Annotated in this window: 58 protein-coding genes (2 of these 58 only partly in view); 38 read left to right on the forward strand and 20 right to left on the reverse strand. The window is 72.6% G+C overall.

Annotation, left to right across the window (positions count from 1 at the left end; all coding sequences use genetic code 11):
- From SLP03_RS04295 to SLP03_RS04305, 3 genes are all read left to right on the forward strand, one after another.
- A protein-coding gene (locus SLP03_RS04295) for a sulfotransferase (protein WP_319459184.1) crosses the window boundary here: on the forward strand, nt 1–856 show its 3' portion. 77 nt of this gene lie to the left of the window's left edge; only the last 856 of its 933 coding nucleotides appear in the window; its start codon lies off the left edge, out of view; it ends in the stop codon at nt 854–856.
- Nucleotides 857–990: 134 nt separating this feature from the next.
- The gene (locus SLP03_RS04300) at nt 991–2,031 is read left to right on the forward strand and encodes a glycoside hydrolase family 26 protein (RefSeq protein WP_319459185.1); all 1,041 of its coding nucleotides are present in this window, start codon (nt 991–993) and stop codon (nt 2,029–2,031) included.
- A 243-nt stretch (nt 2,032–2,274) separates the two neighbouring features.
- The gene (locus SLP03_RS04305) at nt 2,275–5,328 is read left to right on the forward strand and encodes a malectin domain-containing carbohydrate-binding protein (protein WP_319459186.1); all 3,054 of its coding nucleotides are present in this window, start codon (nt 2,275–2,277) and stop codon (nt 5,326–5,328) included.
- Between the two features lie 130 nt (nt 5,329–5,458).
- On the opposite strand, the gene SLP03_RS04310 is transcribed toward SLP03_RS04305, so the two are convergent.
- Nucleotides 5,459–5,851, reverse strand: a complete 393-nt coding sequence (locus SLP03_RS04310) for a cyclic nucleotide-binding/CBS domain-containing protein (protein ID WP_319459187.1) — start codon at nt 5,849–5,851, stop codon at nt 5,459–5,461.
- A gap of 114 nt (nt 5,852–5,965) precedes the next feature.
- Here SLP03_RS04310 and SLP03_RS04315 point away from each other — a divergent pair, with 114 nt between their 5' ends.
- The 5 genes from SLP03_RS04315 to SLP03_RS04335 all read left to right on the forward strand — a co-directional run bounded on the left by SLP03_RS04315 (nt 5,966) and on the right by SLP03_RS04335 (nt 9,750).
- Entirely contained in the window at nt 5,966–6,415 is a 450-nt protein-coding gene (locus tag SLP03_RS04315; protein WP_319459188.1) for an NUDIX hydrolase, read from the forward strand.
- Nucleotides 6,412–7,182: a hypothetical protein gene (locus SLP03_RS04320; protein ID WP_319459189.1), complete on the forward strand. Its 771-nt coding sequence runs from the start codon at nt 6,412–6,414 to the stop codon at nt 7,180–7,182. The genes SLP03_RS04315 and SLP03_RS04320 overlap by 4 nt, the downstream gene beginning before the upstream one ends.
- Nucleotides 7,183–7,263: 81 nt before the next feature.
- Nucleotides 7,264–7,995, forward strand: a complete 732-nt coding sequence (locus SLP03_RS04325) for a phosphocholine cytidylyltransferase family protein (protein ID WP_319459277.1) — start codon at nt 7,264–7,266, stop codon at nt 7,993–7,995.
- Nucleotides 7,983–9,050 (forward strand): iron-containing alcohol dehydrogenase family protein, encoded by a 1,068-nt coding sequence (locus tag SLP03_RS04330; RefSeq protein ID WP_319459190.1) that lies wholly within the window; start codon nt 7,983–7,985, stop codon nt 9,048–9,050. The genes SLP03_RS04325 and SLP03_RS04330 overlap by 13 nt, the downstream gene beginning before the upstream one ends.
- A complete protein-coding gene (locus SLP03_RS04335) occupies nt 9,025–9,750 on the forward strand; it encodes a CDP-alcohol phosphatidyltransferase family protein (RefSeq protein WP_319459191.1) in 726 nt (241 codons plus the stop codon). The genes SLP03_RS04330 and SLP03_RS04335 overlap by 26 nt, the downstream gene beginning before the upstream one ends.
- A 108-nt stretch (nt 9,751–9,858) precedes the next feature.
- On the opposite strand, the gene SLP03_RS04340 is transcribed toward SLP03_RS04335, so the two are convergent.
- Complete coding sequence (locus tag SLP03_RS04340) at nt 9,859–11,139, reverse strand: glycosyltransferase (protein ID WP_319459192.1); 1,281 nt, start codon at nt 11,137–11,139, stop codon at nt 9,859–9,861.
- Between the two features lie 167 nt (nt 11,140–11,306).
- Here SLP03_RS04340 and SLP03_RS04345 point away from each other — a divergent pair, with 167 nt between their 5' ends.
- The 4 genes from SLP03_RS04345 to SLP03_RS04360 all read left to right on the forward strand — a co-directional run bounded on the left by SLP03_RS04345 (nt 11,307) and on the right by SLP03_RS04360 (nt 16,087).
- Complete coding sequence (locus SLP03_RS04345; RefSeq protein ID WP_319459193.1) at nt 11,307–12,167, forward strand: Fpg/Nei family DNA glycosylase; 861 nt, start codon at nt 11,307–11,309, stop codon at nt 12,165–12,167.
- A 327-nt stretch (nt 12,168–12,494) separates the two neighbouring features.
- Nucleotides 12,495–14,000: a sugar transferase gene (locus tag SLP03_RS04350; RefSeq protein ID WP_319459194.1), complete on the forward strand. Its 1,506-nt coding sequence runs from the start codon at nt 12,495–12,497 to the stop codon at nt 13,998–14,000.
- A gap of 40 nt (nt 14,001–14,040) precedes the next feature.
- Nucleotides 14,041–15,261 (forward strand): sensor histidine kinase, encoded by a 1,221-nt coding sequence (locus SLP03_RS04355; protein ID WP_319459195.1) that lies wholly within the window; start codon nt 14,041–14,043, stop codon nt 15,259–15,261.
- 64 nt (nt 15,262–15,325) lie between these two features.
- Nucleotides 15,326–16,087 carry a LytTR family DNA-binding domain-containing protein gene (locus SLP03_RS04360; RefSeq protein WP_319459196.1) on the forward strand — a complete coding sequence of 254 codons (762 nt, stop codon included), beginning with the start codon at nt 15,326–15,328 and terminating at the stop codon, nt 16,085–16,087.
- A 22-nt stretch (nt 16,088–16,109) separates the two neighbouring features.
- On the opposite strand, the gene SLP03_RS04365 is transcribed toward SLP03_RS04360, so the two are convergent.
- The 9 genes from SLP03_RS04365 to SLP03_RS04405 form a co-directional block, all read right to left on the reverse strand.
- Nucleotides 16,110–18,260 carry a protein kinase domain-containing protein gene (locus SLP03_RS04365; RefSeq protein ID WP_319459197.1) on the reverse strand — a complete coding sequence of 717 codons (2,151 nt, stop codon included), beginning with the start codon at nt 18,258–18,260 and terminating at the stop codon, nt 16,110–16,112.
- 108 nt (nt 18,261–18,368) lie between these two features.
- Entirely contained in the window at nt 18,369–19,280 is a 912-nt protein-coding gene (locus SLP03_RS04370) for a type II secretion system F family protein (protein WP_319459198.1), read from the reverse strand.
- Nucleotides 19,281–19,283: 3 nt separating this feature from the next.
- A complete protein-coding gene (locus SLP03_RS04375; protein WP_319459199.1) occupies nt 19,284–21,185 on the reverse strand; it encodes a type II secretion system F family protein in 1,902 nt (633 codons plus the stop codon).
- The gene (locus SLP03_RS04380) at nt 21,182–22,552 is read right to left on the reverse strand and encodes a CpaF family protein (RefSeq protein ID WP_319459200.1); all 1,371 of its coding nucleotides are present in this window, start codon (nt 22,550–22,552) and stop codon (nt 21,182–21,184) included. Before SLP03_RS04380 ends, SLP03_RS04375 begins: the two co-directional genes overlap by 4 nt.
- Nucleotides 22,549–23,715, reverse strand: a complete 1,167-nt coding sequence (locus SLP03_RS04385; protein ID WP_319459201.1) for an AAA family ATPase — start codon at nt 23,713–23,715, stop codon at nt 22,549–22,551. The genes SLP03_RS04380 and SLP03_RS04385 overlap by 4 nt, the downstream gene beginning before the upstream one ends.
- Nucleotides 23,712–24,503 (reverse strand): Flp pilus assembly protein CpaB, encoded by a 792-nt coding sequence (locus tag SLP03_RS04390; protein ID WP_319459202.1) that lies wholly within the window; start codon nt 24,501–24,503, stop codon nt 23,712–23,714. Before SLP03_RS04390 ends, SLP03_RS04385 begins: the two co-directional genes overlap by 4 nt.
- A gap of 33 nt (nt 24,504–24,536) precedes the next feature.
- Entirely contained in the window at nt 24,537–25,631 is a 1,095-nt protein-coding gene (locus SLP03_RS04395; protein WP_319459203.1) for a Tad domain-containing protein, read from the reverse strand.
- Nucleotides 25,622–25,978, reverse strand: coding sequence for a TadE/TadG family type IV pilus assembly protein (locus SLP03_RS04400; protein ID WP_319459204.1), 357 nt, complete (start codon nt 25,976–25,978; stop codon nt 25,622–25,624). The genes SLP03_RS04395 and SLP03_RS04400 overlap by 10 nt, the downstream gene beginning before the upstream one ends.
- A gap of 456 nt (nt 25,979–26,434) precedes the next feature.
- The gene (locus SLP03_RS04405) at nt 26,435–27,175 is read right to left on the reverse strand and encodes a prepilin peptidase (RefSeq protein ID WP_319459205.1); all 741 of its coding nucleotides are present in this window, start codon (nt 27,173–27,175) and stop codon (nt 26,435–26,437) included.
- Nucleotides 27,176–27,281: 106 nt separating this feature from the next.
- On the opposite strand from SLP03_RS04405, the gene SLP03_RS04410 reads away from it, so the two are divergent.
- Nucleotides 27,282–27,944, forward strand: a complete 663-nt coding sequence (locus SLP03_RS04410; protein ID WP_319459206.1) for a DUF5701 family protein — start codon at nt 27,282–27,284, stop codon at nt 27,942–27,944.
- Between the two features lie 95 nt (nt 27,945–28,039).
- Here the strand turns inward: SLP03_RS04410 and SLP03_RS04415 are convergent, their stop codons facing one another.
- Complete coding sequence (locus SLP03_RS04415; protein WP_319459207.1) at nt 28,040–28,255, reverse strand: hypothetical protein; 216 nt, start codon at nt 28,253–28,255, stop codon at nt 28,040–28,042.
- Between SLP03_RS04415 and SLP03_RS04420 the strand changes: the two genes are divergently transcribed.
- Genes SLP03_RS04420 through SLP03_RS04430 form a run of 3 tightly spaced genes read left to right on the forward strand, consistent with a single transcriptional unit; the run spans nt 28,245 to nt 31,021 of the window.
- Nucleotides 28,245–28,901, forward strand: a complete 657-nt coding sequence (locus SLP03_RS04420; protein WP_319459208.1) for a DUF4173 domain-containing protein — start codon at nt 28,245–28,247, stop codon at nt 28,899–28,901. The two genes, SLP03_RS04415 and SLP03_RS04420, sit on opposite strands and share 11 nt — an antisense overlap.
- Nucleotides 28,902–28,932: 31 nt before the next feature.
- Nucleotides 28,933–29,379, forward strand: coding sequence for a hypothetical protein (locus SLP03_RS04425; RefSeq protein ID WP_319459209.1), 447 nt, complete (start codon nt 28,933–28,935; stop codon nt 29,377–29,379).
- A 1-nt stretch (nt 29,380) separates the two neighbouring features.
- Nucleotides 29,381–31,021 (forward strand): cation acetate symporter, encoded by a 1,641-nt coding sequence (locus SLP03_RS04430; RefSeq protein WP_319459210.1) that lies wholly within the window; start codon nt 29,381–29,383, stop codon nt 31,019–31,021.
- An 85-nt stretch (nt 31,022–31,106) separates the two neighbouring features.
- Here the strand turns inward: SLP03_RS04430 and SLP03_RS04435 are convergent, their stop codons facing one another.
- Entirely contained in the window at nt 31,107–31,451 is a 345-nt protein-coding gene (locus tag SLP03_RS04435; protein WP_319459211.1) for a VOC family protein, read from the reverse strand.
- Between the two features lie 196 nt (nt 31,452–31,647).
- Between SLP03_RS04435 and SLP03_RS04440 the strand changes: the two genes are divergently transcribed.
- Complete coding sequence (locus SLP03_RS04440) at nt 31,648–32,412, forward strand: ABC transporter ATP-binding protein (protein WP_319459212.1); 765 nt, start codon at nt 31,648–31,650, stop codon at nt 32,410–32,412.
- Nucleotides 32,397–34,148 (forward strand): ABC transporter permease, encoded by a 1,752-nt coding sequence (locus SLP03_RS04445; RefSeq protein WP_319459213.1) that lies wholly within the window; start codon nt 32,397–32,399, stop codon nt 34,146–34,148. Before SLP03_RS04440 ends, SLP03_RS04445 begins: the two co-directional genes overlap by 16 nt.
- Nucleotides 34,149–34,158: 10 nt before the next feature.
- Here SLP03_RS04445 and SLP03_RS04450 read toward each other — a convergent pair whose 3' ends face one another.
- The 3 genes from SLP03_RS04450 to SLP03_RS04460 are packed head-to-tail and all read right to left on the reverse strand — an operon-like array spanning nt 34,159 to nt 35,922.
- Nucleotides 34,159–34,893, reverse strand: a complete 735-nt coding sequence (locus SLP03_RS04450) for an aminoglycoside phosphotransferase family protein (protein WP_319459214.1) — start codon at nt 34,891–34,893, stop codon at nt 34,159–34,161.
- Nucleotides 34,894–34,942: 49 nt separating this feature from the next.
- Nucleotides 34,943–35,140 (reverse strand): DUF397 domain-containing protein, encoded by a 198-nt coding sequence (locus SLP03_RS04455; protein WP_319459215.1) that lies wholly within the window; start codon nt 35,138–35,140, stop codon nt 34,943–34,945.
- Nucleotides 35,137–35,922: a helix-turn-helix transcriptional regulator gene (locus tag SLP03_RS04460; protein ID WP_319459216.1), complete on the reverse strand. Its 786-nt coding sequence runs from the start codon at nt 35,920–35,922 to the stop codon at nt 35,137–35,139. Before SLP03_RS04460 ends, SLP03_RS04455 begins: the two co-directional genes overlap by 4 nt.
- A 196-nt stretch (nt 35,923–36,118) precedes the next feature.
- On the opposite strand from SLP03_RS04460, the gene SLP03_RS04465 reads away from it, so the two are divergent.
- The 13 genes from SLP03_RS04465 (at nt 36,119) to SLP03_RS04525 (ending at nt 48,462) form a co-directional block, all read left to right on the forward strand.
- Complete coding sequence (locus SLP03_RS04465) at nt 36,119–36,241, forward strand: hypothetical protein (RefSeq protein ID WP_319459217.1); 123 nt, start codon at nt 36,119–36,121, stop codon at nt 36,239–36,241.
- A gap of 256 nt (nt 36,242–36,497) precedes the next feature.
- Nucleotides 36,498–37,184, forward strand: coding sequence for a flavin reductase family protein (locus SLP03_RS04470; RefSeq protein ID WP_319459278.1), 687 nt, complete (start codon nt 36,498–36,500; stop codon nt 37,182–37,184).
- 158 nt (nt 37,185–37,342) lie between these two features.
- A complete protein-coding gene (locus SLP03_RS04475; RefSeq protein ID WP_319459218.1) occupies nt 37,343–37,714 on the forward strand; it encodes a DUF485 domain-containing protein in 372 nt (123 codons plus the stop codon).
- Complete coding sequence (locus tag SLP03_RS04480) at nt 37,692–39,365, forward strand: cation acetate symporter (protein ID WP_319459219.1); 1,674 nt, start codon at nt 37,692–37,694, stop codon at nt 39,363–39,365. The genes SLP03_RS04475 and SLP03_RS04480 overlap by 23 nt, the downstream gene beginning before the upstream one ends.
- A 94-nt stretch (nt 39,366–39,459) precedes the next feature.
- The gene (locus SLP03_RS04485) at nt 39,460–40,440 is read left to right on the forward strand and encodes an NAD-dependent epimerase/dehydratase family protein (RefSeq protein WP_319459220.1); all 981 of its coding nucleotides are present in this window, start codon (nt 39,460–39,462) and stop codon (nt 40,438–40,440) included.
- A gap of 74 nt (nt 40,441–40,514) precedes the next feature.
- Nucleotides 40,515–41,750: an LCP family protein gene (locus SLP03_RS04490; protein WP_319459221.1), complete on the forward strand. Its 1,236-nt coding sequence runs from the start codon at nt 40,515–40,517 to the stop codon at nt 41,748–41,750.
- 207 nt (nt 41,751–41,957) lie between these two features.
- Entirely contained in the window at nt 41,958–43,169 is a 1,212-nt protein-coding gene (locus SLP03_RS04495; RefSeq protein WP_319459222.1) for an LCP family protein, read from the forward strand.
- 222 nt (nt 43,170–43,391) lie between these two features.
- Nucleotides 43,392–44,309: an LCP family protein gene (locus SLP03_RS04500; RefSeq protein WP_319459223.1), complete on the forward strand. Its 918-nt coding sequence runs from the start codon at nt 43,392–43,394 to the stop codon at nt 44,307–44,309.
- 29 nt (nt 44,310–44,338) lie between these two features.
- Entirely contained in the window at nt 44,339–44,674 is a 336-nt protein-coding gene (locus SLP03_RS04505; protein ID WP_319459224.1) for a rhodanese-like domain-containing protein, read from the forward strand.
- 12 nt (nt 44,675–44,686) lie between these two features.
- On the forward strand, nt 44,687–45,478 hold the full coding sequence (locus SLP03_RS04510; RefSeq protein ID WP_319459225.1) for a glycerophosphodiester phosphodiesterase: 792 nt from the start codon (nt 44,687–44,689) through the stop codon (nt 45,476–45,478).
- A 99-nt stretch (nt 45,479–45,577) separates the two neighbouring features.
- Nucleotides 45,578–47,032, forward strand: a complete 1,455-nt coding sequence (locus SLP03_RS04515) for an ATP-binding protein (protein WP_319459226.1) — start codon at nt 45,578–45,580, stop codon at nt 47,030–47,032.
- A gap of 67 nt (nt 47,033–47,099) precedes the next feature.
- Nucleotides 47,100–47,516 carry an ATP-binding protein gene (locus tag SLP03_RS04520; RefSeq protein ID WP_319459227.1) on the forward strand — a complete coding sequence of 139 codons (417 nt, stop codon included), beginning with the start codon at nt 47,100–47,102 and terminating at the stop codon, nt 47,514–47,516.
- Between the two features lie 61 nt (nt 47,517–47,577).
- On the forward strand, nt 47,578–48,462 hold the full coding sequence (locus tag SLP03_RS04525; protein WP_319459228.1) for a DUF5926 family protein: 885 nt from the start codon (nt 47,578–47,580) through the stop codon (nt 48,460–48,462).
- A 72-nt stretch (nt 48,463–48,534) separates the two neighbouring features.
- On the opposite strand, the gene SLP03_RS04530 is transcribed toward SLP03_RS04525, so the two are convergent.
- Nucleotides 48,535–49,746, reverse strand: a complete 1,212-nt coding sequence (locus SLP03_RS04530; RefSeq protein WP_319459229.1) for an arginine deiminase — start codon at nt 49,744–49,746, stop codon at nt 48,535–48,537.
- Nucleotides 49,747–49,909: 163 nt separating this feature from the next.
- Here SLP03_RS04530 and SLP03_RS04535 point away from each other — a divergent pair, with 163 nt between their 5' ends.
- The 5 genes from SLP03_RS04535 to pheA all read left to right on the forward strand — a co-directional run bounded on the left by SLP03_RS04535 (nt 49,910) and on the right by pheA (nt 53,385).
- Entirely contained in the window at nt 49,910–50,647 is a 738-nt protein-coding gene (locus SLP03_RS04535) for a hypothetical protein (RefSeq protein ID WP_319459230.1), read from the forward strand.
- Between the two features lie 233 nt (nt 50,648–50,880).
- Entirely contained in the window at nt 50,881–51,339 is a 459-nt protein-coding gene (locus SLP03_RS04540) for a PAS domain-containing protein (protein WP_319459231.1), read from the forward strand.
- Nucleotides 51,340–51,413: 74 nt separating this feature from the next.
- Nucleotides 51,414–51,803 carry an ACT domain-containing protein gene (locus tag SLP03_RS04545; protein ID WP_319459232.1) on the forward strand — a complete coding sequence of 130 codons (390 nt, stop codon included), beginning with the start codon at nt 51,414–51,416 and terminating at the stop codon, nt 51,801–51,803.
- A 120-nt stretch (nt 51,804–51,923) separates the two neighbouring features.
- Nucleotides 51,924–52,418, forward strand: a complete 495-nt coding sequence (locus tag SLP03_RS04550; RefSeq protein ID WP_319459279.1) for a hypothetical protein — start codon at nt 51,924–51,926, stop codon at nt 52,416–52,418.
- Nucleotides 52,419–52,428: 10 nt separating this feature from the next.
- Nucleotides 52,429–53,385 (forward strand): prephenate dehydratase, encoded by a 957-nt coding sequence (gene pheA, locus SLP03_RS04555; protein ID WP_319459233.1) that lies wholly within the window; start codon nt 52,429–52,431, stop codon nt 53,383–53,385.
- A gap of 43 nt (nt 53,386–53,428) precedes the next feature.
- Here pheA and SLP03_RS04560 read toward each other — a convergent pair whose 3' ends face one another.
- From SLP03_RS04560 to SLP03_RS04570, 3 genes are all read right to left on the reverse strand, one after another.
- Complete coding sequence (locus SLP03_RS04560; protein WP_319459234.1) at nt 53,429–54,151, reverse strand: AIM24 family protein; 723 nt, start codon at nt 54,149–54,151, stop codon at nt 53,429–53,431.
- Between the two features lie 93 nt (nt 54,152–54,244).
- Complete coding sequence (locus SLP03_RS04565) at nt 54,245–54,604, reverse strand: metallopeptidase family protein (RefSeq protein ID WP_319459235.1); 360 nt, start codon at nt 54,602–54,604, stop codon at nt 54,245–54,247.
- Nucleotides 54,605–54,640: 36 nt separating this feature from the next.
- Nucleotides 54,641–55,072 carry an OsmC family protein gene (locus SLP03_RS04570; protein ID WP_089011965.1) on the reverse strand — a complete coding sequence of 144 codons (432 nt, stop codon included), beginning with the start codon at nt 55,070–55,072 and terminating at the stop codon, nt 54,641–54,643.
- Nucleotides 55,073–55,220: 148 nt separating this feature from the next.
- Here SLP03_RS04570 and SLP03_RS04575 point away from each other — a divergent pair, with 148 nt between their 5' ends.
- Nucleotides 55,221–55,991, forward strand: a complete 771-nt coding sequence (locus tag SLP03_RS04575; protein ID WP_319459236.1) for a hypothetical protein — start codon at nt 55,221–55,223, stop codon at nt 55,989–55,991.
- 170 nt (nt 55,992–56,161) lie between these two features.
- On the forward strand, nt 56,162–56,833 hold the 5' portion of the coding sequence (locus SLP03_RS04580) for an HAD family hydrolase (RefSeq protein WP_319459237.1). The gene runs 150 nt beyond the window's last position; only the first 672 of its 822 coding nucleotides appear in the window; it begins with the start codon at nt 56,162–56,164; its stop codon lies off the right edge, out of view.

Here is a 56,833-nt window from a genome sequence, read left to right on the forward strand (position 1 = left end):
GGTGGCGGACCGGAAGGAACGCCGCGAGTTGGAGCGGCCGGTCCCCGCCGCCGGCCGGAAGCTGAGCCTCAAGGTGGAGCGGCCGATCTTCATCCTGGGCGCGCCCCGCTCCGGCACCACCTTCCTGGGCAGCTGCGTCGGCGCGCTGCCGGACGTCTCGTACCACTTCGAGCCGCGGCTGACCAAGGCGGTGGCCCGCTGCGTGTACGAGGGCAGCTGGACCCCGCAGCGGGCAGCCCGCTACTTCCGCGGCTACTACGGCGCACTCCTCGCCGCCTCCGGGCACGGCGGACTGCGGTTCGCCGAGAAGGACCCGGAGAACTGCTTCATCGTGCCGTTCCTCACCGAGGTCTTTCCCGACGCGGTCTTCCTGCACGTCTACCGGGACGGTCGGGACGTGGCGGTGTCGCACGCCGAGCAGCCCTGGCTGAACGCCGCCTCCACCGGCACCGGGAAGAGCGGCCGGGGCGGCACCCCGTGGGGAGCGGCGCCTCGGTTCTGGGTCGAACCGGAGCGGCACGAGGAGTTCAGCCGGGTCTCCGACCTGGCCCGCTCGGCCTGGATGTGGCGCCGGTTCACCGGCAGCGCCCTGGCCCAGCTCGCCGAGCTGCCCGCCGAGCGGGTACGCCACCTGCGCTACGAGGACATCGTCACCCGGCCGGCGGAGGCCGCCGAGGTGGTCGCCGACTTCCTCGAGGTCAGCGACCCGGCGGGGCGGCAGGCCCTGCACGCCCGGTTCGGCCAGGCCCGTCCCGGATCGGTCGGCCGCTGGCGGGCCCGGCTCGCCGAGACCGACCTCGCCGACGTCCGGGCCCAGGCTGGGCCGCTGCTGACCGAGCTCGGCTACACCGGGTGAGAGCCGTCGCACCGGTAGAGTGCTTCAGGTCGTCGGGTCACCCCCGGCTCCGCTGACGCGGAACCGCCGGGGCATCGTAGGGCCGGCGACCTTCCTGGGGAGAGGTTGCGGTGGTACGACGATTACGACGGACGATGGCGGTCGTGCTCGCCCTGGCCTGCCTGGCACCAGCGATGGCGGCCTGCGAGTCGGAGCCGGCCCGCAGGACGGAACAGCCGGTGGTGGTGCCACCGCCCACGGTGGAGCCCCGGACGGGCCCGGTGCGGACCACCGGGCGGGGGCCTGAGCCGCCGGAGCAGGGTGCCTGGCTCGGCGCCTGGGTCAAACCGCAGTGGCACAACGCCACCGGGCGGGCCGCGGCGGTCGACGAGTTCAACCGGGCCGCCGGCGGCAAGCTCACCATGGCGCACATGTTCCACCAGTGGAACGAGTCCTTCCCGGGCGCCACGGAGCAGGCGTTCCAGGCCATGGGGAAGCTCCAGATGATCTCCTGGCAGGGTACGGACACCCGGTCGACGGTCAGCGGCACGTACGACTCGCTGATCCGCCAGCGGGCCCAGGACGTCAAGGCGTTCGGACTGCCGGTGCTGCTGCGGTACCGCTGGGAGATGGACCGGCCGAACCTGGCCGCCAGCATCCACTCGCCGGAGGACTACGTCGCCGCCTGGAAGCACATCCGGGGCATCTTCACCGAGGTCGGGGTCACCAACGCGGCGTGGGTGTGGTGCCCGCACGCGGACGGCTTCGCCAAGGACGAGCGGGAGGCCGAGGCGTACTACCCGGGTGACGACCAGGTGGACTGGCTCTGCGCCGACGTCTACCCGGGCCCGGAGTGGGCCAGCTTCAGCAACCGGATGGACCACTTCATGGCCTTCGCCCAGCAGCACCCCCGCCCCGTGGTGATCGGCGAGTTCGGCCTCACCCAGGAGGGCCGGCCCGGGCAGCGGGCCGACTGGCTGCGCGAGGTCCGCCCGTACCTGAAGAAGCACCCGCAGATCAAGGCCGCCCTCTACTTCGCCGCCAAACAGACCACCAAACCGTTGTACGACAGCACGTTCGGCAACGACCCGGAGAGCGCGGCGGTCTTCCGCGAGATGGCCACCGACCCGTACTTCTCCCCACCGCCGCCCGACCTGACCGCCTCGTCGGGGCCACCGCCCACCCCGGCCCGGTGATCGTCACTCGTCTTTTCGTGTGATCCGTACTGACTCGGCGGGCCGGCCCGCCGGATTGCTCGGCCAATATCACGTTCCCGGGTGGACGCGGCGCACCTCGATGCGAGAAGGTGTTGCTTTCACGTCTGTGGTCGGTCGTCCCGGTCGGACGCCTCACGCCGCTCCGATTCGCGGCCCCGATCACAGCTCTCCGACGCGCCTCCGGAGTTGCCTGTGCCTTCCTCGTTACCGAGACACCGCACGGTGTCCCTGATCGGTGCCGCCGTCCTCGGCGTCGCCAGTCTCTTCACGGCCAGCCCCGCGCTCGCCGCCGCCCCGAACCACGACACCGTGGTCGCCGACGTACCGTCCGACAAGACGCCGAGCATCCTCGACGGCAACGTGGTGGCCATCTACGACGCGGGCACGAAGGTAATCGTCGGGGGGTCTTTCACCCAGGCGCAGAACCGTGGTTCCACCACCATCATCAACCGCAAGTACGTGCTGGCCTTCGACAAGGCCACCGGCACCATCGACACCAGCTTCGCCCCGCTGCTGGACAACGAGGTCACCGCGGTGATCGCCGGTCCGACCGCGGGCACGGTGTATGTCGCCGGCAAGTTCAACAGCGTCAACGGCGCCACCAACGGGTTCCGCAAGCTGGCCCTGCTCAACGTCGCGGACGGTTCGCCGGTCGCCGGCTTCAAGAGCACCGGCTTCGACGGCACCATCAACGACATCGCCAAGATCGGTGACCGGCTCCTCGTCGGCGGCATCTTCACCAAGGCCACCGCGACGGACCCGCGCGCCGGTCTCGCCTCGCTGAACGCCACCACCGGCGCCGTGGACAGCTACCTGACCACCGCGCTGACCGAGCACCACAACTGGACCACCGGCAGCACCGGTGCCCAGGCCGGGGTCGGCCCGGAGAAGCTCGCCGTCTCGCCGGACGGCAAGCAGCTGGTCGTCATCGGCAACTTCAAGAAGGCCGACGGCGCGGTGCACGACCAGATCGTGCAGATCAACCTCGGCGACACCTCGGCGACCGTCGCCAACTGGAACACCGACCGGTACGTCCCGGCCTGCCGGTCGCTGTCCTTCGACTCGTACGTGCGGGACGTGCAGTTCTCCCCCGACGGCAAGTACTTCGTCGTGGCGACCACCGGCGCGGCCTACCCGGGCACGCTCTGCGACGCGGCGGCGCGCTGGGAGGCCACCGCCACCGGCGCCGGGCAGCAGCCCACCTGGGTCAACTACAGCGGGGGCGACACCTTCCTCTCCGTCGGCATCAGCGAGGAGGCCGTCTACGTCGGCGGCCACTTCCGCTGGGCCAACAATCCGCTCGGCGCCGACAAGGCCCAGCCGGGCGCCGTCGGCCGGGCCAGCATCGCCGCCCTCGACCCGGTGAGCGGCCTGCCGCTCGCCTGGAACCCGGGCCGGCACCCGCGCGGGTACGGCGTCACCGAGCTGCTGGTCACCGATGAGGGTCTCTGGCTCGGCAGCGACGAGGACTACATCGGCAACCGCCAGTACATGCGGCGGAAGATCGCCTTCTTCCCGCTGACCGGCGGCAACGCCCCGCACTCCACGGCCACCAACAGCCTGCCCGGCAACGTCTACCAGGCGGGCCAGTCGAAGCCGACCACGGTGCTCTACCGGGTCAACGCCGGTGGGGCGCAGGTGGCCGCAATCGACGGCGGCCCGGCGTGGGCGGCCGACACGGTCGCCACCCCGAGCAAGAACCACAACACCGGCAGCAACATCAACACGTACGCCACGCCGGCCACCCTGGATTCGACAGTGCCGTCCAGCACCCCGGTCAGCGTGTTCAGCAGCGAGCGCTGGGACCCGACCACCGCGCCCGAGATGCAGTGGGACTTCCCGGTCCCGGCTGGCGCCCAGATCGGTGTGCGGCTCTATCTGGCCAACCGGTACCCGACAACCGGCACGGTCGGCAAGCGGATCTTCAACGTGAGCATCGACGGGGTGCTGAAGCTGGACCGCTTCGACCCGGTCGCCGCCACCGGCGGCACGGACCGGGGAACCATGCGGTCGTTCGCGATGATCAGCGACGGCAACGTGGACATCGACTTCGGCCACGTCGTCGAGAACCCGCTGGTCCAGGCGATCGAGATCGTGCAGACCGCGCCGGCGCCGACCGCGGCCGACGTGCTGTACCGGGTCAACGCGGGCGGGCCCGCGGTGGCCGCGCCGAGCGGCCCTGCCTGGGCGACCGACACCGTCGCCGCCCCGAGCCCGTACCACAACGTCGGCAGCAGCACGAAGGGCTACAGCACCCTGGCGGCCCTGGACGCCACGGTGCCGGCCGGCACCCCGGCGTCGCTGTACAGCGATGAGCGGTGGGACCCGAGCACCGCGCCCGACCTGCAGTGGGACTTCCCGGTCCCGGCGGGGCAGCAGGTCCAGGTGCGGCTCTACCTGGCCAACCGGTACACCGGCACCAGCACCGCCGGCAAGCGGATCTTCGACGTCAGCATCGACGGCCTGGTCCGGCTGAACGACTTCGACCCGGTGGTCGGGGCCGGCGGGACCAACCGGGGCACGATGCGCGCCTACACCATCACCAGCGACGGCAACGTCGACGTCGACTTCGGTCGGGTCGTGGAGAACCCGCTCGTGCAGGCCATCGAGCTGGTCAAGGTGGCGCCGCTGCCCACCGCGGCCGAGCTGAACAGCGTCACCAAGCGGTCGTACGACGGCGCCTCGGCGGTCGGCGCGGCGAGCGCGGTCGCCAACTCCGACGGCACCGCCTGGTCGTCCGCCAAGGGCGGCTTCTGGGTCGGTGGCACGTTCTACTACGGCCTGAACGGCTCGCTCTACCAGCGCTCCTTCGACGGCGACACCTTCGGTGCGGCGAGCAAGGTCGACCCGTACCACGACGCCACCTGGGACACGGTGCAGACCGGGTCCGCCAAGCCCGGAGAGTCGCAGACGTACGCCGGCTCCGCGTCGAACTTCTACGCGGAGATCCCGAACGTGACCGGCATGTTCTACAAGGGCGGGCGGCTCTACTACACCCTCGCCGGGCAGAGCAGCCTCTTCTGGCGCTGGTTCACCCCGGACACCGGCACGGTCGGCGCCGAACGCTTCACCTACATGACCTCGACGTTCTTCGCCGGGGCCGGTGGGGTCTTCTACGCGGACGACAAGCTCTACGTGGTCCGGCAGAGCAGCGGCAACCTGGAGAAGATGGCCTGGCCGTCGGATCCGTCGTCGCCGCAGTTCTCCGCGACGGTCAGCGGCCCGGGTGTGGACGGTGTCGACTGGCGCGGCGCGGCGGTCTTCGTCGGCCCGTGATCTGACGCGCGACAACAGCGATGGCCCGGCCGGTATCGGCCGGGCCATCGCCCTTTCCGGGCCCGGGCGCGTCGCGCCCGGGCCGTCGTCGTCTGCGGCACCCGGCACGGCTCGCGCCCGGGTGGTCGGCTCAGGCCCGGGTCGGCGCGTGCTGCCCGGCCCAGACCCGCATCAGGTCCCGGACCGAGATCACCCCGGCCACCTCCCGGCCGTCCAGCACCACCAGGTGCCGGAATCCGCCGCGGGCCATGGCTGCGGCGGCCTCCTCCACCGTCCAGTCCGGGCCGGCATAGACCACGTCCCAGGTCAGGTGGGCCCCGGTGCGTTCAACGTCGCAGTCCAATCCCGCGCCGATCGCGTTGAGCACGTCGCGCTCCGTCATGATCCCGATCCCCTCGGAGTCCGGATCGATCACCACCGCCGACCCGACACCGCGGGCCGACATCATCCGGGCCGCCTGGCGGAGCGTGTGCTCCGGGCCGACCACGAGAATCTCACTGGACATCGCTTCCCGAACCTGCATCACGCATCACTCCTGTGGGACGGCGGCACCGGTACGGACATGGTGGGCCCTCGATGCGTACCGGGACAAGACCGGGCATCGCCGGAAACGGTCCGGGCTCGCTACTGTCGTCAGGTGCCCACCGAGCCTCTCCGCTGCGCTGGCGCGCTGATCGTGGACGACGACGGCCGCATCTTCATTCAGCGCCGATCCCCCCAGCGGCGCCTCTTTCCCAACGTCTGGGACATCGTCGGCGGCCACCTCGAACCCGGCGAGGAGGTCGACGACGCGCTGCGCCGGGAGGTCGCCGAGGAGACCGGCTGGAGCGTGTCGCACGTGCTCGGCCTGGTCGGCGAGTACCGGTACACCGGTGACGACGGCCTGGAGCGGCTGGAGACCGACTTCCTGGTCCGGGTCGACGGCGACCTCACCCGACCTCGGCTGGAACAGGGGAAGCACACCGAGTTCCGCTGGCTGGCGGAGGAGGATCTGGCGCTGCTCGACGAGCACCGCGACGTCAACGACGGCCTGATCCGGCGGGTCGCCGAGAACGCTTTCGCCGCGCTGCACTCGATAGGTCTGTGAGCGACGGCGTCGAGCTGGCGCCGCACCGGTTCGCCGGGCTGGTCGCCCCGGCGGTCGACCGGGCCTTCGTCGCCGGCATGCTCGCCGGCCGCGACGGTGGCGGCGCCGAGCTGAGCTCACGGTACGGCGGACCGGCCGCGACCGGCTTCCTGGTCGAGTTCCGGACCCGGCTGGCCGCGCCCGGCGCGACGGTGGACGGGCCGGGCTTCGCGGCGGTGACCCGCTACCGGGATCCGGCCTCCTGTCGGCGGGCGCTGGACAAGCAGGTCGCCCACGGGATGCTCCACCGGGTGTTCGACGGGGGCTTCTGCGCCACCGAGCGCGGGCTCGCCTTCCTCGCCGAGATCTACCAGGTGCACGCCGAGGTGACCGAGGAGCTGTGGGCCGGCCACGACGACCGGGTGGTCCGCCTGGTGGAGGCGCTCGGCCGGCTGCTCGCGTGCGCCCTGGTGCTGGCCGACCCGGACCCGACGGGAGCGGGTTCGGCCTTCGGCGCGATGGCGCCGCCGTACGAGCCGGAGGGCACGCCGCCGGGGGTGCTGCTGCTCAACCGGCTGGGCACGCTGCGTTACCACCGGGCGGACGCGCACGCGGCGGCGTGGACGGCGGCGGGGCACACCGCGGCGAGCATCGAGGAGCTGCCGTCCGGGGCGGAGCGGCTGGCGATCGACCTGGAGACCGACCGCCGGGCCGCCGGGCCGTACGTCGTGCTGACCGCGGAGGAGCGGTTGGCGATGCTCGCCGACCTGGCGGCCCTGCCGGGCTGAACCACGGCTGGCGGCAGCGGCGAAGTCACCCGGCGCTATCCTCCACCGGTGACCCGGAGTCGTACGGAGGAGGATGCCGGCATGATCGGGATGGTGCTCGCGGCCGGTGCGGGGCGCCGACTGCGCCCGTACACCGACACCCTGCCCAAGGCGTTGGTACCGGTGGACGGTGAGATCACCATCCTGGACATCGCGCTGCGCAACCTCGCGGAGGTCGGGCTGACCGAGGTGGTGATCGTGGTCGGCTACGCGGCCGACGCGGTCGTCCAGCGGCAGGCCGCCCTGGAGCAGAAGTACGGCGTGACGATCAACCTGGTGCACAACGACAAGGCCGAGGAGTGGAACAACGCCTACTCGCTCTGGCTGGCCCGGGAGCACTTCGCCCGGGGCGTGCTGCTGGTCAACGGCGACACCGTGCACCCGGTGAGCGTGGAGAAGACCCTGCTGGCCGAGCGCGGCCCGGGCATCCTGCTGGCCATCGACAACATCAAGGCGCTGGCCGAGGAGGAGATGAAGACCATCTTCGACGCCGCCGGCCAGCTCACCCGGATCACCAAGGTGATGGACCCGGGCGAGGCGTACGGGGAGTACATCGGCGCGACGCTGATCGAGCCGCAGGTGGCCGACGCGCTCGCCGACGCGTTGGAGGCGACCTGGCGACGCGACCCGAACCTCTACTACGAGGACGGCTACCAGGAGTTCGCCGACCGGGGTGGCGAGGTGCGGGCGGCGCCGATCGGCGACGTCTCCTGGGTCGAGGTCGACAACCACGCCGACCTGGCCCGGGCGCGGGAGATCGCGTGCCGCTACTAGCCCGGACGATCCTCACCCCGCTGCACATCGACGTGCGGCGGGGCGCGGTGGCCGACCTGGCGGCGATCCTGGTCGACGGGCGGATCTCCGCCGGGGGCGACGTGGCGGTGGTGGTCGGGCCGGGCCAGGGCGAGCAGATCGCCGAGCTGATCCGGCCGTCGCTGCGCTCGGCGGACGTGTTCACCGTGGCCGGCGGCACCCTGGACGCCGCCGACGATTTGGGCGCGAAGCTCCGCGCCCGGTCGTACGACGCGGTGGTGGGGATCGGCGGCGGCAAGACCATCGACGTGGCGAAGTACGCCGCCACCCGGCGCGGCCTGCCCATGGTGACCGTGGCGACCAGCCTGGCCAACGACGGCATCGCCTCCCCGGTGGCCAGCCTGATCACCGGCGGGATCAAGGGCTCCTACGGGGTGCACATCCCGATCGCGGTGATCGTCGACCTGGACTTCGTCGAGGCCGGCCCGGAGCGGCACAACCGGGCGGGCATCGGCGACGTGGTGAGCAACATCAGCGCGCTGGCCGACTGGGAGCTGGCCCGGCAGGTGCGCGGCGAGCCGGTCGACGGGTTGGCCGCCTCGCTGGCCCGGATGGGCGCCGAGGCGGTGCTCGCCCACCGCGGCGACATGACCGACGACGCGTTCGTCACCGTGCTCGCCGAGGCGCTGATCTCCAGCGGGCTGGCGATGGCGGTCTGCGGCACCAGCCGCCCGTCCAGCGGCGGCTGCCACGAGATCATGCACGCCATCGACTCGCTGTTCCCCGGCACCGCCTCGCACGGCGAGCTGGCCGGGCTGGGTGCGCTCTTCTGCACCTTCCTGCGGGGCGACCACCGGCGCTTCGCCGAGATGTCGGCCTGCCTGGCCCGGCACGGCCTGCCCCGGCTCCCCGCCGACGTGGGGTTGACCGACGACCAGTTCGTGGAGGCCGTGCAGTTCGCCCCGGCCACCCGGCCGGACCGGTACACCATCCTCGAACACCTCGCGATGTCGCCTACCGAGACGCGGGAGCGGCTGGCAGACTACGCCGGTGCACTCCGCGACCACCTTGACTGAGCCGTCCCGCCCCACCGTCGCCGACTTCCACCGGGTCAACCGGGGCGGCGGCCTGTTCAGCGAGTCGGTCAGCCAGTGGCTGGGCGCCGTCTTCGCGCTGATCGCCCAGCGGCTCGGGCTGCGCCCGACCGCGCTGACCATCGCCAACCTGCTGCTCGGCCTGGCCGCCTCGGTGACCGTGGTCGCGCTGGCCGACCGGGTCGCCGCCGGGTCCGTCCCGGCCTGGGTCGTCGGGCTGGTCGCCCTGGTCGGCTGGCAGGTCGCGTACGCCCTGGACTGCGCGGACGGGCAGCTCGCCCGGGTGACCGGGCAGGGCAGCGCGGCCGGCGCGCGGGTGGACGTGCTCTGCGACGTGGCGGCCCAGATCGCTCTGGTCACGGCCCTCGGGGCGACCGCCGTGGCGCAGCGCCCGTCGACGCCGACCTGGCTGGTGGCGGTCTTCGCCGGCACCTGGATGGTCAACCTGGTGACCTCGGTGATGCAGGCCGGCCCGAACGCGGCCAGCATGGTCACCTCGACCTCGCTGCCGGTGCGCCTGGTGAAGCTGGTCCGCGACTACGGCGCGGTGATCTTCCTGGCCGGCCTGGTGCTGGCCTTCGCCCCGGCCCTGACGCTCTGGGTGATCGTCGCCTTCACCATCGTCAACGGCGGCTTCCTGCTGGCCAGCATCGCCTTCTCCGCCCGCGCCTCCCTCCCCTGACCGCGCCCCGCCCCGCGCCGCGACGCCCGGTGCCCGGTGCCCGCACTTTCAGGGAAAGAGTGGCTATCGCACGCCGGACAGCCACTCTTTCCGTGAATTTGGGCGCGGTCAGCGGGGAGGGCGCGGGGTGTGGGGGGTGCGGGAGACGGCGGCGTAGATGTCGATGAGCTGCTTGGTGACCACGTCGGGGTGGAAGGTGCGCTCGTAGCGGGCGCGGGCCGCGGCAGCCAGCGCGGCGGCGCCGGCCCGGGCCACGGGTAGGGCGGCGGCCAGCGCGGCCGGCTCCGGGGCCACCACCCAGCCCGCCTCGCCAAGCTCCACCCCGGCCGGCAGGGCCACCCGGCCCTCTCCGGGGGCGGCGGAGGCGACGGCGGCGGGGCCGGTGCCGGCGGGCTCGCGCGGGGTGTCCGCGCCGACCAGGTACGGGATGCCGCCGAGCGCGGTGCCGAGCACCGGGCGACCGCTGGCCAGCGCTTCGATGATCACGGTGGGCAGCACGTCGTGCCAGGTGGAGGTCGCCAGCACCACCGCGCTGCCGTCCAGGGCGGCGCGTACGCCGGCGCGGTCCAGCGGGCCGAGGAAGGTGACGTCGGCGCGTTCGGCGGCCGCCGCCTCGACCAGCGGGCGCAGCTCGCCGTCCCCGGCGATCCGCAGCGGGCCGAGCGCGCCGTCCGGGTGCCGTCGCCACGCGTCGAGCAGCAGGTCCAGCCCCTTCTCCGGGGAGAGCCGGCCGAGGAAGAGGAAACCCTCCCCGAGCGGGGCGGGCGCCCCCGGGTCGGGGATGGCGTTCGGCTTGACCACGATCCGCTCGTCCGGGATGCCGTAGTCGCGCAGGTGGTCGGCGACCGCCGTGGTGAGCGCGATGAACCGGTCGACGGACTTCCAGGTCGGGCGGTGCACGGCGAGGGTGGTGGCCATCAGCGCGCTCTGCGCCCGCGACCCCCGGTAGCAGCGGTGCACGATCGCCGGCACACCCAGCGCCCGGCCGCGGCAGTCCTGGCAGATCATGCCGTCCCGGAAGTACAGCCCGGAGGAGCAGACCTGCCGGTAGTTGTGCACCGTCTGCACCACCGGCACGCCGTGCCGGTGCGCGGTCCGCACCACCCAGGGCGAGAGCAGCGGGTACGGGTTGTGCAGGTGCAGCACGTCCGGCCGGTGCTCGGTGAGCAGGCGGCTCAGCTCCTGCTGGGCCTTCGGGGCGTAGATGGGCGAGATCGGCAGCAGCGCCTTCGCCGCCTTCGGCATCGTCGGGATCTCGTCGGAGCTGCGGAGGAACGGCAGCACCTCCACCCCCGCCGCGGTGAGCTGGGCGATCTCCGCGTCGACGATGGTGTTCTCGCCGGAGGGCTGGGCCTCCCGGTACCGGTTGTGCGCCACCACGATTCTCACGGAGCTTGCCTCTCGTTCGCGACTGTGCCGCTCTCTGCTCGCGGCTGCGGGGCCGCAAGCCCACTCCTCGCGCTCGCGCGGGGAGTCGCGAGCTCGTTCCTCGCGCTCGCGCGGGGAGTCGCGAGCTCGTTCCTCGCGCTCACGGGAAAGAAGGTTACCGTTGTACGGTGCCCGAACTACCGGAGGTGGAAGCGCTCGCCGGATACCTGCGCGAGCGCGCGGTGGGGCGGCGGGTCGACCGGGTCGAGGTCGCCGCGATCAGCGCCCTGAAGACGTACGACCCGACGCCGAGCGCGGTGTCCGGCCGGGCGGTGGTGGACGCCGGCCGGCACGGCAAGTTCCTCGACGTGGTCTTCGACGGCGGCGTGCGCCTGGTGGTGCACCTGGCCCGGGCCGGCTGGTTGCACTACCGGGAGGCCTTCCCGTCCACGGCGCCGCTGCGCCCGGGCAAGGGCCCGATCGCCCTGCGGGCACGCCTCGACGACGGCTCCGGCTTCGACCTGACCGAGGCCGGCACCCAGAAGAAGCTGGCCGCGTATCTGGTGACCGATCCGGCGCAGGTGCCCGGGGTGTCGAAGCTGGGTCCGGACGCGCTCCGCGCCGACCTGGCCACCTTCGCCGAGCGGATGCGTAGCCGGCGCGGCCAGGTGAAGGGGGTGCTGACCGACCAGGCGGTACTGGCCGGGGTCGGCAACGCGTACTCGGACGAGATCCTGCACGCCGCGAAGCTGTCGCCGTTCGCGCTCACCGACCGGTTGACCGACGACCAGCTGGCCACCCTGCACGCGGCGACCCGGACGGTGCTCGGCGACGCGGTCCGTCGCTCGATGGGCCAGCGGGCCGCCGAGCTGAAGGGCGAGAAGCGCTCCGGCCTGAAGGTGCACGCCCGGACCGGGCTGCCGTGTCCGGTCTGCGGGGACACCGTGCGGGATGTCTCCTTCGCCGACTCCAGCCTCCAGTACTGCCCCACCTGCCAGACCGGGGGCAAGCCGCTCGCTGACCGTCGGTTGTCCCGGCTCGTACGGTGAGTAACGACACCTCCCGATTACGGAGAGGAATCGGCCGGAGCGCGTCGAACCTCCCGGTCCGCGGCTCTACCGGGCCCACCATCCATCGGTATAGTGGCTCGGTCCCCGGCTTCGAAACTGGTGCGGAGCCGGCCGGATCCCAAGCTGGCACCACCGGGCGGGTCGTCCTTCGGGTCGCTGTCCGGCCCGGAGCCCGCGTGGGAGACTGGAACGGTGGGCGACCCGAGCCCTCACGGCGAGTGAGGGCGCGTGTCATGCGGGAGGACATGGGTTGAGGTGACGACAAGCCTCCAGCGCCCGGTAACCAACACAGGCCGGAGCAAAAGCGTGCGGCACGTCGACAGCTTCGAGATCCAGCCGCCGACTCCGCCGTCGCACAACGGCGTACCCCGGTCGGCGTGGGCCCGCGCCCGCCGCCGCGTCTCCCGCTGGCACCGCCCCTACATCGCGATGCTGCTGCTGCTCGACTTCGGGGCGGCGGCGCTGGCCAGTTGGATCGCGGTCCAGACCTTCGACCAGGCCGCCTCGGGCTTCCAGGATGCCGAGGAATCCTGGTTCTACACCGTGGCGTTCCTGCTGCTCCCGCTCGGTTGGTTGATCATCCTGTGGGGCAATCGGGCCTACGACCGGCGGTACCTCGGCCTCGGGCCGGACGAGTTCAAGCGGGTGATCCGGGCCGGGGTGGCGGTGGCCGCGACGGTCTCCTTCATCGCCTTCGCCACGAGGACCCTGCTGTCCCGGTGGTCGGTCGGGTTCGCCCTGCTCGGAGCCCTGCTGCTGATCCTGCTGGCCCGGTTCGTGGCCCGGTTCGTGCTGCACATGATCCGGCGACGCATGGGCCATGCCGGACACCGGATGGTGCTGGTCGGCACCCTGCCGGAGGCGCTGGAGGTCTACACCGCGGTCACCCGCAACCCGGGCTCCGGCCTGGTGCCGGTGGCCATCCACCTCACCGACGGCTACGCCGCCGCCCGGGGCATCGAGACCCCGGTGCCGGTCTACGCAGGCCGGGACGTGCTCGCCCTGGTCCGCGAGGTCGGCGGGGACACCATCGCTGTCTGCGGCTCGGCCAGCGCCGAGCCGGGCGAGCTGCGCCGGCTGGCCTGGCAGCTGGAGGGTTCCGGGGTGGATCTGGTGGTCGCCCCCCAGCTCACCGACATCGCCGGTCCCCGGGTGCACATCCGGCCGATCGAGGGCCTGCCGCTGCTGCACGTCGAGGAGCCGACCCTGTCGGGCCCGGCGCTGCTGGTCAAGAGCCTGCTGGACCGGGTCGCCGCCGGGCTGGGCCTGCTGCTGCTGGCCCCGCTCTTCCTCGCCGTCGCTGTCGCGATCCGGATCTCCGACCGGGGGCCGGTCTTCTTCCGCCAGGCCCGGGTCGGCCACGAGGGGCGGACCATCCGGGTCTGGAAGTTCCGCACCATGTACGTCGACGCCGAGGAGCGACTGGCCGGCCTGGTCGACCAGAACGAGACCGACGGCATGCTGTTCAAGATGAAGCAGGACCCCCGGGTCTTCCCGGTGGGCCGCTTCCTGCGCGCCTCCTCGCTGGACGAACTGCCGCAGCTGATCAACGTGCTCCGGGGCGAGATGTCCCTGGTCGGGCCGCGTCCGCTGCCCGCCGACGACGGTGACTTCCTCGGCGACGTGCGCCGCCGGCTGCTGGTCCGGCCGGGCATGACCGGGCTGTGGCAGGTCTCCGGCCGCTCCGAACTCTCCTGGGACGAGGCGGTCCGGCTGGACCTCTACTACGTCGACAACTGGTCGCTGGCGTACGACCTGAGCATCCTGTGGCGCACGGTGGGCGTGGTGCTGGCCCGCAAGGGCGCGTACTGACCCGCTTGGCGTAACGGCCGCCACCCGTCAGGATCGCTGCGTGGCTGCCAACCTCTCCGCCGTGTTCGGCGTCGTCTCACTGGTCACCGCGCTGGCCGCGGCGCTCTGGGCGGTGCTGCGGGTGCGCGCCCGGCGGGGCATCGCCACGGCGACCCAGCGGGCCACGTACGAGGTGCTGCACACCGCCGGACTCGCCGCCGAGCCGCTGCGGGCGGGGCTGAGCGCGGGCGCGGCGAAGGCCGTACGTCATCTGCGGGCCCTGGTGGGTGCGGCCGGGCTGGCCCTGACGGACCGGGACGTGCTGCTCGCCCTCGACGGGCGCGGCGCGCACCACGGTGACCAGCTGCTCGCGGCGGCCCGGCGGGCGGCCGCGGCCGGCCGGTCGACGGTGCTGCGCGAGTCGGAACTGCACTGCGATCTGGTGGACTGCCCGGTACGCGGCGCGGTGGTGGCCCCGCTGAGCGCGGACGGCCGGGTGGTCGGGGCGTTGGTCGCGATCGCCGACGGACAGCCGGCGCCCGGGCTGGTGCAGGCCACCCTGGAGACCGCGCACTGGGCGGGCGACCAGCTCGCCCTGGCCGAGCTGGACTCGTCCCGGGAGCGGCTGGCCCGGGCCGAGGTACGCGCGCTGCGCGCCCAGATCAGCCCGCACTTCATCTACAACGCGCTGACCGCGATCGGCTCGTTCGTCCGGACCGACCCGGAGCGGGCCCGGGAGCTGATCCTGGAGTTCGCCGAGTTCACCCGCTACTCGTTCCGGGCGCACGGCGAGTTCACCACCCTCGCCGAAGAGCTGCGCTCGATCGACCGCTACCTGACCATCGAGCGGGCCCGGTTCGGTGACCGCCTCCAGGTGCGGTTGCAGATCGCCCCGGAGGTGCTGCCGGTGACCCTGCCGTTCCTCTGCCTCCAGCCGCTGGTGGAGAACGCCGTCCGGCACGGGTTGTCCCGCAAGCCGGGCACCGGCATGGTGAGCATCGAGGCCCGGGACGCGGGCGCCGAATGCCACATCACGGTGGAGGACGACGGAGTGGGGATGGATCCGACGACGCTGACCGCCGGCATCGCCGAGCTGGCCGGCGCCGGCAGCGACCCGACCGACGACGCGGGCCAGCACGTCGGCCTCTCCAACGTGGACGAGCGGCTCCGGTCGGCGTTCGGGGACCGGTTCGGCCTGGTCGTCGAGACGGGCCTCGGCTCGGGTACGAAGGTGAGCATGCGGGTGCCGAAGTTCCACCCCGGCGTACGGGCCGGCTCGTGAGCGAGCGGACCGACCGGGCCGGCTTCGTGAGTGAGCGCAGCGAGCGAACGACGGGGTCAGCGCGGTGAACGCATCGGGTTTCCTGAGGGTGCTGGCCGTGGACGACGAGCCGCCGGCCCTGGACGAGCTGGCGTACCACCTGCGGGCCGACCCTCGGGTGGCCCGCCTGCACACGGCCGGGGACGCGACCGAGGCGCTGCGGGTGCTCCGGGACGGCGACGTGGACGTGGTCTTCCTGGACATCCGGATGCCCGGCCTGGACGGGATGGAGCTGGCGCGGGTGTTGCGCCGGTTCGCCCGGCCGCCGGCGATCGTCTTCGTCACCGCGTACGACGACGGCGCGGTGGACGCCTTCGACCTGGGTGCCACCGACTACGTGCGAAAGCCGGTCCGGGCCGAGCGGCTCGCCGAGTCGCTGCGCCGGGTGATCGGCTCGCGGGTGGTGCCGTCGCATCCGGCGGCCCTCGCGCGGGCGGAGGAGGACCCGACCATCCCGATCGAGCTGGCCGGGACGACCCGGATGCTGCCCCGCTCGGCGGTGCGCTGGGTGGAGGCGCAGGGCGACTACGCCCGGCTGCACACCGCGGACGGCTCGCACCTGGTCCGGGTGTCGCTGGCGACCCTGGCGGAGCGCTGGGCGGACGCCGGGTTCGTCCGGATCCACCGGTCCTATCTGGTGCAGTTGAAGCTGATCGCCGAGCTGCGCCTGGTCAACTCCGGCTACGTGGTGGTGATCGACGGGGCCGAGCTGCCGGTGAGCCGCCGGCACACCCGGGAGCTGAAGGACAAGCTGGTCCGAGCGGCGAAACAGGACTGGGGCCGTTGAACCGTAGGGGTCGGCGAGTCGGTCAGGCCACCGCCGGCACCCGGGCGTCGGCCGCGTGCAGGGGCACGTAGTGGTCGAAGAAGAGCGCCTTGACCAGCTCGACCCGGCCGGAGACCCCGAACGCCGTGAACAGCGACATCATGCCGTCCTGCACGGCGTAGGCGGAGATGCCCAGGTCCTGGGCTATCTGGCGGGTGTTGCGCCCCCGGGCGACGGCGCCGAGCAGCCGCCCCTGCCAGGGTTCCAGCCCCAGCGCCAGGATGACGAAGTCGCTCACCTGGTGCGGCCGGATGCGCTGCACGGTGACCGCCACCGCCGTCTCCTGCGGCACCGCGTGGAAGGCGAGCCACCGGCCGTCGTGGTGGACGCCCGACGGGTCGAGCACGCCCGACGCCCGTCCCCTGGTGACGGCCGCGCCCACCTTGGCCAGCTCGGTTGTGTTCAGCAGATGCCGGGCGTCCTCGGTCATGTCGAAGAGCCGGCCGTCGGGCGAGAGGGTCAACGAGCCCGCCAGCGGCGGCTGGCGCCGGGCGGGCGGCACGGGCACGGGCGTCGGACGGACGGCCGGCCGGCCACGTCCCCTGCGCGGCCCCGGTAGACCGAGCCACCGGGAGGCCGCCGGCTCCTCCGGCGGGTCGGGAACGGTCTCGTTCGGCGGCGGAGCCTCCGCGGGCGCGTCTCCGCGGACGAGGCTGCGGTGCAGTGCCACCCCGAGCGGCCGGCTCGCGGGCGCGAGCTGCGCGATGTCCGCGTCGGTGAAGCGGCCCCCGGCCCGGTAGAGCAGCAACGTCCCCCAGGTCCCCTCGCCGTCGTAGCAGGCCAGACGCAGTTCGTCGCCGAGACCGCGCGGCTGGAGCAGGTTGCGGAAGCGCCAACTGGCCGACGGGTCTCCCTGGGTGCTGGCGCCGAGGGTGCCCACCCGGGGCCCCTCCGCCAGGTCGACGATCCGCAGGACGTCCTCCTGGCCGTACTCGTTGGCGAACAGTTCGCGCTCGAACTGCTCGTCGTGCGGGCCGCCGTCCACCACGCAGGACGCCCACATCAACGTGGTCGGATCCAGCACGGCCCAGATCGCCAGGTCGAACCCCACCACGCCGCGCAGCAGCACGCTGGCCTGCCGCCGGAGCGCGACGTGATCGAGCGAGCCGTCGAGGTGCCGGGCGAGCCGCGCCACGTACGGTTCACCGGCGGGGCCGGTGGCGGGCAGCAGGGACAGCGGATCGGGCCACAGGGTGATCCTGGCCCGGTCCGATCCGGCCAGGCCGCCGCTCTCCGCCTCCCCCGCCGAGGGTTCCGACCCGGCCAGCTCGTTCGGATCGTCCTCGGCCGGGCGGTCCAGCGGAACCTGGACGCCGGCCGCGTACGCCAGGGTGACGGCGACCTCGTGGCTGTCCGGACGCTGGGCCGGCTTCTTGAGCAGGCAGCGGTGCACCAGGTCGCGGACGATCGGCGGCAGGCCGGGCACCAGGGGCAGCGGGGCGGGTTCGACGAAGGCGTGCGCCTCCAGCATCTCGGCGTTCGAATTCACCGTCCATGGCAACCGGCCGGCCAGCAACCGGTAGAGGATCACCCCGAGCGCGTAGACGTCGGTGGCCGGACCGACGGGGTCGCCGAAGAGCCGCTCCGGCGCCACGTACTCCGGGGTGCCGCGCAGCTCGTCCCCCTCCCCGTCCAGGTCGCGCTGGCCGGCCACCGCCGCCAGCCCGAAGTCGACCACCTTGGCGCCGGCCGGGGTGAGCATCACGTTGCCCGGCTTCACGTCGCGGTGCACCACCCCGTGCGCGTGCGCGGACGCGAGCGCCGAAGCGATCTCGGCGCAGCCGCGCAGCGCCGACTCGACGGGGAGCGGACCGCGCTTCAGCCGCTCGTGCAGCGAGCGACCCTGCAGGAGTTCCATGACCACGAACGGCACCCGGCTGCCGGCGTCCGTCATCGACTCGCCGTAGTCGTAGACGGCGGCGATGTGCGGGTGGGTCAGCCTGGCGGCAGCCCGGGCCTCGGCCAGCACCCGCTGGCGGGAGTCCGCGTCATGCGCGAACCGGAGGGCGAGCACCTTCACCGCCACCTGCCGGTCCAGGACCTCGTCGAAGCCGCGCCAGACGACGCCCATGCCGCCCTTGCCGATCTGGTTGACCAGCCGGTAGCGGTACCCCAGGATCTCCTCGCCGCCCACGGGTCACAGTCTGCCCTCTCCGTGCCGGCGTCATCTGTCGGAAATCCGTTTCCTCGCAGGTCAGCGCGGCAGGAGGTGGACGGTTCCCGGCATGGGCGTGGCTGGTGGTCAGCCAGGGAAGGCGTCCAGCAGCCTGATCACACCCGGTCCGATCACGACGACGAACAGGGCGGGAAACAGGCAGAAGATCATCGGAAAGAGGATCTTCACCGGCACCTTCTGCGCGAGCTCCTCCGCCCGCTGGCGCCGGCGCAGGCGCATCTCGGCAGCCTGTTGCCGCAGCACCTTGGCCATCGGGATGCCCAGCGTGGTGGCCTGCACGGCCGCCGAGGCGAACGCCTTCAGCTCGTTGACGCTGGTCCGGGCGGCCATCTCGCGCAGGGCGTCCACCCGGGGCCGGCCGATCTGCATCTCGTGCAGCACCCGGGCGAACTCGCCGACCATCGGCCCGCGGCCGTTCCGGACCACCTGTGCCAGGGCCGCCTCGAACCCCAGGCCCGCCTCGACCGTCACCACCAGCGTGTCCATGATGTCGGGCAGGGTCCGCCGGATCTCCTGCTGCCGTTCCTGGGCCAGGTGCAGCACGAGCAGGTCCGGCGCAAAGAAGCCGGCGGCGGCGCCGGCCACCGCCCAGACCACCGAGGCGACCGGACCGGCGACGACGAGGGCCAGCAGCAACCCCGCGGCGGCGGCGGCGACGAGCAGCACCCCCTTGTACGCGAGCACCGCGTCCATGCCGAGCCAGGACGGATTGCCCGCCTGATCCAACCGGCGACCCAGGCCCTCGAACACACTGGCGGGGGTGAGCCGCCGGCCGACCGACCGCGCCTGGTCGGCCAGCGCCCCGTGCGGCTGACCGCCGGGCTGCGGAGTCGGCGGGAGGAGGCGGTAGCCCCGGTCGGCCGCCCGCAGCGTACGGACGACAGCGCGCCGGTCAGCCCCGCCGGTGGCCGTGACCAGAGCCAGAACCAGGGCCAGGAACAGCGCGCCCAGGCCGGCCAGCAACAGCATCGAGTCCATGCCTCACACCTCGACCTTGATCCAGCGCGCCATCCAGAAGATCCCGACCACCATCAGCAGCGCGGCGCCGACCAGCATCATCAGCCCGACCGGCGTGGTCCACAGCGGGCTGAGGTAGTCGCGCCGGGTCAGCAGCATCCAGACAGCCATCACAATCGGCAGCGCGATCAGCACGTACGCCGAGAGCCGCCCCTCGGCGGAGAGCGCCCGGACGTGGCGGCGCAGCCGGTCGCGCTCGCGCAGCGTCTCCACCGTGGTCTCCAGGACCTCGGCCAGGTTGCCACCGGTGTCGCGCTGGATCCGGATTGCCATCACCGCCCAGGCGAGGTCGTCGTTCCCCACCCGGCGCGCCACCCGCTCCAACGCATCGTCCAGGTCGGACCCGAGGCGGCCCTCGGCCATGGCCCGACCAAGTTCGGCGGTCAGCGGACTCGGCGGTGAGTCCTGGACCACCGCGTCGATCGCCTGCGCGAGCGAGAACCCGGACCGCAACGAGCCGACGACCAGCTGCAGGGCGTCCGGGAGTTGGTCGGCGAAGGACTGCCGACGGCGGCTCTCCCGCATTCGGCGGTGGAGACCGGGGGCCAGCCAACCCAGCGCCGCCCCGAGCAGGACTCCGAGCACCCCCCCGAGCAGTCCGAGCAGGACAGCGCCGGCAACGGCGGTGCCGGCCCGCGGCGTCCACCCCCGTGCACGGGCGGGCACGTCGTTGCCTGCCACGTCGTGCTCACCGCGCTGCCCGCCGTGCGGCCCTGTCAGCCGGTCGGACACACCGAGCGCGGACCTCGCGAAGCCGCTCTTCAGCCCTGGCCGGACGTCCGGCCCGTCGGCGCGCGCTCCCCCGGTGGGCAACCGGAACTGCTCCACCTGCCGCAGCCGGCGCTGCCGGACCGATCCGCTCAAGCTGAATGCGACGAGCAGGCTGGAGATCAGCAGGACCCCAAACAACAGCACCGCGAGCGGACCCGGCCGCAGCGCCAGCAGACGGGCGAGCACCTGGTCGGGAGTGGCCGGCGAGGGTGCGGTGGTTGGGTCCGTCGACGCGGCGAACTGGACGGCAACGGTGTCCCGGGCCGCCGTCGCGCCGGCGCCGACGGTCACCGTGAGGCTGCCCGTGGTGCCGGCCAGTTCCGGCGGGACGGCCACGGTGATGGTGACCCGCAGCGAAACCCTGTCCGCGGCGGCCCGCAACACACCGCTCAGCGCATCGACGCGGCTCGCCGACTCGACGGTGCCGCCGGTGGCGGTGACGAGCTGCCGCAGCTCGGCCAGCCCCGTCTTCCCGGCACGCAGGTCGACCAGATCCACCCGGACGCCGGCAGTGGTGAGGTCCCGCACCGCCGGAGCCGGATCGGCAGTGCTGTCCCGGCCACCGGCCACCACCAGCAGCCGTGCGTCCGAACTCTCCTTCACCAGCTGCGCCGCCGCGCGCAGCCCGGCGTACACGGCGGTGTCGCCGGTGGCGCGCAGGGCGGACAGCGCCGCCCGCAGCTCACCCCGGTCGCGGGTCGGACGGACCAGCACCGCCGGCTCGCCGGCTGCGGCCACCAGGCCGATGGCCACGTCCGCCGGCACCCGCTCGGCGAAGGCGAGCACGCCGGCCTGTGCCGCCCGCAGGGGATCGCCGGCCATGGCGGCGCCGGTGTCGAGGACCACGACGACCGTACGCGCCGCGCCGACCTGCCCGACCTGCACGCTGGACGGGAGCAGCCACCCGTCCCGGGCGACGGTGACCGGCGGGATCCTCGCGGCGGAGGCACCCGGGAGGTCCGCGACGAGCCGCACCTCGTCCGGGGCCACCTCGGCCACCGTCACGGCCAGCCTCTCGGCGGCCCGCGCCGCAGCGGCCGGGCCCAGCAGGACGGTCAGGGCAGCCAGCAGGGCGAGCCCGAGCCGTCGGCTCACCACGGCGCGGCGCCGAACAGGCCGACGGGCACCGGGACACCGGCGTCGGCGAGCGTGTCGAGCAGCCGCGGACGCAGCCCGGTCCAGCGCAACGCGCCGAGGTGCCGACCATGCTCGTCGTGCCCGGCCCGGTGCTCGAAGACGAACAGGTCCTGCATGGTCACCACCTCGCCCTCCATGCCGAGCACCTCGGTCACCTGGGTCACCCGCCGGCTGCCGTCCCGCAACCGGCTCTGGTGCACCACGAGGTCCACCGCCGAGGCGATCTGCTCCCGGATCGCGCGCATCGGCAGGTCCAGGCCGGCCATCAGCGACATGGTCTCCAGCCGGGCGACCGAGTCGCGGGGGCTGTTGGCGTGCACCGTGGTCAGGGAGCCGTTGTGCCCGGTGTTCATCGCCTGCAGCAGATCCAGTGCGGCACCGTCGCGGACCTCGCCGATGACGATCCGGTCCGGGCGCATCCGCAGCGCGTTGCGGACCAGGTCCCGTACGGTGATCTCGCCCCGCCCCTCGATGTTCGGCGGCCTCGACTCAAGCCGCAGCACGTGGTTCTGGCGCAACTGGAGCTCCGCCGCATCCTCGATGGTGACGATCCGCTCCTCGGGCGGCAGGAAACCGGAGAGCACGTTGAGCGTGGTGGTCTTGCCGGAGCCGGTGCCGCCGCTGATCACGATGTCGAGCCGGCCGCGCACGCAGGAGTACAGGAACTGCGCCACCTCCGGGGTGACGGTGCCGAAGCCGATCAGGTCGTCCACGGTCAACGCCTCGCGGGCGAACTTGCGGATGGTCAGCATCGAACCGTCGAGCGCCACCGGCGGCAGGACGACGTTCACCCGGCTCCCGTCGGGCAACCGAGCGTCCACCATGGGGCTCGACTCGTCGACCCGCCGGCCGACCCGGGAGACGATGCGGTCGATGACCCGCCGCAGGTGGTGCTCGTCGACGAACGACGCCTCGACCTGGTGGATACGCCCGAAGCGTTCCACGAAGATCTGGTCCGGCCCGTTCACCATGATCTCGGTGACGTCCGGGTCCCGCAGCAACGGTTCCACCGGGCCGTGGCCGAGGATCTCGTCGATCAGCTCTGCCGAGATACGCGCCGGGTCGGCGACGGCCAGCGGCGAGTCACTCCGGGCCAGCACCTCGCTGATCGTGTCCCGGACCTTCTTCTCCAAAACGGCGTCCGGGGTGCGGTTGTCGTACAGCTGCGGGCCAAGGATCTCGAGGAGCTCGCGATGGATCCGCAGGCGCAGGGTGGCGGCCGACCCACCGCCGGTGGGTCCGGTGCTCGGGCCGGAGATGCGGGAGGTCCGGCCACTGTCGCCGCCACCCGGGTGGCGCTGGGTCAGCCGGTCGGTGAGGCTCATCGGCTGCCCACCCGGCCGATCCATTCCCGCAGCCCGCGTCCGGCGCGGGGTGCCTCGTCGGCGATCCGCTCCAGCGCCAGCCCACGGATGGCCCGGCTGACCGGATGGCTTGGCTTTTCCACCATGATGGGCACCCCCCGGTTGATGGACACCGGCACGTCCCGGCTGGACGGGATGTGCACCGCGGTCGGGGTCTGGAGCACCCGCTCGACGTCGGCGCCGGTCAACCCGACCCGGGCGTCGCTGCGATTGAGCACCACGAACCGGGCCTCCCTGCGCAGTTCGAGGAGATCGAGCATGTCCATGGCGACCCGCAGGTTCTTCAGCGCGGGGACGTCCGGGGTCGCCACCAGCACGTGGAAGTCGGAGACGTCCAGCGCGGCGAGCACCCCCTCGGTGAACGCGGCGGGCGTGTCCACCACGACGTAGTCGGCCATCGCGCGGACCGCGGCGAGCACCTGGGCGACGACGTCCCGCCCGATCCGCTCGGCGTGTGTCGGCCCGACCGGCGCGAGCAGCACGTCGATCCCCGGGGCGTACGACGTCAGCAGAGCCCGTACCAGGGTGGGGTCGATCCGCTCCCGGGCGTTCACCGCGTCGGCGATGCTCCGCTCGGGCACCAGTTGCAGCATGATGCCGACGTCACCGAAGGCGAGGTCCAGGTCGACCAGGCAGACCCGTCGCTGACCGCCCTCGGCCAGCGCCACTGCCAGGTTGGTGGCCAGCGTCGACTTGCCGCAGCCGCCCTTGGCGGAGAAGACGGTCACCACCCGCGCCCCATCCGCGGCACGGGCCGTACCGGCGCCGAGCAGGTGCCGGGAGACCTCCAGGGAACGGTCGCAGGCCGCCCGCACGGCATCGATGTCCCGGACCTCGACCACGTCGCGTACACCCGCCCGGAGCGCCTGGCTCATGGTTTCCACATCCAGCCGCTCGCGCAGCAGGAGGACGCCCAGGGCAGGGCGGACGAGCCGCTGCCGGGCCGCGAAGTCGAGCGCCAGCGCGGCGTCGGTGCTCGGGCCGAAGAGCACCAACGGGTCGGGGTGCTGATCGGTGAGGAGCCGCTCCACGTCCTCGAGCCGGCTGGTGGTCTGCACGCCGGTGCCGAGCAGCGGGGCCAGGCGGGCGCTCCACTGCCGGTGGGGTTCGAAGAGGATCGTCATCTCGGCGACCCGAACAGCGACCGGTTGTCCACGCCCGAGTCGGGCTTGACGTTCGAGGAGTCGCCCAGCACACCGACGTTGAGCTCGCCGCCGATCGCGACCGCGTGGGCCAGCCGCTCCGCGTCGACCTGGTTGAGCCCGAAGGTGACCGACAGTTCGTCCTGGGCGCTGCCGCCGGTCGTACCTGCCGCGACGGCACCGTCCTGCGCGGGCACCGGGCCCACCGAGATCACCTCGACGTCGGTCATCAGCAGCCGGGTCACGCTGTTGATGTCGCGGCCCTTCTCCAGGCCCGCCCCCGACACCACGTCCCGCTTCCGCTCGTCGACCGGGGTGTACGTGTAGAAAATGGCCACCCGGGTGCCGGCGCGCAGGGAGGCCGGGCCGAACACGGTGGACCTCACCCGGGCCGTGACCGCCATCTGGCCGTCGGGGATCGCCAGCCCGTTGCCGTTCGTCACCGCGGTGCCGAGCATGGCCCGCAGCAGGAGCTGGCCGCGCTGCACCGGGGCGGTGGTGACCAGGGCCTCAAGGCTGCCGCTCACCTGCTCCAGCGCGTCCTCGGGCAGCGTCTCCACCGGCATACGCACCTGGCGGAGGTACCCCTTGGTCCGCAGCGCCTTCGCGGACGTCCCGGCCGGGATGGACTTGTCCGCGACCAGCACCGTGCGCGCCCGCTTCCCCGCCAGGGCACGGTCGTCGACCGAACGCAGATACAGCATGACGGCGCCGGTGCCCACCGCCGCCAGGACGACGGAGATGAGCACCGGGATGATGCGTCGGGCCATGAGTGGGGGTCCTACCTTCTCCTGTGTTTCATGTCAGCCGATGGGAGCGACGACCCGCGCGCCCAGGTCCGGTCCGCCGATCGCACCGCCGCCGGGCACGACCGTCTGCGTGAAGTAGCCGTAGACACACACCTTTTCGCCGTCGTCGCAGGTGGGCCGCTCGGCGGAGGGGACGTCCAGGCCGGGCAGGTGCAAGCCGGTGACCACGAACGCCGCGAAGCCGGAGACGGTGTACTGGGCGTTGCCGCCGCCGCCGGAGATCGCGCCGAAGACGGGCACCAGTACCGGCCGCTTCGCCGCGGCCAGGTCGGCCAGGGATTGGCCTTTGCAGTTCACGGGCCAGCTCGCGCCGGTGTAGACCCTGCGATCCTTGCCGAGCAAGGAGTTGACCCGGCAGTCGTCGTCCGCGTCCTCCAGGAACCGGAAGCCACCCGGGCCGCCGTCCGGACCGCTCGCCGGGGCGCAGGTGGTGGAGGCCTTCTCGTCGTACACCGGGAAGGACCGCTCGATCGGCGAAAAGGCGGCGCCGTTGCCGGTGTACCGGTTCCAGTCGCAGGCCGAGATGGTCATCGCCAGGGTGGCCGCCCTCTTCGGCGCCCCCCACGCGACCCGGGAGCAGGCGCCCACCTGCGCACCCTGGTAGCCGCCCACCACCGCCTGCGCGAAGACCGGCGGGAGCACGGTCGAGCCGTCATCACCCAGAGTGCTGCTGTGCACCTCGACATAGCTGCCGGACTGCGGCGGCGGTCCGACACAGTCGGTGAGCCGGTCCTGCCAGGGCGGACAGGCCGGGAGGTCGCCGCCGCGGCCGCAGACGGTGGTGGCGGCGGCGCCGTCGTTCGCGTTCTCCTCGGCGTACCGGTCGGTCACGTCCTGCAGCTCGGTCACGGCGGGCGCGGAGCAGGCTTTGAGGTTCGTGGCGCAGATCTGGCCCACGCGTGCGGCGGCGGCGTCCGCGCCGTTCTGCAGCTGACCGCGTTCGACGTACAGGTTGCCCACGTCGACCACCAGGGCGGCCATGCCGAGGAGCACCCCGGACCCGAGGAGCAGCCCGACGGTCAGCGCCACCGCACCGCGGTCCGCGCCATCGGCGGTGAGCCGGGCCCGCAGGCGACGGATCACTGGCACGGCATGAGTCCCTTGCCGGTGAGCGTGACCTTGCCGTCGAAGCCGCCGCCGAGCAGGCCGATCGGCGTCACGAAGCTGAAGTCGTTGGTGACCTTGACCTGCGCGTCCCGTCCCGGGCCGGAGCAGGTGCCGTTGACCTTGACCTTCACGTCGTCGCCTGCGATGCGGCTGGCGCGCGCGGACGGGTCGCCGCCGAAGGAGGCGACCCGGGCTGCGTCCCGGGCCGCCTCAGTCAGGGCGATCTGCTGGTTGAGCATCCGTCCGAAGTCGATGATCCCGAAGATCAGCACCAGCAGCAGGGGCAGCACGAGTGCCATCTCGACCGCCGCCGCCCCTCGGTCACCCACGCGACCCCTGTGACCGGCGCGAGCGGCGAGCTTCCCGTCGGCCGATCCGGCCGACCGGACACCCGTATGCCATCGCATTGCTAGCAGGTAACCCCGAGCCTGGTACACGCCCCGCTGAGTTGACCCGAAACGCGGAGACCGATGAGGCCGAGTCCAGCGACGAGGAGACTGACGATGAGGGCGAGGATGAGGGCGTACTCGACGGCACTGGCGCCGCGGTCGCGGCTCTTGGCCCAGGCCATGATCCGGAAGATGACATCGTTCATTGAACAACGCTCCAGGGGAGGGATCGCGGTCTGTGACCGCACGGTTGACGCCGAGCAAGGAACGAGCCGAGTTTTCCCCGCTACAAGGACATGCGTCAATGACGCCGCAGGCCGAGGTGTCACCGGATGATCGTCGGAAAAGTCCAGACTGGATGGCAGCGGACGGCGGAGGCGACCATGGCCGGTCGGGCTACCGCAGTACAGCCAGGACGGTCGCCGCGATCGCCGCGGCGAGCATCGCGGGGCCGTACGGAACGGCGGTCTTGCGACCGGCCCGACCCGCGATGACCAGGGAAATCACCAGCGGAAGGTTGAGCAGCGGGGCGAGCAGCACGCCGGCCACGACGGCGAACCACCCCAGCCAGCCGAGGTAGAGACCGAGCACCGCTGCCAGCTTGACGTCGCCGAATCCCAGCTGCGATCCGGGCAGGATGGCCAATGTCGCATATCCGATACCACAGGCCAGCGCGGCGAGACCGGCGCGGAGCAGGGCGCCCGCGTCCCGCTCGACGACCGAGGCGACGACCAGGAGCAGCACCCCGCCGACGAGGGCGGTTCCGACCAGCGGGTCGGGCAGCCGAAGCACCTTCAGGTCGACCAGCGCCAACGGGACGGCGGCCGCGGCGAGCAGCAGGAATGCCGGGAGCACAGGAGTCGCACCGACGGCGGCGGCCATGGCGGCACAGACCCCGGCCGCGAGCGGGACGGTGATCCACGGACCGGGGGTGGGCCGACGACCGCAGGCGGCGCAGGCACCGGACGACCGCCGCCAGCCGGCCCGCGCGGCACCGCAGTGCGCGCACCCCCGTCGCCACGGCGGCCGCGGGCTGCCGTCCGGCCAATCGACGGCGTACCGGTTGACCAGCCCGGGCAGTACCAGCCCCCAACAGGCGCCGGCGAGGGTGGCGGCGGCCACGAGGGGGAGCAGCACCGGCGCATGGTAGCCAACCGGAATGCGGCATTGAAATAGCCGGACGGGAATACGAGAGCTTAGCGTACGCTGTACGGTAGACAGTACGAGTGAGTGGAGGTGGTCCGTGACCGGATCCCCGTTCGATGTCGCCGCCGAGTTCGACCGCCAGGTCGGCACCCTGATGGACATGGACTATCCCGGGCTCGCCGGGATGTCCGCCGGGCAGTTCAGCGACCTGGTCATGCCGCTGCGCGAGGCGGCCGTCGCCCGCGCTGCGCAGTTGGCGCCGCCCACCGCGGCACGGGTGCCGTTCCTGTTGGTCGTCACCCGTGAGCTGATCCCGGTCGAGCAGCGGCTCGCGCTGACGGCGCTGGCCGGCGGGCGCAAGCCGGGCTTCGTCGATCGGCACTTCGCCGAGGGCGACCTCGCCCGCTTCGACCCGATCAAGGAGCTGGAGGTGCCGGCCGGGCCGGCGTACCTGCTCTTCGACGTCGACCGGGGCGAGGAGTTCCGCAACCTGGCGCCCTCCTCGGCGGTGGAGGGGATGGCCGCCCAGGACCGGCTGCCGCTCACCATCGACGAGGGGATCGCCTTCATCACGCAGCACCCGGCGGCGCTGGAGAAGAACAAGTGCTTCTCGCTGGTCGGGTCCCGCTGCGGCGACAAGCGGGTGCCGGCGCTCTGGATCAGCCAGGGCGCGCCGAAGCTCGGCTGGTGCTGGTACGGCAACCCGCACACCTGGCTCGGCTCCGCCACCGCCCACCCGGTCCGGCTCGGGCTGGAGTGAGCCACGGCGTCGGCGCTCCACCGGGTTATCCACAGGAGTGAGGCGTTCTCCACAGGTTGTTCACAAGGCGAGCCACCGATCTCCACGGCTGGTCCCTACAGTCGGACGCCATGAAGGAACGCCGGGTACTGGGGGTCGAGGACGAACGAACCATCGCCGAGTCGGTCGCCGCCCGCCTGCCTGCGGAGGGCTTCACGGTGGATATCGCCGGGGACGGCCCGAGCGCCGTCGACCGGTTCCGGGCCGGGCAGCACGATCTCGTCGTCCTCGACCGCGGTGCTGTTCGGCGGTTCCGCCCACGTGCTGCGCACGGCCGGGCTGACCTACGCCGAGTACGCCCGGGGCGGCTTCTGGCAACTGCTCGCGGTCTCCGCGCTGACCCTCCTGGTGATCGCCGGCGCGATGCGCTGGGCGCCCCGGCGTACCCGGGCGGACCGGGTGCTGATCCGGCTGCTGGTCGGCGGGCTGACCGCGCTGAGCCTGGTGGTCGTGGCATCGGCGCTGTACCGGATGCGGGTCTACACCGACGCGTACGGGGCGACCCGGCTGCGCCTGGTGGTGGCGACCGCGGAGCTCTGGCTCGGGCTGCTCTTCGTGCTGGTCGGGGTGGCCGCGGTCCGGCTCCGGAGCGGGCGGCTGCCCCGGCTGGTGCTGGGCGCGGCCGTGGTCGCCCTGCTCGGGCTCGCGGTGGTCAACCCGGACCGGCTGATCGCGGACTGGAACGTCGACCGGTGGCAGCGCATCGACCGGCTGGACGTGGACTACCTGTCCGGGCTCTCGGCGGACGCCGTACCGGCGCTGGACCGGCTGCCCGAGCCGATGCGCTCGTGCGCGTTGCGGGAGATCGCCGCGCAGCTCCCCGAGGACGGGTGGCGGGCCGCGAACGTGGGCCGGACGCAGGCCCGCGCGGTGCTCGGCCCGGATCCGGCCGGGGCCGGCGCGATGGCATGCCCTTGACATTCCCACTGAGCGGGCGAGACTGCCGGGGATGACCGGTCCGGCGGAGCACGACGGGCGGGGACGGCCCGCCGAGGCCGTCCCGGTGCCGGCCCCGCGCGCCCCCGAGCCGCCCCGGCGGACCCGGATCGTGCTGGCCGAGGTGTCCCGCCGGAAAGACCGGTCCGGGCGGACCCGTGCCGAGCTGGCGGAGCAGACCCGGGTCGGTGAGGCGCTGGTCCAGGGCCTGGTCCGGGCCCAGCTCGCGCTGGCGCTGCGGCTGAGCCTGGTGGTGCTGATCGCCCTCGGCGGGCTGCCCTGGCTCTTCGCCATCGCGCCCTCGGTCGGCCGGGTGACGATCCTCGGGGTCAACCTGCCGTGGCTGCTGCTCGGGGTGGCCTCGTTCCCGTTCCTGATCGGCGTCGGCTGGGCGTACGTGCGGCTGGCCGAGCGGAACGAGCAGGACTTCACCGACCTGGTCCAGCGGCCGGAGCGCTGAGGTGGGCAACAGCTTCGTCGTGCCGGCGATCGTGGCGGTCACCCTGGTCACTGTCGGGATCGGCTTCTACGGGCTGCGGCTGGCCCGGACCACCTCCGACTTCCTGGTCGCCTCCCGGGCGATCAGCCCGACCTGGAACGCCGCCGCGATCGGCGGGGAGTACCTCTCGGCGGCGAGTTTCCTGGGCGTGGCCGGGCTGATCCTCAAGTACGGCGTGGACGTGCTCTGGTACCCGGTGGGATTCGCCGCCGGCTACCTGGCGCTGCTGCTCTTCGTGGCCGCCCCGCTGCGCCGGTCCGGGGCGTTCACCCTGCCCGACTTCTGCGAGCTGCGGCTCGGGTCCCGCCGGCTGCGGAAGCTCGCCACCATCTTCGTGATCTTCATCGGCTGGCTCTACCTGGTGCCGCAGTTGCAGGGCGCCGGCCTGACCCTGGCCACGGTGGCCGGCTCGCCGTACCCGGTGGGCGCGCTGCTGGTCGCGGTGGTGGTCACCGCGAACGTGGCCCTCGGCGGGATGCGGGCGATCACCTTCGTGCAGGCCTTCCAGTACTGGCTGAAGCTGACCGCGCTGGCCGTACCGGCGATCTTCCTGGCACTGCAGTGGCAGGCCGACGCCCGCCCGGCGGTGACCCCGCCCGACGGGCCGGCGTTCCGGACCGCGACCACCGTCGTGGTCGAGCACCGCGCGACCCTCACCCTCCCCGGCGGCGACGTCCGGGAGGTACGCCCCGGCGACCGCATCGACTTCGCGGCCGGCGACCCGGTGCCGGAGGTCTCCGGCACCGCCACCGAAGCGGCCGACTGGCTGCTGCCGGACACCGTCGGGAACGACGACCGGGGGCTCTTCGCGACGTACTCGCTGATCCTGGCCACCTTCCTCGGGACCATGGGGCTGCCGCACGTCCTGGTGCGCTTCTACACCAACCCGGACGGCGCGGCGGCCCGCCGCACCACGCTGGTGGTGCTCGCCCTGGTCGGGGTCTTCTACCTGCTGCCCACCATCTACGGCGTGCTGGGCCGGATCTACACGCCGCAGCTGCTGGTCACCGGGCAGACCGACGCGGTGGTGGTGCTGCTGCCCGGGGCGGCGCTCGGCGACGGCCTGACCGGGCGGCTGCTCGCCGCGCTGGTCTCCGCCGGGGCGTTCGCGGCCTTCCTCTCCACCTCGTCCGGGCTGCTCACCAGCGTCGCCGGGGTGATCTCCACGGACGTGCTCGGCCGGGGCTCGGTACGCGGCTTCCGGCTGGCCACGGTGATCGCCGGCGCAGTGCCGGCGGTGCTCGCTTTGAACGTCTCCGGGCTGGACGTCTCCCAGGTGGTCGGGCTGGCCTTCGCGGTGGCCGCGTCGAGCTTCTGCCCGCTGCTGGTGCTGGGCATCTGGTGGCGGGGGCTGACCGATCTGGGCGCGGTGGCCGGGGTGCTGGTCGGCGGCGGCGCGGCGGTCGGCGCCGTGCTGCTCACGGTGCTCGGCCCGCCGCTGAGCGGCTGGCCGGCGACGCTGACCACCCAGCCGGCGGCGTGGACCGTGCCGCTGGCGTTCACCGTGATGGTGGCGGTGTCCCTCGCCACCCGCCGCCGGCTGCCCCCCGACGTCGGCGCGACGATGCTGCGCCTGCACACCCCCGAAGCGCTGCGCCTCTGAGCCGGGGCGCCTCCGGGCAGGGCCGATTCTCCCGGATCTCGTCGGGCGCCGGGGGGCGGTGACGCCCGACGAGATCCGGTGCCCGTCAGGGCGCCTGGATCAGGCCGACCACGTTGCCGTCCGCGTCGCGTACGGAGGCGATCAGCTTGCCGGCGCCGACGTCCTTGACCGTCTGCACCTTCTCCGCCCCGGCGTCGAGGAGCTCCTTCAGGCTCCCCTCGATGTCGTCCACGTGCCAGTACGCCACCGGCCCGGTCATGCCCTGGCCGTAGCCGTTCGGGTCCAGGCCGACGTCCTGCCCGGCCAGGGCGAACCCGACGTAGTACGGCTCGTCCACGACCGGCTCGACGCCCAGCAGCCGGCCGTACAGCGCCTTCGCCCGCTCCAGGTCGCGGACCGGATAGATGATGGTCTTCATGCCTGACGTCACGCGTCGCTCCTCCACTCGAGGTGTCACCTCGGACCGCTCCGGTCCTTCACAGTGCTGAGGGACGGCGGGGAGGAAAGGTAACGGTTGACGAGCAGAACTGGCTCGCGGAGCGGCTCGAGGAGCAGCGCCCACAGCTGGCGGCGGTGGCCCGGGCCGCGGGAGAGATCACGGGCGTCGGCCGACTAACGTTCGGGGCATGACCCAAGAGCACCCCGCGCTCGCGCTGCGCGGCCTGGCGAAGCGGTTCGACACCAAGGTGGCGGTCGCCGGCGTCGACCTGGACGTCCCGGCCGGCTCCTTCTACGGGCTGCTCGGCCCGAACGGCGCGGGCAAGACCACGACCCTCTCCATGGCCGTCGGCCTGCTGCGGCCCGACGCCGGCCAGGCCCGGGTGCTCGGGTACGACGTCTGGGCCGACCCGGTCCGCGCCAAGGGCCTGCTCGGCGTGATGCCGGACGGCGTACGGCTCTTCGACCGGCTCAGCGGGGCGGAGCTGCTGGCGTACCACGGTCTGCTGCGCGGCATGGACCCGGCGGTGGTCGAGCAGCGGGCGGCGGAGCTGCTCGACGTGCTGGCGCTGACCGACGCCGGCCGGACCCTGGTGGTGGACTACTCGGCCGGCATGAAGAAGAAGATCGGCCTGGCCTGCGCGCTGCTGCACGGCCCGCGGCTGCTGGTGCTGGACGAGCCGTTCGAGGCGGTCGACCCGGTGTCGGCCGCGCTGATCCGCGACATCCTGCACCGGTACGTCACCGGCGGCGGCACGGTGGTCTTCTCCAGCCACGTGATGGAGGTGGTCGAGCGGATCTGCTCGCACGTGGCGATCCTCGCCGACGGGACCATCAAGCGGGTCGGCACGCTTGAGCAGGTGCGCGGCGACCGGCCGCTGGAGGAGGTCTTCGTCGAGGTGGTCGGCGGGCGGACCGCGACGGGCGAGGAGCTGTCGTGGCTGTCGCGGTGACCCCGCCCGTCGCGCCGGCCCGGCGGGTCTCCGCCCGGCACTTCGTCCGGCTGAAGCTGCGGGTGCTCGGCAACAACTTCCGTGGCCAGGGCTGGCGGATCGCGCTTTTCGTGGTCGGCGCGCTGGTCGGGCTCTGGTTCGCCGCCGGCGGCTTCGTCGTGCTGGCGGCGCCCGGCTTGGCCGGCGAGCCCCGGTACGCGCCGATGGTCGCCGGTTTCGGCGGGGGCCTGCTGGTGCTCGGCTGGCTGCTGCTGCCGCTGGTCTTCTTCGGCGTGGACGAGACCCTCGACCCGGCCCGGTTCGCGCTGCTGCCGCTGAGCCGCCGCACCCTGGTCACCGGCCTGTACGCGGCCGCCCTGGTCAGCGTGCCCGTGCTGGCCACGCTGGTGGCGGTGTCCGGGCTGGTGGTCACCGCCGGCGCGCTGGGCGGCTGGTCGGCCGGCCTGGTCGCGGTCGTCGGGGTGGTCGCCGGACTGCTGCTCTGCGTGGCGGCGGCCCGCGCGGTGACCAGCGCCTTCGCCACCATGCTCCGCTCCCGCCGGGTACGCGACCTGGCCGCCGTGCTGCTGGCAGTGGTCGCCGCCCTGCTCGGACCGCTGCAGATCGTGGTGCTGGCGGCGGTCCGCCAGGCCGACTGGGACCGGCTGACCGGGGTGGCCCGGGTGATCGGCTGGACCCCCTTCGGGGCACCGTGGACCGCCGGCATCGACGTGGCCGAGGGACGGGTGTGGGCGGCCCCGGTCAAGCTGCTGATCACCGCGCTGACGATCGGCGCGCTGCTTCTGTGGTGGTCGCGGTCGCTGGAGTCGGCGATGGTCGGCGCGGCCAGCGCCGGCCCGGCCCGCGACCGGCGCGGTCCGTTCGTTCGGGCCCGCGACCGGCGCGGTCCGTTCGTTCGGGCCCGTGGCCGGCGGGGCACGGTCGGCGGGGCGGTCGCCCAACTCTTCCCGCGCGCCGTCGGCTGGGCCCCGCGGGACCGGTTCGGGGCGCTGGTCGCCCGGGAGTGCCGCTACTGGTGGCGGGACGCCCGACGCCGGGCCAACCTGATCACCATCGCGGTGGTCGGCATCTTCGTGCCGGTGATGGTCAACCTGGGTGGTGCCGGCTTCTCCGCCAGCGCCGAGGAGGGCTTCTCCACCACTGGCGACACGTCCCCCGTGCTGGTCAGCCTCTCGATGCTCTTCGTCGGGGTGCTCGCCTCGGTCACCCTGGCCAACCAGTTCGGCTTCGACGGCAGCGCGTACGCGGCGAACGTGGTGGCCGGCGTACTCGGGCGGCTGGAGCTGCGGGCCCGGATGACCGCGTTCTCGCTCTACGTGGTGCCGCTCCTGGGCATCGTCGCGGTCGTCCTCGCCACGCTGCTCGGGCACCCGGCCTGGCTGGGCGTGATGGCCGGCGCGCTGCTCGCCGCGTACGGCAGCGGGCTGGCGATCAACGCGTTCGTCTCGGTGCTCGGTGGGTACGCGCTGCCGGAGACGAGCAACCCGTTCGCGATGAACACCGGCGCCGGGATGGCGAAGAGTCTCCTCACCCTGCTGTCCATGGTCGCCTCGGCGGCCGCGGCGGTGCCGATGGTGGTGGCCGCGGCGCTGCTCGGCGACGTCTGGCTCTGGCTGGCCCTGCCGGTCGGCCTGGCGTACGGGCTGGGCGCGGCGCTGCTCGGGTCGTACCTGGCCGGTCACGTGCTGGACCGCCGCCAGCCGGAACTGCTGGCCGCCGTCACCCCCCGCCGCTGACGCCGGGTGCTCAGCTCCGCAGCAGAGTCAGGAGCCGCCGGGCCTGGGTGTCGGCAGAGCCCGGCGGGTTCCGTCGGGCAGCCGGTCCACCGGGCAGCAGCAGGCGTAGCCAGAACATGGCCCACAGCCGGCGGCCCGCTCGCAGCCGCTGCTGGTCGACCTCGAAGGATGCGCAGAATTCGCCAGCGTCGACGGCGCGCGTCGACAGGTGCTCAGCGAAGATCGCCAGTTCCGTGGCCGGGTCGGAGACGGCGCTGTCCTCGAAGTCGACAATGCGTACGCGTCTGCCGTCCCAGAGGTAGTTGGCCAGATTGGGATCGCGATGTCCGAGCACTGTCACGTCTGGCTGCTGCCGCAACAGCGCGGGGTCAGGGCCGTCCCACCATGCTTGAGCGGCATCGTATGCCACGGCTGTCATCCCGCCGACCGGTCGCGGGCCGTCGGTCAGCCGCCGCGCGAAGCCGAGGTCGTCTGTCCATGGCCCGATCTCCGGCGAGGGGGCACAGGGTACGGACCAGAGCATGTCGATAGCCGTGGCGAGGGCGCATCGCTGTGCGTCGGTGAGGGTTCCGCCCAACGGCGCGCCGGGCAGCCGCGACATGGCGACGCTGGGCGGTCGCGCGTCGAGGTCGGCTGCCAGCGGCCGTGGCACCAGCTCAGGCTCGTGACGGTGGACATGCCGCAGCACGGCCCATTCACGCAGGTGCTCTCCGCGGTGCCACGAGGTGTACCGCTTGGTCAGCACAGATCCGGCGTACGTCAGCTCGTGAGTGTGGAGCACGCCAGCGAGGCCCTCATTCAGCCCGACGTGCGGCAACCAGATGGAGGAAGCAGTGCCAGGCGTCCGGGGTGAAGGTGAGGGTGGGGCCGAAGCGGTCCTTGCTGTCCCGGACCAGCACCACCCCGGGCAGGTTGTCCGCCACCTCGACGCAGGCGCCACCAGTGTCACCTGACCTCGTCGAGGTTCGCCAACGCGGCTCGGTGATGGTCATGGCGTCACCTTCAGCTTCCGGATCAGATCCAGCGAAGCGCTGGTGGACAGCGCTTCGCCCAGCAGGCTATCCCACTTGCGGTCGATCAACCGGACGACTTCGGGGTCATCGATCACGTGTCCGCGCGCGACATCCTCCACGTAGGTCACCCGTTCTCCATCGGGAAGTTCAGCGAGCAGAAACCCACCGATGAGGCCGACATGTGCGCCGGCATCGAGAGGGATCACGTGCAGGCGCACAGCCGGCAGCGCTGCCAGCTCCATCAGGCGACCGAGTTGTGCGTCGAGCACGGCTGGCCCACCGACCGGTCGGCGTAGCGCCCCCTCATCGAGGACGAAGACGCACAAGGGTGGTTCGTCACGAAGGAACAGCTGCTGCCGCTCCAACCGCACGGCGACCAACTCGTCAACCGTAGCCACGGGATGCAGCCCACCCGCTGAGATGACCGCCCTCGCATAATTCTCCGTCTGGAGCAGACCGGGCACCAGGCAGGGCTCGAATTCGCAGAGCCGGGTGGCCTGCTGCTCGTGGGTCCGCCACGGGACGAACCAGGTGGGCAATCGCTGCCGGTCGGCCGCCGTCAACAGTTCCGCGAGGAGGCCGCCGGTGCCGAGGGCGTGGTCGGCGGCGACGGCGAACTCCATCGTCGGTCGGCGGCGGCCGGTCTCGATCGCCGCCACGGTGGACGGACTCCACTTGATCAGGGCCGCCAGCCCCTCCTGCGAGACGTCCGCGCCGGCCCGGGCGGCCTTGAGCGCCCGGATCCACATCTCGACGTTCATCCCGTACCTCTCCGGTAAGTACGGGACCGCGCTGCGTAGTAAGCCCTGGCATCCTCCCCTGTCCGCGCCGTCGAGTCCAGGGTGGAGGCACGCGGCCCGGCCGGTGGAGGCGACGACCCGGTGGCCGGTCCTGCGTCGGGCCGCCCCGGTCATTCCCCCGATCCGGGGCGGCCCCTTCCGACCGGAGGAGGCCCCGATGTTCACCCTGTTCCGCCGCCGCAGGAACGCCGCCGCGCGGTCGTACCGCGGAAGGTCGTACCGCAGAATCACGCCGCCGCCCGCGGCGCAGGCCTGGCGGGCGAACGGCGGCCGGTGGTGACCCCCGCCCCCGCGGGTCGCGGCCCGGCAGCGAACATCGTTCCGGTCGATATACCTGACAGGCATGAACCTGACGCTCAGGTATATCGCTCTCCGACACGCCGGCGTCCGCCCGGCGGCAGGCAAGCGCCGGCACCCGACGCCGCAGGGGCCGCGCGGTGAGCCGGTACGTGCCGCACGCGCCGATGCGGCCGCTCTGGCGCTGCCGGGCCTGCGGTGCGCCCTGGCCGTGCCAGCCGGCCCGGCTCGCGCTCCTCGTGGAGTACCGGGACGACCGGACCGCCCTGCTGGTCTACCTGGGCCTGCTGATGGCGGAGGCCGGCGATCAGCTCGCCCAGCTCAACGGGCAGGCCCGCCCCGCCGACCTGCACGACCGCTTCCTCGGTTGGGCGCGGGCCCGGGGCGGCACAATGTTTCACGTGAATCATGAGCCGGGTGCCGAGATCCACCACACCGACCCGTTCGCCGTGCCGGCCGGGCAGCGTTCACCGGTACGCCGGCTGCGCGGGCGGCTCGCCGCCCCGGTCACCCTCTGGACCGCGCCGGGGCCGGCCGGGCTGACCGTCTCGTCCACCCTGGTCGCCGAGGGCGAGCCGGACCGGCTGCTCGGGCTGATCGACCCGGAGTCGGACCTGTGGGCGGCGGTCGAGGAGGCGGGTCGCTTCGCGGTCTGCCCGCTGGGCCCGCCGCACCGGCAGCTCGCCGACCGGTTCGCCGGCCTCTTCCCGTCCCCCGGTGGCCTCTTCGCCACCGGCTCGTGGACCGACACCCCCTACGGTCCGATCCCCGCGGACGGCGGCGGATGGGCCGGCTGCCGGCTCGACACCGCCCGGGAGTACGGCTGGGGACTGCTGGTCGAGGCCACCATCGAGGCGGTCGACCTGGTGGAGGAGACCGCCCCGCTGCTGCACTACCGGGGCCGGTACCGGGAGCTGACCGACTGAGCGGCGACCGCTCGGCGAAGTGACCTAGGTCACTCGGCGCAGCCGGCCCACCGTTCGGCGCAGCCGATGACCGATGCCGATCTCGGCCTTCCCGGGTGGGGAGCGCGCTCCTTACCGTGCGCGAAACTCCCCACGCCTGTGAAGGTGGTGATCCACAGATGTCCACGGACACACCCGCGTCTGCGCCGGCCGAATCCGCCGCAGAGCGGTACCTCGCCGTACAGCGGTCGGACGAGTTCGCCGGGTTGCGACGCGCGCTGCGCGGCTTCGTCTTCCCGATGACCGTCGCGTTCTTCCTGTGGTACGCGCTCTACGTCATCCTCTCCGCCTACGCGCGGGGCTTCATGGGCACGAAGCTCTTCGGCAGCCACATCAACGTCGCCCTCGTCTTCGGCCTGCTCCAGTTCGTCTCGACGTTCGTCATCGCCTGGCTCTACTCGCGGTTCGCCGACCGGCGGATCGACCCGGTCGCCGACCGGATCCGCGCCGAGATCGGGGAGGTGACCCATGAGCACGGTTCTCGCGGCTGAGGCGGGCAGCACCACCGCCCGGAACCTCACCATCACGCTGTTCCTGATCTTCGTGGCGATCACGCTGGCCATCACCATCTGGGCCAGCCGGCAGACCAAGACCGCCACCGACTTCTACGCGGGCGGTCGCTCCTTCTCCGGCTTCCAGAACGGCATGGCGATCGGCGGAGACTACATGTCGGCCGCGTCCTTCCTGGGCATCGCCGGGATCATCGCCCTCTACGGCTACGACGGCTTCCTCTACTCCATCGGCTTCCTGGTCGCCTGGCTGGTGGCGTTGCTGCTGGTGGCGGAGCTGCTGCGCAACTCCGGCCGGTACACGATGGCGGACGTGCTGGCGTTCCGGATGCGGCAGCGGCCGGTGCGGACGGCGGCGGCGGTCTCCACCATCACGGTCTCGATCTTCTATCTGCTGGCCCAGATGGTCGGCGCGGGCGCGCTGGTCGCACTGCTGCTCGGCATCAAGCCGGGCACGACGTTCCTCGGCATGGACGCGGACACCGCCAAGGTGGCCACGATCATCATGGTCGGCGCCCTGATGATCATCTACGTCACCGTGGGCGGCATGAAGGGCACCACGTACGTCCAGATCGTCAAGGCGTTCCTGCTGATGACCGGCGCCGTGGTGATGACCCTGCTGGTGCTGGCGAAGTACAAGTTCAACCTGTCGTCGCTGCTCGGCGACGCCGCGGCGGCGTCCGGCAAGGGGAACGCGTTCCTCGAACCGTGCCTGCGGTACTGCAAGGAGGTGCCCGGCGATGGGCTGCAGACCTTCTACAACAAGATCGATCTGCTCTCGCTCGGCATCGCATTGGTGCTCGGCACCGCCGGCCTGCCGCACATCCTGATCCGGTTCTACACCGTGCCGACCGCGAAGGCGGCCCGCAAGAGCGTGCTCTGGGCGATCGGCATCATCGGCTCGTTCTACCTGCTCACCCTCGCCCTCGGCTTCGGCGCGGCGGCCCTGGTCGGCGGCACGGCGATCACCGCGCAGGACAAGGCGGGCAACACCGCCGCTCCGCAGCTCGCCGAGGCGCTGGGCAAGGACTTCTTCGGCGGCAGCCTCGGCGGCGCGACGCTCCTGGCGATCATCGCGGCGGTCGCCTTCGCCACCATCCTGGCGGTGGTCGCCGGGTTGACCCTGGCCTCGTCGTCCAGCCTGGCGCACGACTTCTACGCCAACGTCATCAAGAACGGCCAGGCCTCCGAGCGGCAGGAGGTCACCGTTGCCCGGTTCTCCGCCCTGGTCATCGGCGCGATCGCCATCGCGTTGTCGATCTTCGCGCAGAGCCTGAACGTGGCGTTCCTGGTGGCGCTGGCCTTCGCGGTGGCCGCCTCGGGCAACCTGCCGGCGATCCTCTACAGCCTGTTCTGGCGCCGGTTCAACACCTCGGGCGCGGTCTGGGCGATCTACGGTGGCCTGCTCGCCGCCGTGGTGCTGGTCTTCTTCTCCCCGGTGGTCTCCGGATCGCCGACGGCCATGTTCCCCAAGCACGACTGGCACTGGTTCCCGCTGTCCAACCCGGGCCTCATCTCCATCCCGTTCGGTTTCCTCTGCGGCTGGATCGGCACGCTGATCTCCAAGGAGCACGACGAGGAGAAGTACGCGGAGCTGGAGGTGCGCGCCCTCACCGGCGCGGGCGCCCACTGACGCTCGACGAGACGAGGGGCCCCGCCGAGCCGGCGGGGCCCCTCGCCGTATGCCGCACCCTCGGCCGAAAGGCACGCTGAGTAGGCTGGCCGGCATGAAGGTAGAGCCCCGCTTCGGACCCGGACACCGAATCCTCGTCACCGGCGGCGCCGGCTTCGTGCCGTCCCACCTGGTCGACGCCCTCATCGCCCGTGGCTGCACCGTCGTGGTGCTGGACAACTTCGTCACGGGTTCCAAGGACAACGTCGCCCACCTGTTCGAGGAGCCGACGTTCACCCTGGTCGAGGCGGACATCTCCGAGGGGCTGCCGACCGACCACCCGGCGCTGGCCGAGCGGTTCGACGCGATCCTGCACATGGCCTCCCCGGCCAGCCCCACCGACTTCGAGAAGCTGCCGGTGGAGATCCTGCGGGTCGGCTCGGTGGGCACCCTGCACCTGCTGGAGCGGGCCACCGCCGACGGCGCCCGGTTCCTGATGGCCTCGACCTCCGAGGCGTACGGGGACCCGAAGGAGCACCCGCAGCGCGAGACGTACTGGGGCAACGTCAACCCGATCGGCGTACGCAGCGTCTACGACGAGGCGAAGCGCTTCTCGGAGGCGGCCACCATGGCGTACCACCGCAGCCGGGGCCTGGACACCGCGATCGTCCGGATCTTCAACACGTACGGCCCGCGGATGCGCCCGGACGACGGCCGGGCCATCCCGACCTTCATCTCCCAGGCGCTGCGCGGCGAGCCGATCACCGTGCACGGCACCGGCAACCAGACCCGCTCGATCTGCTACGTGGACGACCTGGTGCGCGGCATCCTGCTGCTGCTCGACTCCACCGAGACGGGCCCGATCAACTGCGGCACCGAGCACGAGCTGTCGATGCGGCAACTGGCCGAACTGATCGTGTCACTCTCCGGAAGCAGCTCCGAGGTGAGCTACATCACCCGCAGCGCGGACGACCCGGAGATGCGCCGGCCGGACCTCACCCTCGCCCGGAAGCTGCTCGGATACGAGCCAGCCGTGGCGCCCGAAGACGGCCTGCGACGCACGATCGAGTATTTCCGCGAGCGGCTAGGGTACTGACGCCGACTGGAAGAACGCTGACACCGGGCATCACCTGAGGGCGGTACTGGACCGTCCGACCTACCCTCGGTTACATGTCAGCGACCACCTCTGTTGGCGTCCCGCTCCCGTACCTGCTCCGGAGCGCGGGTCGCGCCCAGGTCCCCGGCTCCGGCCGGGGCCCCGCCGGGCGCGCCCGCGCCACCGAAACCCAGTGGTACCCGTCCCACGAGGAGCCGCGCCCCGGCGGCCCGGGCGGCCCCGCCGGGCCGGACGGCCCCTCCGGCCCGGGCGGCGCCGGCGGATCGGGGCGGCGCGGCCCGCGCCCGCGCTGGGGCCGGATCGGTCTGGTGGCCGGCATCTCGGTGCTGGTGCTCGCGCTGCTCGGCGGCGCCGGCGCCTGGTTCTACGCCCGCAACCTCAACAACGACCTGGCCCGGACCGATCCGTTTTCCCAGATCACCGGGGGCCGGCCCACCAAGACGGTCGACGGCGCGCTGAACATCCTGCTGGTCGGCAGCGACTCCCGGGACCCGGACGCCCCGCTGGAGAGCGCCGGCAAGTGGCGGGCGGACACGCTGATCGTGATGCACATCCCGGCCGACCACAAGCGGGCCTACCTGGTCTCCATCCCGCGCGACCTCTACGTGCGGATCCCGGAGAACGCGGGCGCGGACTGCGACTCCGGCCAGCGCGCGAAGGTCAACGCGGCGTTCGCGTTCGGTGGCCTGCCGCTCGCGGTGAAGACGGTGGAGTGCTTCAGCGACGTGCGGATCGACCACGTCATGGCGATCGACTTCGCCGGCTTCAAGGAGGTCACCGACGCGCTCGGCGGGGTGGACCTGAAGGTCGAGCGGACCATCACCTCGATCCACAAGCCGTACCGGACGTTCACCAAGGGCGTGAACCACATGGACGGCGCCGAGGCGCTTGACTGGATCCGGCAGCGCAAGCAGTTCCCCGCGGGGGACTTCGCCCGGATGCGCCACCAGCAGGAATTCCTCCGGGCGCTGATGGACAAGGCCGCGAGCACCGGCACATTGACCAACCCCAGGAAGCTTAACGATTTCCTCAAGTCGGTCACCGACGCGGCCACCGTCGACCAGGGATTCTCGCTTGTCGACATGGCGGTGCAGTTCCGCAGCCTGCGCGGCGAGAACCTGACCTTCATCACCAGCCCCAATGTGGGCAGCCAGACGATCAACGGCGAGTCGGTGGTGGTCTCCGACCGGGAGAAGGCCCTCGCGTTGTACAAGGCGATGTCGGCGGACACCGTGGCGGACTGGGTGAAGGCCAACCAGGACGGCGGTGGCACGGGGAACGGCGGCTGACGCCCACTCTCCGGAACACCCAATCGGTCGGCGGTCAAGGCTCGTCCACGGCAAGCCAACCGCCGACCGGTTGTTTTCAATTAGCCGTTCGGGCAATAGGCCGTGACGAGTGCCGGGATTGGCGGGATTAGTTCCGCGAGAAGGTCGCAAGAACGGAACCTGGTACGTACAGTGGTCGAGCCCCCCGATCATCGAGCTGGAGCACGCATGCCGGTTCAGACCAGCCGTCGCCCTCAGTCACTGGATCCCGGAGCACCCGCCCGGGTGCCGCCCATCATCCCGACGCAGCCCGGCCCCGGCCGCGGCAACGGCGGGTCCAGGAAGCGCGGCCGTCGCAAGGACCCGCTCTGGGCCCGACTGACGGTGATCTTCGGCGCGGTGCTGATGATGACCAGCGGCCTCGCCATCGTCGGCAGCAAGGCCGTGATCGGTCAGGCCACCGGCAACATCGCGCAGCGCAACCTGCTGGGCGACGCGGGTAAGACCGACGCCGAGGGCGGCAACAGCCTGGACGGCCCGATCGACATGCTGCTGCTCGGCGTCGACGCCCGGGCGACCTGGGCCGCCGACGACGTCCGCTCGGACACCATCATCATCCTGCACATCCCGGCCAGCCACGACCAGGCGTACCTGATCTCGATCCCCCGGGACACCGAGGCGCAGATCCCGCCGTTCGAGAAGAGCCGCTTCAAGGGCGGCACAGACAAGATCAACGCGGCCTTCCAGGCGGGCGCCCGCAACGGCGGCGGCTGGGAGGGCGGCGCCCAGCTGATGGCGAAGACCATCAAGAAGATGACCGGGATCAGCTTCGACGGCGCGGCGATCATCAACTTCGGCGGCTTCAAGAACGTCATCGACGCCCTCGGCACGGTCCGGATCTGCGTCAGCCACGAGGTGCCGTCGCACCACATGATGATGGTCGACGGCAAGCCGATGTGGAACGCCGAAGCCAAGAAGACCGGCAAGCCGATGACCCCGGTGGTGCACAAGAAGGGCTGCAAGGAGATGGCGGGCTGGGAGGCGCTCGACTACGCCCGCCAGCGCTACGGCCTGCCGAACAGCGACTACGACCGCCAGCAGAACCAGCAGCAGCTGATCAAGGCGATGGCCAAGAAGGCCACCCAGAACGGCACGCTGACCAACCCGATCAAGCTGAACCACCTGATCAATGCGGCCGGCAAGGCGTTGGTCCTGGACACCGGCAACGTGCCGATCGACGACTTCATCTACACGATGAAGGGCGTCACCGGCAACGACCTGACCACGCTGCGCACCAACGGCGGCACCTACAGCCCCAACGCGGACCACTCGCGGGAGTCCCTCAACCAGCTGAGCATGGACATGTTCCAGGCGGTCAAGGACGACAAGCTCGCCGAGTTCGTGGTGGCCAACCCCAACGTCCTCTCCACCCGTAAGTGATTCGGCGTCATTGACCTGGTACCCGGCGGTGGTCGCGAAAGCGGCCACCGCCGGAGTCTTTCGCCCGTAGCCTGACGTGAGCGGATCTCACGTATCGGCTGCGGGAGGGGTGTCACGTCCAGGCCAGCACGGACCAGACGCGGGCGGGCCGGACGAGCCGCCCGCCTCCCCCGGTTCCTGCTCGGCGGCGGCCTCGCCCTGGTCCTGCTCGCCGCGCTCGCCGTGACCGGGCTGCACTGGCTGACCAACCGGTACGACCACTTCGTGACCAAGGAGCAACTGCTCTCCCCCGACGCCCGCCAGCCGCGGACCGACCTCTCCGGGGCGCTCAACTACCTCCTGGTCGGCTCCGACCACCGCCCCGGCGCCAACCCCGAGGACCAGCGCTCGGACAGCATCCTCATCGTGCATGTGCCGGCCGGGATGCGGCAGGCGTACCTGATCTCGATCCCCCGGGACCTGCTGGTCACCATTCCACCCGCGCCGGGCTACGGCGGCGGCCAGGACAAGATCAATGCGGCGTACGAGCACGGCGGCGGCGGTCAGGCCGGCGCCCGCCTGCTCTCCGCCACCCTGACCAAGGTCACCGGGATCCGTTTCGACGGGGCCGCGCTGATCGACTTCTCCGGCTTCAAGGAGGTCATCGACCTGCTCGGTGGCATCCGGATGTGCGTGGACACCGAGGTCCGCTCGATCCACACGAAGACCCTCTTCACCCCCGGCTGCCAGCAGATGGACGGCGCCCGGACGCTGGACTACGTCCGGCAGCGCTACGACCTGCCCGGCGGCGACTACGACCGGCAGCGGCACCAGCAGCAGATGCTCCGCGCCGTGCTGGACAAGGCCGGCGAGACGCACCTGCGCAACGACCCGGTGCGGCTCGACCAGGTGCTCCGGGCGGTGGGCGGCTCGCTGACCGTGGACACCAACGCCGTACCGCTGGATGATCTGCTGCTCGCGTTCCGGTCACTGCCCGCGGACGCGCTGCACGGGGTGCAGGTCCCCTCGTATCCGCAGACCATCGACGAGGTCTCCTACGTGGTGCTCGACAACGGCGGCAGCGGGCTCTTCGACGCGGTCCGCGGCACCCGGCTGCCCGAATGGGCCGGGGCCAATCCGCGCTGGGTCAACCGGTTGTGACCGGACCGGTCCGACTAGGCTTGGTAGCCGTGTTCGGACCCCAGGTTCCCAGCGTGCCCGCGTCGGCAGTGCCCGACGACATCTACCTGCTCGACGTCCGGGAGGACGACGAGTGGACCGCCGGCCACGCGCCGGACGCCCACCACCTGCCGATGATGGAGCTACCCGCCCGGCTGGCCGAGGTGCCGAACGACCGGGAGGTAGCGGTGATCTGCCGCTCCGGCGGGCGGTCCGCCCAGGTCGTCGCCTACCTGATGCGCAACGGCTGGGACGAGGTGCGCAACGTCGCGGGCGGGATGGGTGACTGGGCCGCCGCCGGCCGGCCGGTGGTCACCGACGACGGGCAGCCGGGCCGGGTCGTCTAGGGACCGACCGGCATGGGCGACCCCCTGGTCTTCGCGCACCGCGGCTCCTCGTACGACCTGCCCGAGCACACCCTCGCCGCCTACCTGCGCGCCCTCGACGAGGGCGCAGACGGCCTGGAGTGCGACGTCCGGCTGACCCGGGACGGGCACCTGGTCTGCGTGCACGACCGTCGGCTGGACCGGACCAGCAACGGCCACGGGCTGGTGAGCGCGCGTACGCTCGACGAGCTGGAAACGCTCGACTTCGGCTCCTGGCATCCGGGTGGGGTGCCGGCCGACGGGGACGAGCGGCTCGACGAGTCGCACACCCGGCTGCTCACCCTGGAACGGCTGCTCGACGCCGTACTGGCCGCCGGCCGGCCGGTCCGGCTGCTGGTGGAGACGAAGCACCCCTCCCGGTACGGCCGGGACGTGGAACGCCGGCTCGTCACCCTGCTGCGCCGGTACGGCCTCGCCGAGCCGGGACCGGACGACCCGGTGCGGGTCACCGTGATGTCCTTCTCCCCGCTGGCTGTCCGCCGGATTCGCGAGCTCGCCCCCGACCTGCCGACGGTGCTGCTGCTGGAGGTGCTGCCGCGCTGGCTGCGGCTGGGCCGGCTGCCCTTCGGCACCCGGATCGCCGGGCCGGGGATCGGGCTGGTCCGGGCCCGGCCGCAGCTCGTCCCCACGCTGCGCGCGGGCGGCAACCAGGTGTACGTCTGGACGGTCAACGAGCCCGACGACCTGGAGCTGGTCCTCGACGCCGGGGTGGACGGGGTGATCACCGACCGCCCGGCCCGGGCGCTGGGCCGGCTCGGCCGCTGAGGTCCACCGCCCCACGGGCACGGCCGGTCCGCCCGGCGGCCGGTGGCGGTCGGCCGCCCGGGGGTGTCCCTGGACCGTCGGCCGGGGCACACTCGGGACATGCCGGAGCGAACCGACTACCCCGCCCTCATCGCCGGCCACACCACCGTGATCAGGATGATCAACTCCGGGGACTCCGGGCTGCCCGTCCTCACCCGGCTGCTCCGGGTGGTCCAGCCGGCGATCGGTGCGGCCAGCCTCGCGTTCGTGGAGTTCGCCCCGGCCGGCGGCCGGGTGATCGCGGCGACCGGCGCCGCCGAGTGGGCCATCGGCCGGCCGCTGCCGGCCGCCCACCCGGCCACCGTCTGCCTCCTCTCCGGCCCCCCGGTACGCCAGGTGCTGGTGGACCGGATTCCCGGCGCGCTCGCCGACGTACTGGCGGCCCAGGGCCTGCTCCGCATGATCGTGGCGCGCGCCGAGATCGGCGGCCTGACCGTGGGCAGCCTGCACGCCCTCTACCCGGACGGCGACCCGGAGGACAGCTCCCAGCACGCCGTGCTCGGCTACATCGCCTCCTGCATCGCCCACATGTACGGCGACCAGACCGGCCTGCCGGTGCACGGCGACGGCCCGGTGGTGGCGGCCCTCGCCGACGGGCTGGCGGTGGTCGACCGGGACCACCACGTCCGGCTCTGGAACCCGGCCGCCGCCCAGGTCACCGGCCGCCCGGCCGAGGAGGCGCTGAGCCGTCCGCTGCCCTTCCCGCTGCCCCCACCGGGGCAGGTGCTCGACCACCGGTCGCCCGACGGCCGCTGGCTGCGGATCACCTCAGGGGAGCTGCCCGGCCCGGGCACGCTACGGGTGGTCACCTTCCGGGACATCACCGACCAGCAGCGGCGCGACCACGACCGGGACCTCTTCGTCGCGGTGACCAGCCACGAGCTGCGCACTCCCGTCACCGTGATCAAGGGGTACGCGGACACCCTCACCGACCACTGGGAGTCGCTCGCCGACGACGACCGGCGACAGGCCGCCCGGATCATCGGCCAGCGCGCCAACGAGCTGGCCCGGCTCGTCGACCGGCTGCTCTCCGCGGCCACCGACAGCGGGTCCGGCGGCGAGGCGGCCACCCCCTTCGACCTCGCCGACGCGCTCCGCGCCGCGGTACCCGACCTACCGGCCGACGTCCGGCACCGGATCGTCCTGGACCTGCCCGACGACCTGCCCAAGGCGCTCGGTGACCGGCGCAGCCTGGCCACCGTGCTGACCGAGCTGAGCACAAACGCCGGGAAGTACTCGCTGCCCGACACCCCGATCGAGGTGTGCGCGACGGCCAACGACGGGACGGTCTTCCTTCGGGTCGCCGACCGGGGCATCGGCATCCGGCCCGAGCACGTGGAGCGGGCGTTCGACCGGTTCTGGCAGGGCGAGTCCGGTGACCGGCGCCGCTATCCGGGGGCCGGGCTCGGTCTCTATCTCGTCCGGCAGATCGTTGAACAGCAGAATGGATGGGTATCCCTCCGACCGAGGGTCGGCGGCGGTACCGTCGCAGAGGTGCGGCTGCCACGGGGTTGATCCCGGCGCCGGCGGGGGGCGGGAAGGGACGACGGTGTCGACTGGTTCGGCCGAACGATCGTGGTGCGTGGTGGTGCCCCATCACGCGACCGGCGCGCGCCTGGCCCGGCACCGGCTCGCCGGCGAGCTGTCCGACGTCGTATCGCCGGCTCTGCTGGCGGACCTGGTAGCGGTCCTCGCCGAGCTGGTCGGCAACGCCGTCCGGCACGCCGACCCGCTGCCCGGCGGGGTGGTCCGGGTGGCCTGGCTGCTGCGGTCGACGCCCGGAGGCAGACGCGTCCAGCTCCGGGTCACCGACGGCGGCTCCGGCTCGGGCCCGCGGATGCGGGTGGCCAGCCCGGACGCCGTCGACGGGCGCGGGCTGCACATCGTCTCCGGTCTGGCCAGCCGCTGGGGCGTCGAGCGGGACGGCCTCGGCCAGAGCGTCTGGGCCGAGTTCGACCCGGTCGGATCGCCCCGGCCGGACCTGGTCGTGGCCCGCTGAGCGGGCCCTGGGGGCGGGTCGTCCCCACCGCGCACCGGCCCGGCATCTAGGCTGTCTCGCCGTGAGCAAGCGTCGAAAGAGCCAGCGGGCCGCCGAAGCCACCCCCAAGCGGGAGAAGGTGCGCGACATCTTCGTGCCCCGCCCGTTCGAGGGGCTGGCGGACGAACCGGAGTGGATCGCGCTGCGCGAGCTGGTCCCGGCCGCCTCCGCGCCGCTGCGGCTGACCCCCGAGCTGGTCGAGGAGTACGGCGACCGCCCGGTCACCCTGGCCACCGTGCTGCCGATGGCCGCCCCGGCGATGACCAAGCCGGACGGGCGGGTCTTCGTCGGCCTACAGCGGCACCAGCAGTCCGGCGACGTCTCCCGGGACCTGGCCGAGGCGCTGCTCTGCGCGCTGCGTACCGAGCCGGGCGGTGAGGTCACCGTGCCGCCGCTGCCCGGTCCGGGCCCCCGCCTGCAGGACATCCTGGTGGACGGTCCGCTGGAGATCACCATGCACGACGGCTTCGAGTTCTGGCTCGACCCGGGCGCGGCCGACGACCCCACCGTGCAGGCGTCCCTGGAACGGGCCAACGCGGCGGTCTACCCGACCGTCCGGCTGGCTGCCGCCCGGGCCGCGTACTGGTGCCAGGTGCCGGAGAGGGCCCACGTGCGCTGGGTGCTGCCGGACGACGAGGACGCCGCGCTGGACGCGCTGTCCCGGCTGAGCGTGGCCGGCACGCTGCCCCTCGGGGAGAACACCCGCTTCGCCGGCATGTTCCGGGCGCACGGCCGGCTGGCGCCGGTGTGGGACCTGCCCGAGGAGACCCCGGCGGAGGAGTGGGAGGCGCCGGTCGCCGCGTTCGCCGACCGGTACGCCGAGGCGCTGAAGGCTCCCGAGCCGCTGGACGCGGCGGGCAGGCGGGCCCGGCACGGCCTGGTCGGCCGGCAGCTCACCCTCCGCTGATTCGATCGTCCTGACGGGCCCGCTGGACGCCTCGCGTCGGGCGGGCCCGTGCCGGTCGGCGGCCCGCCGCCGTCAGCGGCGCAGCGGCTCGCGGACCAGCGGGCAGGACATGCAGCGCGGACCGCCCCGGCCGGAACCCAGCTCGGAGCCGGCGATCGCGATCACCTCGATCCCGGCCCGCTCCAACTGGGCGTTGGTCTCCACGTTGCGCTCGTAGCCGACGCAGAGCCGGGGCGCGAGGGCGAGCGTGTTGTTGCCGTCGTCCCACTGCTCCCGTTCGGCGGTCACCGGATCCAGGCCGGTGTCGATCACCCGTAGCTGGTCGAGGTCCATCGCGTCGGCGGCGGCGCGCAGGAACGGCGCGGGCCCGTCCACCCGTGGCTCGCCGCCGTCCGCACCGGCGATGACCGTGTACGCCGACAGGGTGCTGGCGATGTTCGGATACATCAACACGGCGTCCACGTCGACCATCGTGCAGACGGTGTCCAGGTGCATGGTGGCCCGTTCCTGCGCGATCGGCACCACCAGGATGGTGTGCGCCAGGCCGGCGGCGAAGACCTGCCGGGCGAGCCGTTCGGCGCCGGCCGGGGTGGTCCGCTCGCCCACCCCGACGGCGAGCACGCCGGGCGCCAGCAGCAGGACGTCGCCGCCCTCCAGGTGCTCCAGCTCCGGGTGGTAGACGAATTCGGTGCCGGCGAAGCGCGGGTGGAACCGGTAGATGGCGTCGGTCAGCGTGGTCTCCCGCCGCCGCGCGGGCATGGCCAGGCTGGTCACTCCGACCCGGTCGCCGATCCACACCGAGGAGTCCCGGGTGAAGAGCAGGTTGGGCAGCGGGTCGATGACGAAGTCGTGCCGGTCCATCAGCGCCCAGACCAGGCCGCCGGGGCGGTCCGGGCCGAGCCGCAGCTCCTCGTGGGCGAGCCCGGCGGTGAACACGTCGGCGAGGGCGGCCGGGTCGAGGTAGGCGAGATGGTCGGCGACCCGGCGGCGGAGGGTGTCGCCGAGCCGTGGCGATCGGAGCACCAGTTCGGTGAGTTCGGCCCGGGCGTCGGCGACGGCGAGCGTCTCGGCCAGCAGGGTGGCCAGGTAGAGCACCTCGACCCCGCGGCCGCGCAGCGCGGCGGCGAAGGCGTCGTGCTCCTCCTGCGCCCGTCCCACCCACGGGATGGCGTCGAAGAGCAACGAGTCGTTGTTGCGGGGGGTGAGCCGGGCGAGTTCCGGCCCGGGACGGTGCAGCAACACGGTGCCGAGTCGGGCGACCTCGCTGTCCACGTAGTGGGTCACCCTCGCAGCGTAGGGCAGGGGTTCCGCACCAGCCGGAAAAGAAGTGTGAATGAATATGGCATTCATCCACACTCATTCCGGCGCTCGAACTTGCCGAACACCGGGTCCCACAACGTAGGGTAGTGGAGACATAACTTCGAGGGACCTTTTGCCGGAGGTCGCGATGACTGTCTTTCCCGCTCGTCGAGCCGTACCCACCCGGGCACTGCCGCCCGTCGGGGTGCCACACCCCAGGATCGAGCCCACCTCGGTGCTCGAGCCAGCCCGACCGACTCCGCTGGAGTGGGCCCGCCGACGTCGGGCCGAGCGGGGTGCCCGCCGGCTGGAGGCGGCCGGCGCCCGCGCCCTGGGCCAGCTCGACCACCTCGGTCCCGCCTGGCACGTCATCGAGTGGCCGCGTACGGACGTCGCGGACGTCCTGCTCGACCGCGACCGGGACGACCGGGCCGGCTTCCTGGCCATCGGCCCGAGCGGCCTCTTCGCGGTCACCATCGCCGACCACGGCCGCACCCGGGTGCTGGTCGCCGGCGACGTCGTGCAGATCAACGGCAAGCGTCCGCCCTATGTGGCCGAGGCGCGCCGGGACGCGAAGCGGGCGAGCAAGGCGCTCTCCGAAGCGGTCGGCCTGCCGATCCCGGTGACCCCGGTGCTGACCTTCGTCGGCTCCGGCGTGATCAGCGTGTACGGCCTGCCGAAGGACTGCCTGATGGCGACCCACCGGGAGCTGGACCGTCTCCTGATCGCCGGGGGCAACCGGATCAGCCCCGCCACCGCCGAGAAGCTGTCCCGGGTCGCCCAGGACCCGAACACCTGGCTCAACGGCACGTACCGTCCAGCGGCCGACTACCGGTGGTACGACGAGGGCCGAACGGCCGCTGACAAGCGGGCCGCCCGCCGGTAACGTCACCGGCGACGTCACGCGGTCCGGGGATCGGCCTCGGCAGCTCAGTCGGTCCGCGCCGTCGCCGGCCGCCCGGTCACCGGGCACCCGTCACACCGACACCTGCCCCACGGCACCACCGGTGCCCCCGGGCAATCGAGGAGCACCCGCGTGCCGGTGCGCCCAGCGCGGTCGGGCGGTCGTCGCGGCGACCGGCTAGCGTGGACAGACCGTCGGTGTACATAGGAGGCGCGGTGGCCCACGTCGATCTCTCGCTCTCGGAAGTGTTCGCGCCGGCTGCGGGGACACCGACAGAGCAGGAGTCCGACAACTTCGAGCAGTGGTCGAGCACCGTCTCCCACGCCGCCGAGCCCTGCCTGTTGATCGACGCCGACACCACGGTGGTGGCCATCTCCTCATCCGGGTGCGAGCTGCTCTGCCTGGGCGCGCCGGAGGACGTGATCGGGCGGCCGCTGCTGGACGGCGGCCTCCGCCTGGTCGACTTCACCGCGAACAGCAGCGAGCTGACCGAGCAGGAGACGGACAAGATCCCGCCGCTGCTCGCCCTGCACTCCGGCCGGCTCGCCCGCGGACTGCTCCGGGTCCAGGAGCCCGGGACCGACGCGCCGGGCACCACCGTCGACGCGATCTCGACGCCGGTCCTCGCCGACGACTCGGTCGCCGGCTCGCTCACCTTCTTCTCCGTGGTCTGACCTCCGACGACGTGTGGCGCTCGCCGCACGCGACGGTGCTGGGACCGACCTCTCCGAGGCCGTATCGTGCCCTCATGATCGATGTCGCTCTGTTGCCGGGCGAGTACGCGGTGTGCCGACTGCCGGCCGGCTCCAGTCTCCCCCCGACCCTGTGGGGCGAACTGGGCGAGCATGACGTGGTGACGGTGAGCTGGAGCATCGACGGGATCTCCCTGATCTGCCCCTCCCGTCGGGCGTCGGAGCAGGCGGTCGTGGAGACGGACTGGCGGTGCCTACGGATCGTCGGCCCGCTCGACCTGGCCGTCACCGGCACCCTCGCCGCGCTGGTCGAACCGCTGTCCCGGGCCCGGGTGAACGTGGTGGCGTTCTCCACGTACGACACCGACCACGTGCTGGTCCCCGCCGTGCGGCTGGCCGAGGCGACGGCGGCGCTGGAGCGGGCCGGGCACCGCGTCCACATGTGATCTTCACCCCGCCGTTCGATCCCCTAGGATGGGCTCGGCCACCCGGCCGCAACGACGTCCGCCGATGCCGAGGATCGGACCGTGCCACCCACCGCACCCCGCCCCATCACCCGCCGGCGGCTGACCGTACCGGTCGCGCTGCTCGCCCTGCTGCCCCTCACCGCCTGCGGCACCCCGCCCGAGCTGCGACGACCGGCCCAGCAGACGGCCACCGCCCCGACCGCGACCGGCACCCCCAGCCCGCCCGCGCCGACCGCCGCACCCACCACCCCGACGGCGCCGACCGCCACCCCCACCACCGCCGCAGGCCTGGTCGCCGGTCCCTGCCCGGCCGGCCCGTCCGGCGACCGGGTGGTCTCGCTGCTGCGCGGTTCGGCCGGAGTCCTTCCCCGGGACGTCCGGGTCACGGTCCGGACCGGACCGCTCTGCGCCGAGGACTGGCAGTACACCGTGCTCGACGTGACCGGGCACGAGGAGTTGCAGGTGGTCACCCGGGGCCGGCCGGGGGCGCTGAAGCTGGTCACCGCCGGGACGGACGTCTGCGGGGTGGAGGTACGCGCCGCCGGACCGCCCGGCATCCGGACGTTGGCCTGCGACGGCACTCCGGGTGCGTAGGCTGGTCGGCATGCCCGGAACACCGCCGACCCGCTTCGTCTACCTGGGGCCCGAGGGCACCTTCGCCGAGCAGGCGCTGCGTACCGTGCCCGCCGCCGAGCGGGGCAGCCGTACGCCGGCCCGTAGCGTCGGCGAGGCGCTGGACAGCGTACGGGCCGGGGACGCCGACGCCGCCCTGGTGCCGCTGGAGAACTCGATCGGCGGCGCGGTCGGGGTGACCCTCGACGAGATGGCCGAGGGCGAGCCGCTGGTGATCACCCGGGAGGTGATCCTGCCGGTGGAGTTCGTGCTGGCCGCCAGGCCGGGGCCGGGCCTCGGCGAGGTGCGGAGCGTGGCGGCCCACCCGCAGGCGTCCACCCAGTGCCGGGGCTGGCTCCGCGACCACCTGCCCGACGCGACGGTCGTCGACGTGCTCTCCAACGGGGCCGCCGCGGCCGGCGTCGCCACCGGAGAGTACGACGCGGCGATCTGCGCCCCGATCGGCGCGGCGCGGCACCGGCTGGCCCTGCTCGCCGACAAGATCGCCGACCACCCCGACGCGGTGACCCGGTTCGCGCTGGTCTCCCGCCCCGGCCCGCCCCCGCCGCCGACCGGGGACGACGTCACCTCGCTGGCCGGCTACATCGCCCACGACCGGGTGGGCGCCCTGCTGTCCGTGCTGATGGAGCTGGCCGTCCGCGGGGTGAACCTGACCCGGATCGAGTCCCGTCCGACCGGCGAGGCCCTCGGCCGGTACGTCTTCTTCCTCGACTGCACCGGCCACGTCGCCGACGTCCGGCTGGGGGAAGCGTTGCAGGGGCTGCGCCGGGTCTGCGCCGACGTGCGCTTCCTCGGGTCGTACCCCCGGCACCGCTGGAGCCCGGCGGCGGCCGAACGGCCGGTCCCCGCACCGGCCGGCCTCTCCGACGCCGACTACACCGACGCGGCGGCCTGGCTGGCCCGGCTGCGCGCCGGCGAGCTGAGCTGACGGTCGCGGGACGCCCGGACGGGGCGTCCCGCGGACCGGGCGGTCACTGCAGCAGGCCGCCGAGCAGGCCGCCCTGCTGCTGTTGGGCGCCGCTGCCCTGCACCGGCGGCTCCTCGGAGGGCTGCACCACGACGAAGCCCTGACCGGCGAAGCTCATCGTGAACGCCTCACCGGTGCGGCGGCCGAGCAGCGCGCCCAGGCCGAGCTGCTCGGCCCGGTGGTATCCGGTCTGCAGGCTGGCCGACCAGCAGACCGCCGCCTGCGGGTCGACGTAGGTGGGCTGGTCGACGTTGAGCACCACCGGGGTGCCCTTGGTGGTGATCGCGATCCGGCCGTGGCCGGAGAAGACGCAGTTGAACAGGCCGGACGAGGACGCCATCCCCATGCCGCTGACCATCTTGATGTCGTACTGGAGGGTGGAGTCGAAGGCGAGCACGCTCGACCCGTTGATCGACAGCGAGTCGCCGGGCTCCAGGTCGATGAGGTGCACGTCCTTGGCGAGCTCGGCGAGGAAGACGTCGCCGCGGCCGGCGAGCTTCATCAGCGGTACGCCCTCGCCGGTCAGGCGCTGCTTGATGAACTTGCCGATGCCGCCCGAGCCGAGCGCCTGGAACTGCACCTGCCCCTGGTACGCGACCATGGACCCGACCCGGGCCATCGCCTCGCCGTTCAGCTCGATCTTCAGCATCTTGGAGTTCTGCAGCCGCATGCCCGGCTGCTGGGACTCCTTCTCAAGGTTCTCCGCGGAGAACAGCGCGCTGCGCATGTGTTTTCCTCCTGCTTGGGGTGCCTCTCCCGCAGGTTAGGGGACCCGCGCAACGGCCGGCATCGGCCGAGCGGGGCGGAGCGGCGGGCCCGGTCAGCCCCAGCCGAGCGCGTGCAGCCGGGCGTCGTCGATGCCGAAGTGGTGGGCGATCTCGTGCACCACGGTCACCGCCACCTCGTCGACGACGTCCTCCTCGGTGTCGCAGATCCGCAGGATCGGGCGCCGGTAGATGAGGATGCGGTCCGGGAGGACGCCCGAGTAGTCCCAGCCCCGGGCGGTCAGCGCGTGCCCCTCGTAGAGGCCGAGCAGGTTCTCGCCCGGCGGCGGGTCGTCCTCGACCAGGATCACCACGTTGCTCATCAACCCGAGCAGCTCCTCGGGCACCTCGTCGAGGGCCTCGCCGACCAACTCCTCGAACCGCTCACGGCTCATCTCGACCGGCACGCCGCCCATTCTGCCCGACCGGTCGGGCGGCGTGCCGGGCCGAGGTCAGGAGGCGAGGCGGGCGGTGAGGCTGATCTGCGCGCCCGGGGAGAGCAGCCGCGAGATCGGGCAGTTCTCCTTGGCTGCCTCGGCCAGCTTGGTGAACTGGGCCTCGTCCATGCCCGCGACCTGGCCGACCGTCTCCAGGTCGATCCGGGTCACGGTCATGCCCGCGTCGGTCTTGTCGAAGTGGACCTTGGCGGTGGTCTCCACCGAGGTGTCGGTCGCGCCCGCGTCAGCGAGCTGCTTGGAGAGGGCCATCGAGAAGCAGGCCGAGTGCGCGGCGCCGATCAGCTCCTCGGGGTTGGTCCCCTCGCCCTCCTCGAAGCGCGACTTGAACGAGTAGTTCCCGGTGAGCCCGCCCTTGCCGGTGCGGACGGTCCCGGCACCCTCGGTGAGGTTGCCCTGCCAACGTGCGGATGCGGTACGGATAGGCATGTCACGACGCTAACCGAAAGCGGGCTGCCCCGCACCGAGCAGCGCACAGGAGGGGCGGCGACCACCCGGTCGCCCGACTCGTGGTGCCCGGCGCCGCGTGCCGGCTGTGCCATGATTCGGCGCAGGCCCGCGCGCGGAAGGGTGGCCGATGTCCCAGGATCTCCCCATCCCCATCCCCATCCCCATCCCCATCCCCAGGCAGGACAACCGGTCCGACGGGACGACCGTCGTGGAGTGGGGCGACGGGGAACCCGTACCGTCCGGTCGGGTCGGACGCTCGCTGGCCGGGCTGGCGCGGGACCACCGCCTGCCGCTGGTGCTGGCCGGCCTCGGCGCGGTGGCCGCGGTCGCCTCGCTGATCGGCGAATGGCTGGTGATGACGGTGCCGAACGGCGGACCGGAGGGGAACACCTCGATCCGGGTTCCGGGCGGGGTGGCCGACGTGGGCGGCTTCGGGGTCGGTTACCTGGTGGGCCTGCTGGGCCTGACCGCCGCGGTGGCGCTGGCCCTGCGCGGCACCCCCCCGGTCCGGTCCAACGCCCGGGTCGCCGGCCTGGCCCTCGCGGTGGCGGTGCTCGCCGTGCTGACCGCGACGGCGTTCTCCCTCCACGACACGGGCCAGCGGACCCTCTTCTATTCCTCGGACGCGGGGTTCCGGGTCGACTACGGCCGGGGCCTGGTGACCGCGTTCCTGGCCACCGTCCTCCTCGCGGCGGCCCTGCACCTGTCCGGCCGAACCGGGCCCACGCCCGCCACCGGCTCCGGGGCGGGGCCGGAGGCCGCAACCGAGCCGGAGCCCGGGCCGCTCGGCCGGGGTCGCCGCCGGGAGCGGGCGCGGACGGACGACCTCCCGCCCGCGCCGGCCGACCTGACGGTCCAGCCCACTGTGCCGTTCGCCCGCCCCGAGCCACCGGTCTGACCGGGAGTCGACGGACCGTCGCTGGACGGCCACCCCGGGTTGGTGCCCGATTCGCCGGGAAGCCATAGTTGCGACCTGTTCCGCGAGGTACGGTTGCTGCCCGCCGTTCGTGGGCCGAGGCACCGACGACCAGGACGGCTGGCACGACGGCGGCGGGCGAAGGAGGAACGATGACCCGCCCGGGACTGCCCAAACTGATCGCCACCGACCTCGACGGGACGCTTGTCCGCAGTGACGACACCGTCTCCGTGTACACCCACGAGGTGCTCGACCGGGTGCGGGCCGCCGGGATCCCGGTGGTCGGCGCGACCGGTCGCGGGCCGCGCCTGACCGAGCTGACCCGCAACGACATCCGCGCCGCAGACTTCCTGGTGATGGCCGGCGGCGGACGAGTGGTCGACCAGAGCGACCCGACGGGCCCGGTGGTGCTGCGCGACGAACGCCTCCCCGGTGAGGTACTCGCCCGGCTCCTCGCCGACCTGGAGGCGGCGGTCGGCCCGCTCACCGTCATGGTCGAGGCCTCCGACGAGCACGACGCGCCGCTCTGGGGCGACTACCACCCGAGCTGGCCCTACCCGGACCGGTTCGAGGCGCGCAGCCGCGCGGAGTGCCTCTCCTGCGATGTGATCAAGGCGTTCGCCCGGACCGCCGACCACCACGTGGACGAGCTGCTGGCCGCGGCCCGCCGGATCGTCCCGCCGGAGACCGCGACACTCACCCAGGCCGGGCTCGGCTTCATCGAGATCTGCCCGCCCGGGGTGGACAAGTCGACCGGGCTCAGCGTGGTCGCGCAGACCCTCGGGGTGGACCCGGCCGAGGTGCTGGTCTTCGGCGACATGCCC

The organism is Micromonospora sp. RTP1Z1, assembly GCF_033804685.1.
GTDB lineage: Bacteria > Actinomycetota > Actinomycetes > Mycobacteriales > Micromonosporaceae > Micromonospora.

Bases quoted from the DNA above. Each gene is read 5' to 3' on its own strand.
- SLP03_RS04485 (WP_319459220.1), top strand. From the start codon at position 39,460: ATGAAGGTAGAGCCCCGCTTCGGACCCGGACACCGAATCCTCGTCACC.
- SLP03_RS04495 (WP_319459222.1), top strand. From the start codon at position 41,958: ATGCCGGTTCAGACCAGCCGTCGCCCTCAGTCACTGGATCCCGGAGCA.
- SLP03_RS04560 (WP_319459234.1), bottom strand. From the start codon at position 54,151: ATGCGCAGCGCGCTGTTCTCCGCGGAGAACCTTGAGAAGGAGTCCCAG.
- SLP03_RS04535 (WP_319459230.1), top strand. From the start codon at position 49,910: ATGACTGTCTTTCCCGCTCGTCGAGCCGTACCCACCCGGGCACTGCCG.
- SLP03_RS04390 (WP_319459202.1), bottom strand. From the start codon at position 24,503: ATGGCCCGACGCATCATCCCGGTGCTCATCTCCGTCGTCCTGGCGGCG.
- SLP03_RS04425 (WP_319459209.1), top strand. From the start codon at position 28,933: ATGACCGGTCCGGCGGAGCACGACGGGCGGGGACGGCCCGCCGAGGCC.
- SLP03_RS04310 (WP_319459187.1), bottom strand. From the start codon at position 5,851: ATGCAGGTTCGGGAAGCGATGTCCAGTGAGATTCTCGTGGTCGGCCCG.
- SLP03_RS04575 (WP_319459236.1), top strand. From the start codon at position 55,221: ATGTCCCAGGATCTCCCCATCCCCATCCCCATCCCCATCCCCATCCCC.
- SLP03_RS04565 (WP_319459235.1), bottom strand. From the start codon at position 54,604: ATGGGCGGCGTGCCGGTCGAGATGAGCCGTGAGCGGTTCGAGGAGTTG.
- SLP03_RS04515 (WP_319459226.1), top strand. From the start codon at position 45,578: ATGCCGGAGCGAACCGACTACCCCGCCCTCATCGCCGGCCACACCACC.
- SLP03_RS04455 (WP_319459215.1), bottom strand. From the start codon at position 35,140: ATGACCATCACCGAGCCGCGTTGGCGAACCTCGACGAGGTCAGGTGAC.
- SLP03_RS04465 (WP_319459217.1), top strand. From the start codon at position 36,119: ATGTTCACCCTGTTCCGCCGCCGCAGGAACGCCGCCGCGCGGTCGTAC.
- pheA (WP_319459233.1), top strand. From the start codon at position 52,429: ATGCCCGGAACACCGCCGACCCGCTTCGTCTACCTGGGGCCCGAGGGC.
- SLP03_RS04370 (WP_319459198.1), bottom strand. From the start codon at position 19,280: ATGGACTCGATGCTGTTGCTGGCCGGCCTGGGCGCGCTGTTCCTGGCC.
- SLP03_RS04440 (WP_319459212.1), top strand. From the start codon at position 31,648: ATGACCCAAGAGCACCCCGCGCTCGCGCTGCGCGGCCTGGCGAAGCGG.
- SLP03_RS04325 (WP_319459277.1), top strand. From the start codon at position 7,264: ATGATCGGGATGGTGCTCGCGGCCGGTGCGGGGCGCCGACTGCGCCCG.
- SLP03_RS04570 (WP_089011965.1), bottom strand. From the start codon at position 55,072: ATGCCTATCCGTACCGCATCCGCACGTTGGCAGGGCAACCTCACCGAG.
- SLP03_RS04385 (WP_319459201.1), bottom strand. From the start codon at position 23,715: ATGACGATCCTCTTCGAACCCCACCGGCAGTGGAGCGCCCGCCTGGCC.
- SLP03_RS04475 (WP_319459218.1), top strand. From the start codon at position 37,343: ATGTCCACGGACACACCCGCGTCTGCGCCGGCCGAATCCGCCGCAGAG.
- SLP03_RS04510 (WP_319459225.1), top strand. From the start codon at position 44,687: ATGGGCGACCCCCTGGTCTTCGCGCACCGCGGCTCCTCGTACGACCTG.
- SLP03_RS04460 (WP_319459216.1), bottom strand. From the start codon at position 35,922: ATGAACGTCGAGATGTGGATCCGGGCGCTCAAGGCCGCCCGGGCCGGC.
- SLP03_RS04380 (WP_319459200.1), bottom strand. From the start codon at position 22,552: ATGAGCCTCACCGACCGGCTGACCCAGCGCCACCCGGGTGGCGGCGAC.
- SLP03_RS04480 (WP_319459219.1), top strand. From the start codon at position 37,692: ATGAGCACGGTTCTCGCGGCTGAGGCGGGCAGCACCACCGCCCGGAAC.
- SLP03_RS04545 (WP_319459232.1), top strand. From the start codon at position 51,414: ATGATCGATGTCGCTCTGTTGCCGGGCGAGTACGCGGTGTGCCGACTG.
- SLP03_RS04300 (WP_319459185.1), top strand. From the start codon at position 991: ATGGCGGTCGTGCTCGCCCTGGCCTGCCTGGCACCAGCGATGGCGGCC.
- SLP03_RS04490 (WP_319459221.1), top strand. From the start codon at position 40,515: ATGTCAGCGACCACCTCTGTTGGCGTCCCGCTCCCGTACCTGCTCCGG.